The 57300-nt window shown below is 69.6% G+C and carries 55 protein-coding genes, 1 tRNA gene and 1 rRNA gene (1 of these 57 only partly in view); 13 read left to right on the top strand and 44 right to left on the bottom strand.

Annotation, left to right across the window (positions count from 1 at the left end; genetic code table 11):
• From AB0L53_RS18230 to AB0L53_RS18215, 4 genes are all read right to left on the bottom strand, one after another.
• On the bottom strand, positions 1-605 hold the beginning of the coding sequence (locus AB0L53_RS18230) for an MFS transporter (protein WP_363994714.1). 643 nt of this gene lie to the left of the window's left edge; 605 of the gene's 1248 nt are visible here — the first part of the coding sequence; the start codon lies at positions 603-605; the stop codon falls past the left edge of the window.
• Between the two features lie 126 nt (positions 606-731).
• Entirely contained in the window at positions 732-1418 is a 687-nt protein-coding gene (locus AB0L53_RS18225; protein WP_363994711.1) for an SRPBCC family protein, read from the bottom strand.
• Between the two features lie 30 nt (positions 1419-1448).
• Positions 1449-1829 (bottom strand): hypothetical protein, encoded by a 381-nt coding sequence (locus AB0L53_RS18220; RefSeq protein ID WP_357939863.1) that lies wholly within the window; start codon positions 1827-1829, stop codon positions 1449-1451.
• Entirely contained in the window at positions 1826-2209 is a 384-nt protein-coding gene (locus AB0L53_RS18215; RefSeq protein ID WP_363994708.1) for a hypothetical protein, read from the bottom strand. Before AB0L53_RS18215 ends, AB0L53_RS18220 begins: the two co-directional genes overlap by 4 nt.
• Positions 2210-2269: 60 nt before the next feature.
• Here AB0L53_RS18215 and AB0L53_RS18210 point away from each other — a divergent pair, with 60 nt between their 5' ends.
• Together AB0L53_RS18210 and AB0L53_RS18205 are read left to right on the top strand one after the other, a co-directional pair.
• On the top strand, positions 2270-2434 hold the full coding sequence (locus AB0L53_RS18210; RefSeq protein ID WP_363994705.1) for a hypothetical protein: 165 nt from the start codon (positions 2270-2272) through the stop codon (positions 2432-2434).
• Positions 2404-2898: a DUF523 domain-containing protein gene (locus AB0L53_RS18205; RefSeq protein WP_363994702.1), complete on the top strand. Its 495-nt coding sequence runs from the start codon at positions 2404-2406 to the stop codon at positions 2896-2898. The genes AB0L53_RS18210 and AB0L53_RS18205 overlap by 31 nt, the downstream gene beginning before the upstream one ends.
• Here AB0L53_RS18205 and AB0L53_RS18200 read toward each other — a convergent pair.
• Both AB0L53_RS18200 and AB0L53_RS18195 read right to left on the bottom strand, forming a co-directional pair.
• Positions 2874-3254, bottom strand: coding sequence for a hypothetical protein (locus AB0L53_RS18200; protein WP_363994700.1), 381 nt, complete (start codon positions 3252-3254; stop codon positions 2874-2876). The two genes, AB0L53_RS18205 and AB0L53_RS18200, sit on opposite strands and share 25 nt — an antisense overlap.
• Before the next feature lie 84 nt (positions 3255-3338).
• Complete coding sequence (locus tag AB0L53_RS18195) at positions 3339-3860, bottom strand: hypothetical protein (protein ID WP_363994697.1); 522 nt, start codon at positions 3858-3860, stop codon at positions 3339-3341.
• A 27-nt stretch (positions 3861-3887) separates the two neighbouring features.
• Here AB0L53_RS18195 and AB0L53_RS18190 point away from each other — a divergent pair, with 27 nt between their 5' ends.
• The 8 genes from AB0L53_RS18190 (at position 3888) to AB0L53_RS18155 (ending at position 13219) form a co-directional block, all read left to right on the top strand.
• The gene (locus tag AB0L53_RS18190; RefSeq protein WP_363994695.1) at positions 3888-4565 is read left to right on the top strand and encodes a response regulator transcription factor; all 678 of its coding nucleotides are present in this window, start codon (positions 3888-3890) and stop codon (positions 4563-4565) included.
• Positions 4562-5863, top strand: coding sequence for a HAMP domain-containing sensor histidine kinase (locus AB0L53_RS18185; protein ID WP_363994692.1), 1302 nt, complete (start codon positions 4562-4564; stop codon positions 5861-5863). The genes AB0L53_RS18190 and AB0L53_RS18185 overlap by 4 nt, the downstream gene beginning before the upstream one ends.
• Positions 5864-5904: 41 nt before the next feature.
• Complete coding sequence (locus AB0L53_RS18180; protein WP_363994690.1) at positions 5905-6903, top strand: lytic polysaccharide monooxygenase; 999 nt, start codon at positions 5905-5907, stop codon at positions 6901-6903.
• A gap of 177 nt (positions 6904-7080) precedes the next feature.
• Positions 7081-8583 (top strand): M28 family peptidase, encoded by a 1503-nt coding sequence (locus AB0L53_RS18175; RefSeq protein ID WP_363994687.1) that lies wholly within the window; start codon positions 7081-7083, stop codon positions 8581-8583.
• Positions 8584-8888: 305 nt separating this feature from the next.
• The gene (locus AB0L53_RS18170; protein ID WP_363994684.1) at positions 8889-9824 is read left to right on the top strand and encodes a hypothetical protein; all 936 of its coding nucleotides are present in this window, start codon (positions 8889-8891) and stop codon (positions 9822-9824) included.
• A 174-nt stretch (positions 9825-9998) separates the two neighbouring features.
• Positions 9999-11795, top strand: a complete 1797-nt coding sequence (gene nhaA, locus AB0L53_RS18165; protein WP_363994682.1) for a Na+/H+ antiporter NhaA — start codon at positions 9999-10001, stop codon at positions 11793-11795.
• Between the two features lie 78 nt (positions 11796-11873).
• Complete coding sequence (locus tag AB0L53_RS18160; protein WP_363994679.1) at positions 11874-12371, top strand: hypothetical protein; 498 nt, start codon at positions 11874-11876, stop codon at positions 12369-12371.
• A 71-nt stretch (positions 12372-12442) separates the two neighbouring features.
• Positions 12443-13219: a hypothetical protein gene (locus tag AB0L53_RS18155; RefSeq protein ID WP_363994676.1), complete on the top strand. Its 777-nt coding sequence runs from the start codon at positions 12443-12445 to the stop codon at positions 13217-13219.
• Here the strand turns inward: AB0L53_RS18155 and AB0L53_RS18150 are convergent.
• The gene (locus tag AB0L53_RS18150) at positions 13206-13658 is read right to left on the bottom strand and encodes a hypothetical protein (protein WP_363994673.1); all 453 of its coding nucleotides are present in this window, start codon (positions 13656-13658) and stop codon (positions 13206-13208) included. The two genes, AB0L53_RS18155 and AB0L53_RS18150, sit on opposite strands and share 14 nt — an antisense overlap.
• A 44-nt stretch (positions 13659-13702) precedes the next feature.
• Between AB0L53_RS18150 and AB0L53_RS18145 the strand changes: the two genes are divergently transcribed.
• Positions 13703-14677, top strand: coding sequence for a YafY family protein (locus AB0L53_RS18145; RefSeq protein ID WP_363994670.1), 975 nt, complete (start codon positions 13703-13705; stop codon positions 14675-14677).
• 2 nt (positions 14678-14679) lie between these two features.
• Here AB0L53_RS18145 and AB0L53_RS18140 read toward each other — a convergent pair whose 3' ends face one another.
• The 11 genes from AB0L53_RS18140 to AB0L53_RS18090 form a co-directional block, all read right to left on the bottom strand.
• Positions 14680-15681, bottom strand: coding sequence for an ABC transporter ATP-binding protein (locus AB0L53_RS18140; protein ID WP_363994667.1), 1002 nt, complete (start codon positions 15679-15681; stop codon positions 14680-14682).
• Positions 15678-16664 (bottom strand): ABC transporter ATP-binding protein, encoded by a 987-nt coding sequence (locus AB0L53_RS18135; RefSeq protein ID WP_363994664.1) that lies wholly within the window; start codon positions 16662-16664, stop codon positions 15678-15680. Before AB0L53_RS18135 ends, AB0L53_RS18140 begins: the two co-directional genes overlap by 4 nt.
• On the bottom strand, positions 16661-17488 hold the full coding sequence (locus AB0L53_RS18130; RefSeq protein ID WP_363994661.1) for an ABC transporter permease: 828 nt from the start codon (positions 17486-17488) through the stop codon (positions 16661-16663). Before AB0L53_RS18130 ends, AB0L53_RS18135 begins: the two co-directional genes overlap by 4 nt.
• Positions 17485-18465, bottom strand: a complete 981-nt coding sequence (locus tag AB0L53_RS18125; protein WP_358557284.1) for an ABC transporter permease — start codon at positions 18463-18465, stop codon at positions 17485-17487. The genes AB0L53_RS18130 and AB0L53_RS18125 overlap by 4 nt, the downstream gene beginning before the upstream one ends.
• Positions 18462-20072 (bottom strand): ABC transporter substrate-binding protein, encoded by a 1611-nt coding sequence (locus AB0L53_RS18120; RefSeq protein WP_363994659.1) that lies wholly within the window; start codon positions 20070-20072, stop codon positions 18462-18464. Before AB0L53_RS18120 ends, AB0L53_RS18125 begins: the two co-directional genes overlap by 4 nt.
• Positions 20069-20779 (bottom strand): PIG-L deacetylase family protein, encoded by a 711-nt coding sequence (locus tag AB0L53_RS18115; RefSeq protein ID WP_363994656.1) that lies wholly within the window; start codon positions 20777-20779, stop codon positions 20069-20071. The genes AB0L53_RS18120 and AB0L53_RS18115 overlap by 4 nt, the downstream gene beginning before the upstream one ends.
• A complete protein-coding gene (locus AB0L53_RS18110; protein WP_363994653.1) occupies positions 20776-21711 on the bottom strand; it encodes a GNAT family N-acetyltransferase in 936 nt (311 codons plus the stop codon). The genes AB0L53_RS18115 and AB0L53_RS18110 overlap by 4 nt, the downstream gene beginning before the upstream one ends.
• 142 nt (positions 21712-21853) lie before the next feature.
• On the bottom strand, positions 21854-22393 hold the full coding sequence (locus AB0L53_RS18105; RefSeq protein WP_363994650.1) for a dihydrofolate reductase family protein: 540 nt from the start codon (positions 22391-22393) through the stop codon (positions 21854-21856).
• Positions 22394-22535: 142 nt separating this feature from the next.
• Complete coding sequence (locus tag AB0L53_RS18100) at positions 22536-25697, bottom strand: DUF4082 domain-containing protein (RefSeq protein WP_363994647.1); 3162 nt, start codon at positions 25695-25697, stop codon at positions 22536-22538.
• A gap of 228 nt (positions 25698-25925) precedes the next feature.
• The gene (locus AB0L53_RS18095) at positions 25926-26531 is read right to left on the bottom strand and encodes a helix-turn-helix domain-containing protein (protein ID WP_363994644.1); all 606 of its coding nucleotides are present in this window, start codon (positions 26529-26531) and stop codon (positions 25926-25928) included.
• Positions 26515-26901: a hypothetical protein gene (locus AB0L53_RS18090; protein ID WP_363994641.1), complete on the bottom strand. Its 387-nt coding sequence runs from the start codon at positions 26899-26901 to the stop codon at positions 26515-26517. Before AB0L53_RS18090 ends, AB0L53_RS18095 begins: the two co-directional genes overlap by 17 nt.
• A 97-nt stretch (positions 26902-26998) precedes the next feature.
• Here AB0L53_RS18090 and AB0L53_RS18085 point away from each other — a divergent pair, with 97 nt between their 5' ends.
• The gene (locus tag AB0L53_RS18085; protein ID WP_363994638.1) at positions 26999-27442 is read left to right on the top strand and encodes a carboxylesterase family protein; all 444 of its coding nucleotides are present in this window, start codon (positions 26999-27001) and stop codon (positions 27440-27442) included.
• 456 nt (positions 27443-27898) lie between these two features.
• On the opposite strand, the gene AB0L53_RS18080 is transcribed toward AB0L53_RS18085, so the two are convergent.
• From AB0L53_RS18080 to nadD, 5 genes are all read right to left on the bottom strand, one after another.
• Positions 27899-27971: transfer RNA gene (locus AB0L53_RS18080), tRNA-Ala, on the bottom strand.
• 65 nt (positions 27972-28036) lie between these two features.
• Positions 28037-28951: a TetR/AcrR family transcriptional regulator C-terminal domain-containing protein gene (locus AB0L53_RS18075; RefSeq protein WP_363994635.1), complete on the bottom strand. Its 915-nt coding sequence runs from the start codon at positions 28949-28951 to the stop codon at positions 28037-28039.
• 174 nt (positions 28952-29125) lie between these two features.
• Positions 29126-29749 (bottom strand): histidine phosphatase family protein, encoded by a 624-nt coding sequence (locus AB0L53_RS18070; protein ID WP_363994632.1) that lies wholly within the window; start codon positions 29747-29749, stop codon positions 29126-29128.
• Positions 29746-30141 carry a ribosome silencing factor gene (rsfS, locus tag AB0L53_RS18065; protein WP_357648089.1) on the bottom strand — a complete coding sequence of 132 codons (396 nt, stop codon included), beginning with the start codon at positions 30139-30141 and terminating at the stop codon, positions 29746-29748. The genes AB0L53_RS18070 and rsfS overlap by 4 nt, the downstream gene beginning before the upstream one ends.
• A 91-nt stretch (positions 30142-30232) precedes the next feature.
• Positions 30233-30850 carry a nicotinate-nucleotide adenylyltransferase gene (gene nadD, locus AB0L53_RS18060; RefSeq protein ID WP_363994629.1) on the bottom strand — a complete coding sequence of 206 codons (618 nt, stop codon included), beginning with the start codon at positions 30848-30850 and terminating at the stop codon, positions 30233-30235.
• A 121-nt stretch (positions 30851-30971) separates the two neighbouring features.
• Between nadD and AB0L53_RS18055 the strand changes: the two genes are divergently transcribed.
• The gene (locus AB0L53_RS18055; protein WP_225302586.1) at positions 30972-32003 is read left to right on the top strand and encodes a M48 family metallopeptidase; all 1032 of its coding nucleotides are present in this window, start codon (positions 30972-30974) and stop codon (positions 32001-32003) included.
• 11 nt (positions 32004-32014) lie between these two features.
• Here AB0L53_RS18055 and AB0L53_RS18050 read toward each other — a convergent pair whose 3' ends face one another.
• From AB0L53_RS18050 to rrf, 21 genes are all read right to left on the bottom strand, one after another.
• Positions 32015-33784 carry a protein kinase gene (locus AB0L53_RS18050; protein ID WP_363994626.1) on the bottom strand — a complete coding sequence of 590 codons (1770 nt, stop codon included), beginning with the start codon at positions 33782-33784 and terminating at the stop codon, positions 32015-32017.
• 82 nt (positions 33785-33866) lie between these two features.
• Positions 33867-34043 (bottom strand): hypothetical protein, encoded by a 177-nt coding sequence (locus AB0L53_RS18045; protein WP_363994623.1) that lies wholly within the window; start codon positions 34041-34043, stop codon positions 33867-33869.
• A gap of 66 nt (positions 34044-34109) precedes the next feature.
• The gene (locus tag AB0L53_RS18040) at positions 34110-35390 is read right to left on the bottom strand and encodes a glutamate-5-semialdehyde dehydrogenase (RefSeq protein ID WP_363994620.1); all 1281 of its coding nucleotides are present in this window, start codon (positions 35388-35390) and stop codon (positions 34110-34112) included.
• Between the two features lie 159 nt (positions 35391-35549).
• Complete coding sequence (gene proB, locus AB0L53_RS18035; protein ID WP_363994618.1) at positions 35550-36668, bottom strand: glutamate 5-kinase; 1119 nt, start codon at positions 36666-36668, stop codon at positions 35550-35552.
• 128 nt (positions 36669-36796) lie between these two features.
• On the bottom strand, positions 36797-38146 hold the full coding sequence (gene obgE, locus AB0L53_RS18030; RefSeq protein WP_358557324.1) for a GTPase ObgE: 1350 nt from the start codon (positions 38144-38146) through the stop codon (positions 36797-36799).
• A gap of 243 nt (positions 38147-38389) precedes the next feature.
• Positions 38390-38647, bottom strand: a complete 258-nt coding sequence (gene rpmA / locus AB0L53_RS18025) for a 50S ribosomal protein L27 (RefSeq protein WP_090773491.1) — start codon at positions 38645-38647, stop codon at positions 38390-38392.
• 16 nt (positions 38648-38663) lie between these two features.
• On the bottom strand, positions 38664-38966 hold the full coding sequence (rplU, locus tag AB0L53_RS18020; protein ID WP_357939795.1) for a 50S ribosomal protein L21: 303 nt from the start codon (positions 38964-38966) through the stop codon (positions 38664-38666).
• Positions 38967-39167: 201 nt separating this feature from the next.
• Positions 39168-41972, bottom strand: coding sequence for an Rne/Rng family ribonuclease (locus AB0L53_RS18015; protein WP_363994614.1), 2805 nt, complete (start codon positions 41970-41972; stop codon positions 39168-39170).
• A gap of 143 nt (positions 41973-42115) precedes the next feature.
• Positions 42116-42868, bottom strand: coding sequence for a TIGR03936 family radical SAM-associated protein (locus tag AB0L53_RS18010; RefSeq protein ID WP_358557328.1), 753 nt, complete (start codon positions 42866-42868; stop codon positions 42116-42118).
• Positions 42869-43033: 165 nt separating this feature from the next.
• A complete protein-coding gene (locus AB0L53_RS18005; protein WP_363994610.1) occupies positions 43034-44944 on the bottom strand; it encodes a TIGR03960 family B12-binding radical SAM protein in 1911 nt (636 codons plus the stop codon).
• 20 nt (positions 44945-44964) lie between these two features.
• A complete protein-coding gene (locus AB0L53_RS18000) occupies positions 44965-45144 on the bottom strand; it encodes a hypothetical protein (protein ID WP_357648066.1) in 180 nt (59 codons plus the stop codon).
• Between the two features lie 4 nt (positions 45145-45148).
• A complete protein-coding gene (rodA, locus tag AB0L53_RS17995; protein ID WP_363994607.1) occupies positions 45149-46315 on the bottom strand; it encodes a rod shape-determining protein RodA in 1167 nt (388 codons plus the stop codon).
• A complete protein-coding gene (mrdA, locus tag AB0L53_RS17990) occupies positions 46312-48645 on the bottom strand; it encodes a penicillin-binding protein 2 (RefSeq protein ID WP_363994604.1) in 2334 nt (777 codons plus the stop codon). The genes rodA and mrdA overlap by 4 nt, the downstream gene beginning before the upstream one ends.
• Entirely contained in the window at positions 48642-49109 is a 468-nt protein-coding gene (gene mreD / locus AB0L53_RS17985) for a rod shape-determining protein MreD (RefSeq protein ID WP_357939781.1), read from the bottom strand. Before mreD ends, mrdA begins: the two co-directional genes overlap by 4 nt.
• A complete protein-coding gene (gene mreC / locus AB0L53_RS17980; protein ID WP_363994601.1) occupies positions 49106-49984 on the bottom strand; it encodes a rod shape-determining protein MreC in 879 nt (292 codons plus the stop codon). Before mreC ends, mreD begins: the two co-directional genes overlap by 4 nt.
• On the bottom strand, positions 49984-51015 hold the full coding sequence (locus tag AB0L53_RS17975; protein ID WP_363994598.1) for a rod shape-determining protein: 1032 nt from the start codon (positions 51013-51015) through the stop codon (positions 49984-49986). The genes mreC and AB0L53_RS17975 overlap by 1 nt, the downstream gene beginning before the upstream one ends.
• A gap of 543 nt (positions 51016-51558) precedes the next feature.
• On the bottom strand, positions 51559-51969 hold the full coding sequence (gene ndk, locus AB0L53_RS17970) for a nucleoside-diphosphate kinase (RefSeq protein WP_214642928.1): 411 nt from the start codon (positions 51967-51969) through the stop codon (positions 51559-51561).
• 522 nt (positions 51970-52491) lie between these two features.
• Positions 52492-54318: a hypothetical protein gene (locus AB0L53_RS17965; RefSeq protein WP_363994595.1), complete on the bottom strand. Its 1827-nt coding sequence runs from the start codon at positions 54316-54318 to the stop codon at positions 52492-52494.
• 11 nt (positions 54319-54329) lie between these two features.
• Complete coding sequence (locus AB0L53_RS17960) at positions 54330-54668, bottom strand: DUF4233 domain-containing protein (protein ID WP_357648052.1); 339 nt, start codon at positions 54666-54668, stop codon at positions 54330-54332.
• A complete protein-coding gene (locus AB0L53_RS17955) occupies positions 54668-55957 on the bottom strand; it encodes a folylpolyglutamate synthase/dihydrofolate synthase family protein (protein WP_357941452.1) in 1290 nt (429 codons plus the stop codon). The genes AB0L53_RS17960 and AB0L53_RS17955 overlap by 1 nt, the downstream gene beginning before the upstream one ends.
• A gap of 1255 nt (positions 55958-57212) precedes the next feature.
• Positions 57213-57300: ribosomal RNA gene (rrf, locus tag AB0L53_RS17950) — 5S ribosomal RNA — on the bottom strand; the annotation flags it as partial.

The following is a 57300-nucleotide window of genomic DNA, read 5'->3' as shown; positions in this document are numbered from 1 at the left end:
CGCCGCTCCGGCTCACTGCGCAGGAGCGCAAGCCACGGAATGACGGCGACGGCGGCCAGGGCCGCCCACACGCCGAGCGCGATGTGCCAGTCACCTGACGCGCGCTCGATCGGTACGGTGGCCGCGGCGGCGAGCATGGTGCCGACGGCCAGCGCCACGGTGTAGACGGTGGTCATGATCCCGGTACGACCCGGGAAGTGACGCTTGATCAGCGTCGGGATGAGCACGTTGCCGACGGCCCCGCCCGACAGCGCGACCGCGCTGCTCAGCAGGAACACCGGCGCGGAGCCGACCAGCGAGCGCACGAGCAGGCCCACGCCGAGCGTGACGAGCGCGAGCAGCAGCAGCCGGTGCTCGCCGACGCGCCTGGCCAGCGTGGGCGTGACGGCGCCGACCGTCGCGAAGGCCAGCACGGGCAGCGTGGTGAGCAGACCGGTGCCGACGCTCGACATGCCGAGCGCGCCGGCGAGCTGGTCGAGCAGCGGGCCCACGCTGGTGACGGCGGTACGCAGGTTGAGCGCCGCGAGGACGATTCCCAGCACGAGGAGCCAGACGAGGGATCTGCCTTTGGACTCTTGGTCGGTCTCTTGGGCGAGCACACTCATGCGGGGACGGTCCTCCACTCATCAAGTCATGGGATGAATCGTCAGCTTAACAGGCCCGAAACCCGCATTTATTCCTAAACATGGCAAACCCCCCGAGAACACCCGGGGGGGTTTGCGGTAAAGCCATCACAGGATGGGGCGCGGCTCCTGCGGCGGCTCGTCACGCGGGGGCACCGGGCCCGGCGGAGGGGTGGGCACGGGTCCGGGCGGCGGGAGCGTGGCGCCGCCGGGGAATTCGCCGCCACCGCCGATGGTGCCGGGCGGCATCGGCCGGTAACCACCGCCGGGCGGGGTCGGCCGGTCGCCGGTCACGGGCGGAACCGCGTGGTCACCGGTTTCGTAGCCGGAGCCGCTCTGGTGCGGCCCGGGCACGTCGCCGCGCCAGCCGCCGGTCTCGCCGCCGCGCGACTCGATGAACGACTTGAAGCGTTCCATGTCGTTCCTGATGCGCAGGCGGACGATCTGCAGCCAGTCGCCGACCGTCTCGACGAAGCCCTCAGGGTCGTACTCCATCTGGAGCGTGACCTTGGTCGTGTTCGGGTCGAGGTGGTGGAAGGTCACCACGCCCGCCTGGTGCGGCCGGTCGACCGACCGCCAGGCGATCCGCTCGTCCGGGTGCTGCTCGGTGATGTCGGCCTCGAACTCGCGCTTGACTCCCGCGATCTCGGTGACCCAGGCCGTACGTGTGTCGCTGAGCTGCTTGACTGATTCGACACCCTCCATGAACTCGGGGAAGCTCTCGAACTGCGTCCATTGGTTGTATGCCACCCTGACGGGGACCTGGACATCTACGGAGTGCTCGATCGTGCTCATGGATGGCCCCCTGCCCGAGCCCCCGGCCCGTTAACGCCTGCGCAGCAGCCAGTAGAGGCCGACGAACGGCAGGACCAGCGGGATGAACAGGTAACCCTTCCCGTAGACCGACCAGACCGTTGCCTCCGGGAAAGCGGCCGGATCGAGGACGCTGGCCGTGCCGATGAGCAACACGCCCGCCAACTCGACACCCAGCGCCGCCAGCGCGAGGGTGCGCGCGCCACGGGCCAGCGCGACGGTGAGCAGGATGTAGACCAGCGCGGCGAGCGCCGACAGCGTGTAGGCCAGCGGCGCCTCGCCGAACTTGGTGAGGATCTGCACGGTGGCCCGCGCGCCCGCGGCGAGCGCGAAGAGCCCGTAGACGGCCACGAGCGCCCGGCCCGGCCCGCTGCCGATCGCCGGCCCGCTCACGGGAGGCCCTGCCAGATCTGCAGCAGCCGGCCCGTCATCACCGCGATCGCGAACCCGGCCACGGCCAGGATCGCCGGCCCCCACCGGCTCCGCTCGGCCAGCGCGAGGAAGACGCCCGCCGGCGGGATGACCGCCTGGCCGGCGAGGTAGCCGTAGAGCGTGCCCTTCTCGGCGGGGCCCTGGCCGCCGACCACCGCGGCGATCATGATGCCCGCCTGGACCAGCACCGCCACCTCCAGCACGGCGAACCCGACCAGCAGGATCATGCCCATGGACCGGTTGCGGATCGCGGTGATCAGGCTCGCCAGGGCGAGCAGCAGCGAGTAGACGATCACGATCGCGGCGACCGGGGTGTTCATCGAGAAGGCGGTGGTGTTCATCGAGAAAAGGTTATCGCCCGGGTAGGTCGCCCTCGATTCCGTCCAGCAGCCAGTTGAGACGTGGCGCTGCCGGCCGTACTCCTGCAGGTCTTCACCAGGGCAGGCGTCGCCGAGCCGTTCACCTACGCGTTCGGCTGCGCGATCGCGCTGGCCACCGTCTCGCTGGTGCCGATCGCGCTCCTAAAATCGTCGGTATGGAGAGAGTCCTCGTCAGCGCCTGCCTGATGGGCCGGCGGGTGCGCTACGACGGCGGCGCCAAGACCAGCGCCGACGCCCGGCTCGCCGCCTGGCGCGAGGAGGGCCGTCTGGTGCCGTTCTGCCCCGAGGTGGAGGGCGGGCTGCCGACCCCCCGCCCGGCCGCCGAGATCGAGGGCGGGGTCAGCGGCGCGGCCGTGCTGTCGGGAGCCGCCCGCGTGCTCACCGCCGACGGATCCGACGTCACGGCCGAGTTCCTGGCGGGCGCGCAGTCGGCGCTCGCCGTCGCCCGCTCGTTCGGCGTCCGGGTGGCGGTGCTGAAAGAGGGCAGCCCCTCGTGCGGCTCGCTGACCGTCTATGACGGCACGTTCCGGAGCCGCCGGACACCCGGCCAGGGCGTCACCACGGCGCTGCTGGAGCTCAACGGGATCCGCGTCTTCACCGAGGACCACGTCGCCGAGGCCGACGCCTACCTGCGCACTCTCGACACGTAACCGGCGCCGGCCAGGCCCGCGATCAGCAGGGTCGCCATCACGCGGTGATACCAGGTGTTCAGCGTGGTCGTCTCGCCCGCGCCGAACGCCATCGCGAGTATCCCCATCAGCACCCCGGCCAGCGCGCCCGCGTGGGTGTGGAACAAACCGTCCCACGCCCACGGCCGGCGGCTCAGCGCACCGCGGGCGCCGACGAGCATGACCAGGCCGCAGAGCGTCTCCACGATCGTCGCCGGCACGATCACCGGCTCGCGCAGCGGGCCGAGCGGGAGCCCGGTGTGCAGCAGCGCCGCGCAGAAGAAGATCAGCGCGTAGGCCGCCGAGAGGGCTCCCAGCGCTTTCCGCAGTGCGTCCATGCCGTCACGTTCGCACCTGGGGCGGCGCTGGGCATCGGCTGTACGGCTATGGCTCGGCTACTCCGTCCGTAGTAGTGAGCGTCATCAGTACTCCCAGGTGTCGGTGCGCTGCTCGCCGCTGATGCACCACACCCCCGAGCCGTGCTCGCCTTTGACCAGGTCCACCCTGATCCAGCCGGTGTTCCTGGCGACCTTGGTGGAGTAGCCGCTCCTGGGCGTGGCCGACACCAGGCGGCAGCCGTCGGGGCCCAATGTGAACGCCACCTCGCCGCCCTTCACCGACACCACCCGCAGGTTCTTCGGGGTCCTGGTGGGTGCAGGCGCCTGCGTCTTCCGCACCGCCGGTTTGGTGGAAGCCGCCGTCCTGGTAGGGGTGGGCGTCTTCGTGGGAGTGGGCGTCCTGGTGGGAGCGGGCGTCTTGGCGGGAGTGGGCGCCTGGCTGGGCGTACGGTCGCCGTCCGCGACCGCCTGCGCCAGGAACGGCTCAACCTGGACATCGTCCACGAACTCGGTACGCAAGACACCGCGCACGCCGAACCACGACACTGAGACCGCGATCACGGTGGCTCCACACCAGACCACGATGTATCCAAGGGCTCGACGCATGGGACGAATTATGGACGGTTGGTGCGCATGGCGACGGTTCTTGTAGTCGAAGACGATGAATTCGTCCGATCGGCGATCATCCGCGAGTTAGCCGGCCGGCAGCACGCGGTGCGCAGCGCGGGCTGCGCCCTGGACGCCCTCCGGGAGATCTCGCAGAACCCGCCGGACGCCGTCATCCTCGACCTCGGCCTGCCCGACCTCGACGGCTCGGAGGCGCTGAAGATGGTGCGCGGCATCTCCGACGTACCGGTCATCGTGGCCACGGCCCGCGACGACGAGGCCGAGATCGTCAGGCTGCTGGAAGCGGGAGCCGACGACTATTTGGTCAAGCCGTTCTCGGGTGACCATCTGGGTGCCCGGCTGGACGCCGTACTGCGCCGGGCCAGGTCCGCGCCGCCGCCACAGGTGCTGCGCGTCGGCGGGCTGGTGGTCGATGCCAACCGGCGGACGGCCGCGCTGGACGGCGGGCCGCTCACGCTGACCAGGCGCGAGTTCGACCTCCTCGCCTACCTCGCCACGCGGGCCGACCGGGTCGTCACCCGCAAGGAATTGCTGACCGAGGTCTGGCACCAGGCGTACGGGGACGACCAGACCATCGACGTGCACCTGTCCTGGTTACGCCGCAAGCTCGGCGAAGGCGCCTCGAATCCCCGCTACCTGCATACCGTCCGGGGTGTCGGCTTCATGCTGTCCGCGCCCCGATGAGACGCGCGCTGGCCGTGCTGATGGTCGCCGTCACCTCGATGGTGGCGCTGGCCTTCCTGGTGCCGCTCGCCCTGATCGTCAAGGAGACGGCGCAGAGCCGGGCGGTCTCCGGCGCCGAACGCCAGGCGTTGGCGCTGGTCCCGGTGCTGGCACTGACCACCAAAACGGACGACCTCGCGCACGCGATGGCGCGTACCGAGGCGGGCCGGCGCGGCCTGCTGGCCATCCACGTCAACGGCGGCCCGACCACGGGCAGGTCCCGCGCCCCGGCCGCCGACGTGGCGCGGGCGGCGGCGCAGACAAGGGCCGACACCGTCGAGCTGCCGGCGGGCCAGGTGCTGCTCCGGCCGGTCGCGCTGGACGGTGACCGGGGCGCGGTGATCGAGGTCTTCGTGCCCGCCGATGACCTGAATCGGGGAGTCGGCACGTCGTGGGCGGTGCTGACCGGTGTGGCCGTGGTGCTCGTGCTCGGCTCGGTGCTCGTCGGCGACCGGCTGGGCGCGCGCGTGGTCCGCTCGGCCCGCCGGCTCGGTTCGGCGGCCACCGCGCTGGGCGCGGGCGATCTGAGCGAGCGCATCTATCCGGAGGGTCCGCCGGAGCTGGTCGCGGCGGCCACGGCGTTCAACGCGATGGCCAACCGGGTCACCCACCTGCTCGCCGCCGAACGCGAACTGGCCGCCGACCTCTCGCACCGCCTGCGTACGCCGCTCACCGCGCTCCGGCTCAGCCTCGACCAGCTCGGCACGCAGGCCGAGCCGAGCAGGCAGGCGCTGGCCCGGCTGGAGGACGAGGTGGACACGATCATCTCCGCGGCCAGGCGGCCGTCGCGCGCCGACCGGGTCTGCGACGCGGCGGAGGTGCTGCGCGACCGGCTGACGTTCTGGTCGGCGCTGGCGGAGGACCAGCAGCGGCCGTGGCAGCTCATCGGCGCGACGCTGCCGGTACGGGTGCCGGTGCCCGCGACCGAGCTGACGGCGGCGGTCGACGCGCTGCTGGGCAACGTGTTCCGGCACACGGCCGAGGGCACCGCGTTCAGCGTGTCCTTGCACGAGGGCAAGGACACGGTCGGCATCCTGATCTCCGACGCCGGTCCCGGCATCGCGGATCCGGAGGCGGCGTTGGAGCGGGGCACCAGCGGCGCCGGCTCGACCGGGCTCGGCCTGGACATCGCCCGCCGCCTGGCGGAGTCGTCCGGCGGGTCACTCCGGCTGGACCACTCGTCGCTGGGCGGGGCGCAGGTCCAGGTCTGGATCCGCCGCACTGAAAAGGCACCTAAATCAACCTTAAGAGCGGTTTAAAGAGCATTTTTCGCCCCTTTTCATGCTTCAACGTGATCTACATGCAGATCAAGCGCAAGGCGCTCGCCGCCGCCACCCTCACCGTTCCCACGTTGCTCGTCCTGACCGTCGCGCCCGGTGTCGCCAACGCCCACGGCACCATGAACAACCCGCCCAGCCGGACCCTGGTCTGCTACAACGAGAACCCGGAGAGCCCCAAGTCCGCCGCCTGCAAGAAGGCCGTGGAACTCGGCGGCACCCAGCCGCTCTACGACTGGAACGAGGTCAACCTGGCGAACGCCGCGGGCAGGCACCGCGAGCTCATCCCGGACGGCAAGCTGTGCAGCGCGGGCCGCGACAAGTACCGCGGCTTCGACCAGGCACGCGCCGACTGGCCCGCCACCAGCATGCCGAGCGGCGCCTCGTTCACCTTCCGCTACCGGTCGACCGCTCCGCACAAGGGCTCCTTCGAGCTGTACGTCACCAAGGACGGCTATGACCCGTCGAAGCCGCTCAAGTGGTCGGACCTGGAGTCGAAGCCGTTCCTCACCCAGCGGGATCCCGCGCTGACGGACGGCGCCTACAACCTTCAGGGCAAGCTGCCAGCCAAGCAGGGCCGCCACCTGATCTACTCCATCTGGCAGCGCAGCGACAGCCCCGAGGCGTTCTACTCCTGCTCGGACGTGACCTTCGGCGGCGGCACGCCCACCCCGACCACCGCCCCCACCACTGCCCCGACCAGCAAGCCCACCACGCAGCCGACCAGCGCTCCGCCGGCGCAGCAGCCCGGCGGCATCGCCCTGTCGGCGATCAACGCGGGTGCCGGGGTCAGCCCCGCCTCGGTCAGGGTGGGCGGGCAGGTGACGGTCACGGCGGTGTGCGGTGGGTCCAAGGTACGCGGCGTGGCCTCCGGCGCCTTCAGCCCGCGCCAGGCGTTCGCGCCGGCGTCGACCGCCGCCTGGACGCCATCGTTCAGGGTCGCCCGAGCGGGCACTTACCCGGTGATCGTCTACTGCCGGAACGGCGGCCAGGCCCGCACCGTCGTTACCGTACGGGCCTGATACTCGCCCCCTGGCCTTCCCAATGTGAACTTCTGTGACAAATGGGTCTTCTCAGGATCAAGTCCGCTAGTTACGTTCAGGCAGCGCGGCTGTTTACGGGGCTGTCCGCGCCTGCCAAACATCCCAGAACGGGATCTAGCGACCTGACCTCTGTCCACCCCCCACGGAGGACCCCCGATGAAGCTCCTCGCGGCATTAGGCACTCTCGCGCTGGCCTTACCCCTGGCGCTCAGCGCGCCCACACCAGCGGCCGTCGCGGCGGCACCGCCGAACATCTCCCTCACCAACGTCAAGGCCCACCTGACGCAGCTGCAGACGATCGCCAACAACAACGGCGGCACCCGCGCGCACGGCCGACCCGGCTACCTGGCCTCGGCCAACTACGTGAAGGGCCAGCTCGACGCCGCCGGATACACCACGACGCTGCAGTCGTTCACCTACAACGGCGCCACCGGCTACAACGTGATCGCCGACTGGCCGGGCGGCGACCCCAACGACATCCTCATGACCGGCTCCCATCTCGACAGCGTCACCGCCGGACCCGGTATCAACGACAACGGCTCGGGCTCGGCGTCGATCCTGGAGGTCGCGCTGGAGGTCTCACGCCAGGCGCTGCAGCCCACGAAGCACCTGCGCTTCGCCTGGTGGGGCGCCGAGGAGCTGGGGCTGCGCGGCTCGCAGTTCTACGTGAACAACCTGCCGGCCACCGAACGTACCAAGATCAAGGCGTACCTGAACTTCGACATGGTCGGCTCCCCCAACCCCGGCTACTTCCTCTACGACGGCGACAACTCCGACGGCACCGGCTCCGGGCCTGGCCCGGCCGGATCGGCGCAGCTGGAACAGACCCTGGCGGCGTACTTCTCCTCCATCGGCGTCCCGACTCGCGGCACCGACTTCGACGGCCGCTCCGACTACGGCCCGTTCATCGCCGTCGGCATCGCGGCGGGCGGCACGTTCACCGGCGCTGAGGGGATCAAGTCCAGCGCGCAGGCGCAGCTCTGGGGCGGTACGGCGGGCCAGGCGTTCGACGCCTGCTACCACCGGTCCTGCGACACGACCGCCAACATCAACGACACCGCTCTCGACCGCAACGCCGACGCCATCGCCTACTCCGTCTGGACGATCGCCACCGCCACGCCGCCCGTGACCGTCTGGTCGGACACGTTCGAGAGCGCCAACGGCTGGGTCACCAACGCCGGCGGCACCGACACCGCCACCACCGGCCAGTGGGAGCGCGGCGACCCGGAGGCGACGACCTCCAGCGGCACCAAGCAGCTCGGCACCACGGTGAGCGGCACGAACGACCTGGTCACCGGCAGACTGGCCGGGGCCGGCGCGGGCGAGAACGATCTGGACGGCGGCACCACCTCGATCCAGTCGCCGGCGATCACGCTGCCGACCGGCGGAACGCTCCGGCTGTCGCTGTCGTGGTATCTCGCGCACGGCAGCAACGCCTCCAGCGCCGACTTCTTCCGTGTCAGGGTGGTGGGGAGCACTTCCAGCACGGTGTTCCAGCAACTGGGGGCCGCGAGCAACCGCGACGCGGCCTGGAGTACGGCCACCGCCGACGTCTCCGCCTTCGCCGGGCAGAGCGTCCGCATCGTGATCGAGGCCGCCGACGCGTCAGGGGCCAGCCTGGTCGAGGCTGGCGTGGACGACGTCAAGATCACCCGGTAGTCGAATGACCCAATGAGCCCGGGCCGCGCGGGGCCCGGGCTCATTGCTGTTCGGAAGGCTGAAGGGTGGCGGCCGTACCGTCGAGCAGCCACAGCGCCATCTCGATCATCGTTTCGCCACTCAATCGGGGCCGCGTGGCCCTGTTCATCAATTATTGGCTTAGTTGCGCTAAACGGGCCGTCACCTGCGGCTTTCCGTTTCCAGTGGTACGCGATGGCACTGCGGGGCACATGTGGCTGTCGTCCGGCTTACTCCCGGTTTAGACCCGCCGGGATTGAATCGGAGCAACTCAGCTGGAGGACATAGTGACGCCAACGCGTTCTGACCACCCAAACGAGGACCTGTCGATCGGACCGGACGAGCCGCGCAGGCGCGTCCCACGGCCGCTGATCGTTGCCGCGACCATCGCCATGGTGGCGACGAGCGGAATCGGAGTGGCCGCCGCGGCGTCGGGAACGCCGACGGAGACGCCGACTCCCACGCCGACAATCAGCGAGACACCCACCGAGACCCCGACCGAGACACCCACAGAAACCCCCACAACGACCGAGTTGCCGCCCATCAGCCCTTGGGGCTTCGTCGGCGCGATGCACGGCGAGTTCGCTGTGGCGACCAAGGACGGTTGCGGCGTCGTCACGCTGCTCGCCCAGACCGGGCAGGCGACCGCTGTCGCCGAGGACTCCATCACCGTGAAGAGCCAGGACGGCTTCGAGAAGGTGTATGCGATCAGCGAGTCCACCCGCACGATCGCGGGACGCCGTGGGACCAGCAAGGTCAAGGAGGGCGACTGGGTGTCGGTGACCGCCACCGCCAATGACGACACGGGCACAACGCCACCCACAGAGACGCCCACAGAGACACCGACCGAAACCCCAACAGAGACACCGACCCAAACGCCCACCGAAACGCCCGCCGAGACGCCGACCGTGACGCCCACAGTCACGGCGACATTGGCACCCACCGAGACGACCGCTCCAACAGCGACGGCGACGGCGACGGCGACAGCCGCTTACGTCTTCGACCTGTCCAGGCCTACCAAGAAGTTCTGGCGCGGCCACGGCTGGTGGCAGTCGAAGCAGTCGTGGATGAACCCGCCGACCTGGCGGACCCCGACCGCCTGCCCTACACCCACCGAGACCGTGACCCCGCCCGAAACCCCCACAGACACCCCGACCATCGACCCGACCCCGACAATCTCCGAGACCCCGACCCCAACCCCCACGCCCACCCCGAACTCGTGAGCATCCGGTAGCGGCGCGGCTCCTGTCCCGAGCAGCCCCCTCACCACCCCGGAAGTGCTCCGACCAGCCGCTCCACCCCTGAACCGCGGTGGGGCGGCCGATGCGAGGCGAACGTCGCCGCCCATCTTCGGTCTCACCCGCGCGCCGCTTATCATCGGACGCCGGGGGTCTGACATGTTGCGGGCGTTCTTCAAGACCGAGACCGGCAGCACCAGCGTGCTGCTGGCGGCCACCCTGCTTGCCCTGCTGTGGGCCAACTCCCCCTGGGGCGGCACGTACGAATCCTTCTGGCACACCAACATGGGCCTGTCGTTCGGCAGCGCCACGTTCGAGCTCGACCTGCGCCACTGGGTCAACGACGGCCTCATGACCATCTTCTTCTTCGTCATCGGCCTGGAGATCTCCTACGAGGCGCGGCTCGGCCAGTTGCGGGATCGGCGGCTGATCGCGGTGCCGGCGCTCGCGGCGCTGGGCGGGATGATGGTGCCCGCCGGTGTCTATCTGGCGCTGAACGCGGGTGGGCCCGCGGCCGGTGGGTGGGGGGTGCCGATCGCCACCGACACCGCGTTCGTGCTCGGCATGCTCGCCATCGTGGGCGCGCGGTGCCCGGAGCCGTTGCGGGTGTTCCTGCTGACGCTGGCGATCGTCGACGACGTGCTGGCGATCATCATCATCGCGCTCTTCTACACCGAGAGCCTGGACGTCATCGCCCTGGTGGTCGCCGCGGCGCTGCTGGCGGCGATCATGACGCTGCGGTGGCTGAGGATCTGGCGGGCGCCCGCGTACATCGTGCTCGGGTTCGCGCTGTGGGTGGCCACGCTGGAGAGCGGCGTGCATCCGACGCTGATCGGCATCGCGCTGGGCATCCTGGTGTTCGTGTACGCGCCCAGCGACCGCAAGTTGCTCCGCGCCGACGAGGCCGTACACGAGTTCACCAGCGATCCGAGCCCCGAGGCGGCCAGGGTGGCGGCGCGCACGCTGCGGCGGGCCGTGTCCGTCAACGAGCGGCTGCAGCTCCTGCTCCACCCCTGGAGCAGCTATGTGATCGTGCCGATCTTCGCGCTGGCCAACGCGGGTGTCCGGCTCGACGCCGAGACGCTGCGCACGGCCTTGACCTCGCCCATCACGATCGGGGTGGCGGCCGGGCTGCTGCTGGGGAAGTTCGTCGGCATCTCGCTGGGCACCTGGCTGCCGCTGAAATTCGGCTGGGGAATCCTGCCCGGCAACCTGGTCTGGGGGCAGTTGCTGGGCGGCGCGGCGGTGTCCGGCATCGGGTTCACGGTGGCGCTGTTCATCGTGGATCTGGCCTTCGACGACCCCGTGGCGCAGAGCCAGGCGAAGATCGGCATCCTGGCCGGGTCGCTGCTGGCGGCGCTGATGGGCGGGGCGATCTTCCGGATGGCCTGGGACCGGGGCGGGGTGTGCGCGCCTCCCGACGCCGAGCCGGAGGAGGAACTCCCCGTGCTGCTGACCGAGCCCGTGGGACCCGACGACCACATACGGGGGCCGGCGGACGCGCGGGTGACGATCGTGGAGTACGGCGACTTCGAGTGCCCCTACTGCGGAGCTCTCCATCCGGTCCTGAGCGAGCTGCTGCGGAAGTCCGCCGACGTGCGCCTCGTGTTCAGGCACTTCCCGCTGCGCACCATACACCCCCGGGCTTTTCCCGCCGCGGTGGTCGCCGAGGCCGCGGCGATGGAGGGCCGGTTCTGGGAGATGCACGACACCCTCTTCGACAATCAGCGCTTCCTGACCGACACCGACCTGGCCCGCTACGCCGCCGAACTGGACGTCGAGCCGTGGCCCGACGTGCCCGCGCAGGCCGCGCGAGTCGACGGGGACGAGGAGTCGGGCCGCGCGAGCGGCGTCCGCGGGACGCCCACGCTGTTCCTGAACGGCGTCCGCTACCAGGGCGACCTGGATCTCCGTTCGATCACCCGGGCGGTGGAAAGCGCGCGTCAATCCCCGTAAGGTCGCGTCTCGACAAGAGACCGCTCGAAATGCGTGCGTGCCTGAGCCGAAAGACTGGGACACCTGATGTTTGCCCAAGTGATATACATCATCCTCGCGCTACTGATGATCGCCCTGCTGATCGTGGGCGTCGTGCTGACGGTCAAGGCGAAGGCGGAGCACGGCCGGGCGGCCAGCTTGGGGATGTTCGGCTGCTTCGTGCTCCTGTTCGGCGAGGTCTACAACGTTGTGCGCATCTTCTCGCTGAACAGCCTGGTCAGCATGGTCGGCCTCGACTCGATCAACATAGTGCTGGCCGCGATAGACACGATCAGCACGCTCATCACCGCCGTCGGTGTGGGGTTGCTGATCTGGGCCGTGGTCGCCCGCCGCACCCCGGCCCAGCCGCAGCAGACGCCGGGCTGGCAGCAACCCCAGCAGCCACACGGCTGGCAGCAGCCTCAGCAGTCGGAGTGGCAGCGGCAGTCCCAGTCGCCGCCCGAGTGGCAGCCGCAGTCCCCGCCGCAGCCGCCCTCGGCCCCGCAGCCGGGCTGGCAGGACCCCGAGCGGCCCGGATGGCAGAACCCGCAGGGCTAACCAGCCGCCCGATCGCCAAGGAATGTGACAATGTCTGGATAAAAGCTCTCTGCGCCGCGTCCGAGGGGATCATGACTCCAGAGCAGCCGGATCAGCCCGGCCCCGACCCCAACCGGACCATCAGGCACCGCTGGCCGCAACCTGAGCCACCCCGCCAGGAACCCGGCCTGACGCCTTACACGCAGCGCCTGCCCTACACCCCCGACATGCTCCCCGACGTCCCCCAATACGAGGCCAAGCCACCGAAGTCGGGCTGGTGGTGGGTGATCGTGGTCGGCGGGATCGCGGTCCTGGTGGTCGCCGTCGCCGTGGTCGCCCTCCTGTGGGCCCGGAGCACCGTCGAGCCACCCGTCAAACCGGGCTCGCAGTCGTCCGTCAAATCGGGCCCCGCGCGGGTCACCGACACCAAGGCCCAGGTGTCCTACCTCATCCCGGAGGGCTGGAAGAAGGCCGACCGGCCGTCCTACACCTCGGGCATCGCCGCGGGCGGCGCGGTCGTGGTCGCCTTCCCGCAGCAGCAGGGCGGCATCGGCGGCGCCGCCACGTCCGAGCAGTTGCAGGCCAGGGCCGACGCCGTGGCGCTGGACACGGCCCGGCGGTTCCTGCCCGACCTGGGCAGCCGGGACGGTCTGCGCACCCGGGCGCTGGAGGTCGGCGGCCAGCCGGCGGCCACGGCGTCGTTCCGGGTGGTGTTCAAGAGCGCCACCAAGGATCCGGCTTATGTCCGCATCGTGGCGGTGCACACCGCCGATGGCGGCCTCTCCTACGTGTACGGCAGCACGGTGCCCGACGGCGACGCCGCCCGCCGGGCCCTCGACGGGGTGCTCGACAGCGTCACGCCCGCGTGAAGTCCATGGTCCAGTTGGTCTCCCAGGTCTGCCCGCCGTCCGCCGAGAAGGCCTGCTCCCACCGGCAGGAGTCCGGGCCGCGCACGGTCCAGATGAACCGGCAGCGCACCGGCGCGCCGTCGTGCTGTTCCTCGCCGTAGAACTCGCCCCGATCGCCGTCGAAGGCGCCGACCATGGGCGTCGTGTCGAGCGTTCCCCTGGAGGTGCTCGCCCAGTAGATCGACCACTGCTGTGTCGCGGGGTTGAAGATCCGGATGGTCAGCCCGGAGAAACCCCTGGCCGGGCACTTGATCTCGTCGAAGCTCGCCGCGCCGTCGAAGTGGCGGCTGGCCACACTGGTGCCGGGGAACTCGTCCCACTCGGCACTGCCCGTCAGGGGCTTGACGAGCCTGCGGTGGGTGACATTCCAGGAGCCGGCGAAGAAGTCGAAGTCGTTCATGCGGACGAACGTAGAGCAGGGTCACTGACAGGTAGTGTCAGTGAATGCGCGCCTCCCGGCTGGTCTCCCTCCTCCTGCTGCTGCAGACGCGCGGCCGGATGACGGCTCAGGAGCTGGCCGAGCGGCTCGAGGTCTCCGTACGGACGATCTACCGCGACGTCGAGTCGCTGCACACCGCGGGCATCCCGCTGTACGGCGACGCCGGGCCGAAAGGCGGTTACCAGCTCCTCGACGGCTACCGCACCCGGCTCACCGGGCTGACCACGGACGAGGCGGAGTCGTTGTTCCTCGCCGGGCTGCCGGGTCCGGCGGCCGAGCTGGGATTGGCCGCCGTGGTGACGGCCGCGCAGCTCAAGCTGATGGCCGCGCTGCCCGTCGAGCTGCGCGACCGGGCCGGGCGGATCCAGGAGCGCTTCCACCTGGACGCCCCGACCTGGTACCGCGACGCGCAGCCGGTGACGCACCTGCCGGCCGTGGCCGACGCCGTGTGGAACGAGCGGGTCCTGGAGGTCAGATACCGCCGCTGGAAGGCGCCGCAGGAGGTCGAGCGGCGGCTGGAGCCGTACGGGCTGGTGGTCAAAGCCGGACGCTGGTATCTGGTGGCGCGGGCCGGTGAGCAGGTGCGTACCTACCGGGTGTCACAGATCCTCGGGCTGCACGCGCTGCCCGAGCGCTTCACCCGGCCCGACGACTTCGACCTGACCGCCTACTGGCAGGCGTACCTGGCCGAGTTCGAGGCCCGGCTGCGGTGGGGCGAGGCGGTGATCCGGCTGTCTCCGCAGGGGATGCGGCTGCTGGCCAACCTTATGACGCCCGGGGTCTCGGCGGCGGCGAAGGAGAGCGCGCAGCCGTCGGACGGCGAGGGCTGGACCCAGGTGACGGTCCCGATCGAGTCGATCGAGCACGCGGCGGGTGAGTTCCTGCGGCTCGGCACGGACGTCGAGGTCCTCGCTCCCGCCGAGCTCCGCGACCGCGTCGCCACCACGGCCGAGGAACTGACCCGCCGCTACCACGGGTGAGCTCAGCGCAGGAGCGCTGTCTCCTCGGCCTGCCAGCAGTGCGTCCAGTGCCCCTCGCCCACCTCGGTACGGCCGGGCACCCGCTCCGAGCAGACCGGCAGCGCCACCGGGCAGCGTGGATGGAAGCGGCACCCGCTCGGCGGCTCGATCAGGCTGGGTGGCTCGCCGTGGCGCGTCGCCTCCGGTGCCGTCACCCGGTCGGGGTCGGGCGCCGACTCCAGCAGCAGCTTCGTGTAGGGATGGGCGGGCGACTGGGTGAGCGTCTCGCCATCACCGCTCTCGATGAGCCGCCCGGCGTACATCACCGTGATGTCCTCGGCGAAGTAACGCGCGCTGGCGATGTCGTGCGTGATGTACAGGAGCGCCAGCCCGCTCTCGTCGGCCAGTTTCTCCAGCAGGCGCAGCACGCCGAGCCGGATCGACACGTCGAGCATCGACACCGGCTCGTCGGCAATGAGCGCGATGGGCCGCACGGCCAGCGCGCGGGCGATCGCCACCCGCTGCCGCTGCCCGCCCGACAGCTCGTGCGGCATCTTGTCCATGAACTGATCGACCGGTGTGAGGCTGACGCGTTCGAGCAGCTCGGCGACCTGCTCCTGTTCGTGCGCGGCGGAGCGGACATGTCCGTGGATGCGCAGCGGTCGCGCCAGGTGGTAGCGGACCCGGTGGAACGGGTTCAGCGAGGCGAACGGGTCCTGGAAGATCAGCTGCACCTGCCGCCGGTAGTCGCGGAACGCCGCCCCGCGATGCGCCTTCACCCGCTCGCCGCGCAGCAGCACCTCACCCGAGGTCGCCGGGTACACCTGGGCGAGCAGCCGCGCCACCGTGCTCTTGCCGCAGCCGCTCTCGCCGACCAGCGCGGTCACCGTTCCGGAGCGCAGCGCCAGGGAGACATCCTCGACCGCGCGTACCGGGGGCCGCTTCCCGAACCGGCCGCGCGGGCCACGGGCCGCGGTGAAGTGCTTGGTGAGGTTCCGGCCCTCCAGGACGATCTCGCCGCTCACTGGCGCACCCCCTTGTCGTCGTTCAGCAGGCACGCGACCTGCCCTTCCGCGCCCGGGACCAGCTCGGGTTGCCGTACCGAGCACGTGTCCATGGCGAACCGGCAGCGCGGATGGAAGGCGCAGCCGGGTGGCAGTGAGCGCAGGTCCGGCGGGGTGCCCGGGATGCCGAGCAGTTCCTCGCGCGGCCCGTGCAGCCGGGGGAACGAGCGCAACAGACCCAGCGTGTACGGGTGGCTGGGCGACTTGTGCAGCGCCTTGGCCGAGCCCGTCTCCACCACCCGGCCCGCGTACATGATGGCGATCCGGTCGGAGATCTCCATGAGCAGGGACAGGTCGTGCGTGATGAACACGACCGCGAAGCCGTACTCCTCCCGCAGCGTCCTGATCTCGTGGAGGATCTCCCGCTGGACGACCACGTCGAGCGCGGTGGTCGGCTCGTCCATGATGATGATCTCGGGGTTGAGCGCCAGCGCGATGGCGATCGCGGCGCGCTGGCGCATGCCGCCCGACAGCTCGTGCGGGTAGCCGCGCCGCCGGTCGGCGCTGATGCCGACGCGTTGCAGCAGCTCGACCGTCCGCTCGACACGCTCCTTGCGTGACATGCGCGGGGCGTGGACGCGGAGTACGTCGTCGATCTGGTCGCCGATCGTGCTGACCGGGTTGAGCGCGTTCATGGCGCTCTGGAAGACGACCGCCAGCTCCTTCCAGCGGAAGGCACGCAGCTCGCCGCGACCGAGCCCGAGCACGTCGACCGGCTCGCCGTCCCTGCGGTGGTAGACGACGGAGCCCGAGGTGATCGCCGCCGGTGGGCGCAGCAGCCGGGCGACGGCGTTGGCCAGCGTCGACTTGCCGCTGCCGCTCTCGCCCGCCAGACCGAGGATCTCGCCCCGGCGCAGGTCGAGCGAGACGTCGGAGACGGCGTGCACGGCGCCGCTGCCCGACTGGTAGTCCACGCTGAGGTCGCGGATCTCCAGGACGTTCATGCGCGGGCCTTCCGGACCTTGATCGTCCGCAGACGGGGGTTGGCGATCTCGTCGATGCCGAAGTTGACCAGCGCCAGCCCGGTGCCGATCAGCGCGATGCACAGCCCCGGCGGGATGAACCACCACCATGCCCCGATGAGCAGCGCCTGTCCGTTCTGTGCGAAATACAGCATGCTCCCCCAGCTCACGGTCGACAGGTCGGCCAGGCCGAGGAAGGACAGCCCGGCCTCGGCCAGGATCGCGCCGACGACCGTGGCCAGGAAGCTGGTGGCGATGACGGGCAGCAGCACGGGCAGGATCTCGAAGAAGATGATCCGCAAGGGCCCTTCGCCGCCGGCCCGGGCCGCCGCCACGAAGTCGCGCCGCCGTACCGACAGGGTCTGGGCGCGCAGCACGCGGGCACCCCAGGCCCAGCCCGTGACGGCGATCACCACGGCGACCGAGGCGACGCCGCGCTGCGGCAGGTAGCCCGCCAGCACGATGATCAGCGGCAGCGAGGGCAGCACCAGGAAGATGTTGGTCAGCACCGAGAACGTCTCGTCGATCGCGCCGCCGAAGTAGCCGCCGACCAGGCCCACCGCCACGGCCAGCACCGTGGCGATCACCGCCGACAGCAGGCCGACGCCCATCGAGATCCGGGCGCCGTACACGATCTGGGTGAGGATGTCCTGCCCGGTCTGCGTGGTGCCGAGCCAGTGCGCGGCCGAGGGGCCCTGCAGGCCGTCGTTGCTGGTGGCGGCCGGATCGGCGCCGATGAGCAGCGGCCCGACGAGCGCCATCAGCGCGAAGAAGACGAGGATGCCCACGCCGATCTTGATCTTCACTGGGCCTCCTGCCGGGTGCGGGGGTCGAGGACCACGTACGCGAGGTCGGCCAGGAAGTTGGCGACGAGCACGGCCAGCGAGATGACGAGGAAGATGCCCTGCATGAGCGGAAAGTCCTCGTTCTCCACGCCTTTGAGGAGCATCGACCCGATTCCCGGATAGGAGAACACGATCTCGGTCAGCACCGAGCCGCCCACCACGAAGCCGAGCGACAGCGCGAAGCTGGTGATGTTCGGCAGGATCGCGTTGCGGGCCGCGTAGGCCCACATGACCCGGCGGCTGGTCAGCCCCTTGGCCTCGGCCATCACCACGTAGTCCTCGCCGAGCGTGGTCACCATGACGTTGCGCATGCCGAGGATCCGGTCGGCCATCGAGGCGACCACGATCGTGACGGCCGGCAGCGTCGCGTGGTAGAGCACGCTCGCGGCGAACTCCCCGGTGAAGCCGGGCGCGACCTCCAGCCCGTACGCCCGGGAGACCGGGAACCACTGGAGCGTAACCCCGAAGACGAACACCAGCGCCAGCGCCACCCAGAAGTACGGCACCGCGTGCATGAACGTGGCGGCGGGCAGCACCCCGTCGAGCCAAGTGCCGCGCTTCCACGCCATCAGCACGCCCAGCGAGGTGCCGACGAAGTAGCTGATCAGCGTGGCCACGCCGACCAGCCCGACCGTCCACGGCAGGCTGTCGGCGATGACAGTGGACACTTCGGTGGGAAAGAAGGTGATCGAGCGGCCGAGTTCCCCATGAGCGAGATTGCCCAGATAATCCAGATACTGCTGCCACAGGCTCGCGTCGCTGATCCCGAAGGCCCGCCGCATCGCGTCGATGGCGGCGGGGTCCACGTTGTCCCTCATCCGGGCGACCAGCAGCTCGACCGGGTCCCCCGGCATGAGCCGGGGGATGAGGAAGTTGAGCGTGACGGCGGCCCAGGCCGTGAGCAGGTAGAACCCGAGCCGCCTGGCCAGAAACCTCACTTGGCCGCCGGCTTCAGGTGCAGCAGGACCACGGCGGCGTCCGGCGAGGTGTACGGCGAGGGCATCGCGTACGGATCCTGCTCGGAGGGCCAGCCGACATACTTGTTCGTCCGGTACTGCGACCAGGCCGGGCTGTAGAACAGCGGCACCGTCGGCAGCTTCTCCACCATGATCTTGCCCAGCCCTTGGACGGCCTTCTGCTGCGCGGCCTCGTCCTCGGTGGCCGCGTACTCGTTGATCAGCTTGTCGGTCTCCGCGTCCTTCCACCGCTCGTAGTTGCCGGTCCCCGGCTTGCCGACCGGCTGCGCCAGGTCGCCGTAGAGCATCGAACGCATCTGGGAGTACGGCGTGGGCCCGAAGGGCGTGGTCCTGATCGACAGGTCGTAGTCACCCTTGCCGACCTTGGACACCCAGTCCGCGAACGCCACACCCCGCGTGTCCAGCTTGATGCCGACCTTGGCCAGGTCCTCCCTGATGAGCTGGGCGGCGTTCACCCAGTCGGTGAACGGCGAGGGCACCAACAGGGTGAAGCTCAGCTTGGCCGGGTCGACGCCCTTGAGCAGCTCCTTGGCCTTCTCCACGTCCACCTTGAAGGCCGCGTCCTTGTACTCCGCGGGCAGGTATGCCTCGCCGCCCGGCATCGGCACGCTGGTCGGATGCGCCGGCTTGGTGTAGCCGCGCTCGGCCACCCGGACGATCTTGTCCCGGTCGACGGCCAGGCTGATGGCCTGCCGGACCTCGGGCTTGGCCAGGATCGGGTTGGCCTGGTTGGGCAGCAGGTTCACCACGCCCTCGGGCGGGAAGAAGAACTTGTTGATCTCCGGCTTGCCCTGGACGTAGATCTTGTCAATGTCGGGCACGAACGCGCCCGCCCAGTCGAGCTCCCCCTGCTGAAGCGCCGTCTGCACCGCGTTGGCGGTGTAGGCGGGGAACTTCAGCGTCGGCACCTCCGGCTTGCCCGGCTGCCAGTAGCCCGGGTTCTTCTCCATCTCGTAGAGCTGCGAACTGAACTTCGACAGCTTGTACGGCCCGGTTCCCACCGGTTTGGGGTTCGTGAAGGTGACCGGATCCTGCTGCTTCTCCCAGAGGTGCTTGGGCACGATGGGGGTGTTGCCGGCGATGTTGTAGAGCTTGGCGTACGACGTGGACTTGAACGTGAGCTCCACCTTGTCCGGCGCGAGGACCTTGGTGCCCGCGATCTCCAGCGCGCTCCTGTTGAGCTGGGCGTTCTTGCCGAGCAGATCGAAGGAGAAGGCCACGTCGTCGGCGGTGAACGGCCGCCCGTCGGTCCACTTCACCCCCTGACGCAGGGTGAAGGTGATCGTCTTGCCGTCGTCGGACCACGCGTGCTCAAGAGCCAGCCAGGGGGTGACCTCGCCGGGCTTGAGCTTGTTGAAGAACTCCAGCGTCTCGTAGATCATCCCGGACGTGCCGAAGTTCACGTTCTCCAGGTGGTACGGGTTGAAGTCCTCCTGGAAGGTGCCCGCGTCCACCGCGTGAATGACTAATGGCGGCGAACCGGCGGTGTTCTTGCTCGTTGAGCCGCTGCTCGAACAGCCCGCCACCGCGACGGCCAGCGCCGCGGTGACCACCAGGCTTCGTTTCATTGAGGTGCCGCCTTTCCGAGGTAACGCGCCCGGAGATCGCGGGAGCCCTTCGGCGCGGCGAACGCCTGGGCCCGGCGGAATCCGGCTGGTGCGCCGCGCACGATCGTCAGCGCGCGGTAGTAGTCCACGTACGGGAAGCCGTACGTCTCGCCTCGGGCGTACGCGTAACCCGTGATCGCCTCCGACCAGACCTCGTAGGCCTCGTCGGACAGGTCGACGAACACGTCGGGCGTGTAGCCGTCGGCGTCCTCCCAGTTGTCGGCGTAGTAGAGCTCGCTCGCCCAGTACGCGGGCAGGTCGCGCTCGAGCGTTTTCAGGCCGCCGTAGAAGCGGGCGTCCCGCACGATCCGGTGGGTGCTGGCGTGGTCCTTGTGGATGGACTCGCCCCAGTGGGTGAGGATGACGTCCGGCCTGAGCTCCCTGATCAGGTCGCCGACCCGCATCTTGACGTCCTCGTCCTCGGGCAGCAGGCCGTCCTCGTAGTCGAGGAAGCGCACGCCCGCGCCGATCGCCGTGGCGAACGCCTCCGCCTCGGCGCGCTTCTGCTCGGCGTACTCGGGGATGGACAGGCGCGGGTGGCCGCGCTCCCCGAGCGTGAGGTGCAGCAGCGTCGCGCGGTCGCCGCGCAGGACATGCTGGGCGAGCACGGCGCCCGCGGTCAGATCCAGGTCGCCCGCGTGGGCCCCGATGGCGAGCACATGGGTCACGCCGACCGCCTCATCACGTGGAAGCGCCTGGTCACCTCGTAGCCTGCTTTGCCGTAGAGGTGACCGGCCGGGCTGGCCTCGCCCGTCCACAGGAACCACGAGGAGTGCAGGGCTTCGGCCCGCATCATGGTCATGGTCAGGTGGAGGAGGATCTTGCCGAGCCCGGTGCCCCGCTCGCCCGGATCGACCCCGAACGGCCCGAACCTCTCAGGGATCCCCCGGTAAGCCCCGTATAACGCGAACCCGACTATTTCCGCATTTTTCGCGATAATCATGCGTTTGGTGTCGCGGTGCTGCCTGATCGCCTCGCCCCAGTCCGGGTTGAAGACGTCGGCCGCGAACCGGATGAGCTCCGGTAACTCCCCTTCACGCGGGCTGCGGAACTCGTACCCCTCGCTCTCCCGCTTGGCCCGCAGCGCGTGCACCTCGTCGGGCGTCACGTAGCCGACCAGCGTGCGGTCCATCGCGACCGGCGAGTAGAGCGTCTCGAACCCCAGCCCCTCCAGCAGCCGGTACCCGTCGGGGTAGAGCGCGGCGTCGGCTCCCGGCAGCACGTAGTTGGGCGTGTAGGAGGAGAAGTCGATCCTGGTCCTGCCCTGGGCTTCGAGGAAGGCGACCGCCTCGCCGAGCAACCGCCGCCCGAGCCCGGCCCCCCGGTGCTCGGGCGCCACGAAGAAGAACGGGATCCAGCCCGTCTCCGGCTCCAGGTCGGTGCCCGGGGCGAGCGGGGTCAGCCGGCGCACGGCGTACGCGCAGCCGGCCACGCGCCCGTCGATCACGGCGACCCGCAGCCCCTCGGGGTCGAAGTTGGGGTCGAGCAGTACGCAGTCACGGAACCAGCCGGAGGTCGTGGGGTCGCCTGGCATGCTCTGATTCCAGGCGTCTATGAGGGAGACCTCGTCCCCCGAAGCGAACGCGCGGACAGTGACCATGGGGGTCCTTTCACCCTGGGCTCTGCTTTCCCACCCTCCCCAGTGATGAAGACCAAGGTCAAGATGTATCAGGAAAAAATTTTCTCCGCCGAGGTTGGCCTAGAAACTTCTTTTCGCCTCCGGTAAGAATGGAACGTTGGCCTCACAGGACGCGGAACCAGAGGTTCGTCGCCTGCGGCGCGCTGGTCAGGCTCAGGCGTTCGAGCTTGACGTCGGCCCCGCCCGGCCGGTCGAACAGCCGGACCCCGTCGCCGAGCAGGACGGGCGCGATGAACACGAGGATCTCGTCGAGCACACCGGCCTCGAGGCACTGCCGGGCGGTGTCGGCGCCGAGGACGTTGACGTACTTGTCGCCCGCGGCGGCCTTGGCGGCGGCGACGGCGCCGTCCAGGTCCCCGACGAAGGTGACACCCGGCACCGGCGTGTCCGGCGCGTGGTGGGTGAGCACGAACTGCGGTCCGCTCCATCCCCCGCCGAACGGCTTGCCCTCCTTGTCGGTGCCCCTGTGCGGATCGTCGCCGCGGAAGGTGCGGTTGCCGACGAGCAGGGCACCGATCTTGCCGATGACCTCGTCCACCAGCGGGTTGGGCCCGATGTGCTCGGTCAGCCAGGACATGTCACCGCCGGCCCCCGCGATGAACCCGTCCAGCGACATGGTGCACGAATACAGCAGCTTGCTCACGACGTACCTCCATCCATCATGGTTGTTCTGATGAGACGGAGGTTCGGCCGAAAACTCATCGGTGCGTCGGCGGCAGCCCGGACGGGACCGGCTCACTCCACCGGTCCGCGTCCGTCCGCCTCCAGCGCCTTGACCCCGCCGACTACCCCGTGCCGGCGGCGAACACCACGTCCACCCAGTAGTTGCTGGCCTGGTAGCTCTTCGTCGGGAAGCCGTTCGTCGCGCCATACCGGTACACGCCGTTGCCTCCGCTCGCGCCGCTGGCCAGAGCGAGGAGCGGACCGTTGGTGTACTGGGTGGCGAAATACTGCCTGTCCACCGCGTAGTTCCCCGAGTTCGTGAAGTACGAGACCACGTAGGTGGTGTTGGCGGCGATCGTGACAGGCGTGGCGAAGTCCATCCGCTGCCAGCCGCTCGCCGTCTCGTTGGTGAACGTCCCGGACGCCAGCAACTGCCCAGCGCTGGTCCACAAGTACCCGCTATGGGGCCCGGTGTTCTGCGCCCCCTTGTAGAACCGGACCCCCAGGATCCGCCCGCCCGTCGTCGCCCTGAACTTCACGCCCAGCGCGACGGCCACCGGATCGTCCGCTGCCGGCACCGCCGGCACCGACGAGTCAGGCCACAGGCTGTTCGTCGGCGTCGGCGTCGGTGTGGGAGTCGGCGTGGGCGTGGGCGTCGGAGTGGGCGTGGGCGTCGGAGTGGGCGTGGGCGTCGGGCCGGAGGTGTTGAAGACGACGTCCACCCAGTAGTTGGTCGCCGAGAAGGTCTTGTTGGGGAAGATGCTGCTCCCCGAGTAGGTGTAGACGCCGTTGCCGCCGCTGCTCGCACTGTCCGGCGCGGTGAGAGGACCGCGCACGACCGCGCTCGAGAAGTACGAGACGTCTCTGGCGTACCCACCGTTGGGCGCGAAGTACGAGGCCACGTAGGTGGTGTTGGCGCTCACCGAGACCGGGGTCGCGAAGTTCACCTGCTGCCAGCCGGTCGCCGTCTCCCCGGTGAACGTCGCCCTCCCCAGCAACTGGCCGCCGCTGGTCCACAGGCTCCCGACGTGGGTGCCGGTGTTGCCCGAGCCCTTGTAGAACCTGAGCGCCGAGATGGTGCCCGCCGTCGAGGTCTGGAACTTCACCCCGACTTCGACCGGGCTCGTGTCATCGGCCGCGGGCACGGAGGGCACCGTGGACGACGTCCAGAGGCTGCAGGGGCAGTCCGTGGTCGAGTTGACCGTCCTCGTCGTGACGGGCGACTGGATGTTGCCGCTGTCGTCGATCGCCCTCACCATGATCGTCTTGGCGCCACTGCCTTGGATCGTCCATGCGTACTGCCAGGTGGCCCGGCCCGTCGCCTGGCGCCAGGTGGCGCCGCCGTCAACCGACACCTCCACGGCGCCCACCACGCCGCCGCCGGTGTCGGCGGCCGTTCCCTGAACCTGGATGGTTCCAGGCGGTACGTTCTCGCCGGCCGCCGGAGCCGTGACCGTCGAGGTCGGACGGATGGTGTCGGTCGACGCCGTCGCCGGTACCAGCCCCGGTTGGAGGCTGACCGGCTGGGCCTTCATGTCGGCCAGGATGTTGACTGTCGCCTGTTGCATCCGGACATCTGTGGGGGTGCCCGCCCGGTCATGGACGCTGTCCAGGCCCCACGCCCACTGGACTGTGCCGGCGCCGAAGACCAGCGCGCCACTCGGCGCCTTGGAGAACGCCAGATTATGCGTCGCGGTCCCAGCACCGTAGGTGCTACCGAAGTCGAGCAGGTATTTGTTGGTCGAGGACAGCGTCGTCTGGGAGAGCCGCACCGTCCCCGGCGGCGTGAAGTCGTTGTCCGGGGACTCGTCCCATTCGAAGCCGAGCGTTCCCGCCGGGAACGTCGCGGTCTGCCCAGGTTGCAGGCTTGCCACGGACGTGTTGCGCCAGAACCGCAGCGGCCCGTACACCGCCGGAACGGTCATCGCGTCATTGACGGTGCCGTTGATCCTGAAGAAGGTTTCGCTCACGCGGTTCTCCGGCCTGCCTCCGTCCGACGGCGGCGAGAAGCGCGGATCGCGCCACGTCCCGGTCCATTCCGGACTGGGGTCGATCTTGGCGTTGGCGTGCGTCTCCTTGTAACAGACGATCGTCCGGAACGGCGCCATCGCACCGGCGATGCTCGCCTCCCATCTGGTCTTCCAGAAGATCTCGTTGCCGGAGAAGAAAGCCACGTTCACGCCGCCGTCGCGGGCGGTCTCCACGGTGTTGCGCATCTGGTTCGACCAGTACTCGTCATGCCCGACGGAGAGGAACGCCTTGTGCTCCAGCAGTTCCTGACCGCGGGTGGCGCTGTCCACGCCGCTGAAATAACTCACGTCATATCCGTTGGCCTCAAGCCATCGGACCATGGGGTATTCGGCGTTGAAGAAGAAGGTCTCCGGGGCGTCCATGGAGAAGGGGTCGCGCGTCTTGAACGGGCGGTTGTAACTCACCTTGTAGGCGCGGCCCACGGGATTACCGAAGTAGAGGCTGTTACCGCCGTACCTGTTGTAGGCCTGCCAGGTCGTGTCGGAGGTCTGCACAAGAACGTCCGAGCCCCTGGTGTCGTCCCGGACCACGAAAATGATGTGGCTGGCACCGGTCGTTCCGTCCTCCCGGACCAGTTTCGCGATATAGACCCCGGAGACGGCGTCGCTGGGCACCGCCCAGGAGGCCGACACCGCCCAGTTCCCGCAGTCGACGAGCCCGGTCGACGTGTCCTCCGCGCACAGGGGTTGCGACTGGGGCAGAGGGGCGGACGGCTGGACCGTCGTTATCTTTCGCGCTCCCATTCCGCCGTAATAACCGATGCGGTAGATGTCGAGGCGATAATCGGTCGCCACGGTGTCGACCTTGAACAGCACGGTCTCCCCGTGATTGACGCTCATCTGCGTCGCGAAGCCCTGGATGGTGCTGCTGCCCGCTCCCGAGATATCCCATTCGCTGGCGGGGTTGCCCGGCTTGTTGTTCTCTATGCAGATGACGGAGGTCGGCGGGCAGACAGCGGCGGCTCTCCTGCCGCCGACCGGCTCTCCCGAGCGGGTCTCCCGAGCCTGCCGGCGGGTGCCTTTCGCGACCTGGGCCGCGAAGTCCGACGCGCTCCGCGCCGGTTCCGCACGGCCCGTAGCCGCAGCGGCCTTCGCGGCGGGCACGCCTGCCGAGGCCGTACCCGCGCGGGCCGTGCGCGCCTCCGCACCGGATCCGCCCCCTGGCCCGCACACCAGGCCGGCCACGATGGCGACGACCAGCCCAGCCCAGGGCAGCCGACGCCTCCTCAGGGCCTTCTTCTCACGCTCCGACATGTGCCACCCCCGGTCGCAGTACCCCACGCGAACAAGCCGTCAAGATCATCGACTCAGTGAGGAATGCTATGGGCCGGACCGGTTACTTCTGGAGCGAGCGGTGATACGACAGCAGCTCTTATGAAATGGGCGTGTCGCCGCTTATAACGAGGAAAATCCCGGCAGCCCGCCCACGCCGCGGCCCTGCATAGGCGACCCGCACCCGAGAACCCGCATAACAACAGGCCTTTAAAATTCAGCTCTTGTTGCCCGGCCGAATATCTCGACGAGTTCATTAGCGCAGTGGTCCGGGTCGAGGCCCTCGACGATCCGGTCGGCCATCGCGTCGATCGACGCACGCAGGGCCGTACTCATCAGCACACTGTCGAACGCCCGGAAAGCCCCCGTACGCTGCCCGTCCGTGAACAACGCCACCAGCCTGGCGATCGCGGCGTCCCGGTCGTGGTCACTCGCGAGCGCCTGGTTGTGCGCGATCTGCTGCACCGCGCGCACGTGTTCGGGATGGGCGGCGATGAAGGCGATGTTGGCCCGGATGAATGCCTCCAACTGCGCACCGGCTCCGGAGGCGGCCTGCAGCGTCGGACGCATGAAGGCGGCCGCGTCGGTGATGACCTGACTCACAACAGCCTCGAAAAGCTGCTCCTTGTTGGAGAAGTGGTAGGAGATCAGCCTCTTGCTGCTCAGCCCGGCATGCTCGCAAATGGCCTCGAACGTGGTCTCCGCATAGCCGCGCTCGGCGAGCACGGCGATGGTGGCGGAGGCGATCTGGGCTTTGCGGGCCTCGGTGGCCTCGCGCCGCGTTCCGGAGGTCTGCATATCACCCCAGCTTGCCACGCTTCGGGTACGCCTCACGTACGGCACGACGATTGACGATGACCGCGACGGCGGCGACCAGGACGCCGACCACCCCCTGCTCCGCCTTCATCCAGATGGGATAGCCGCTGTCCGGCGCGAGGAGGATGAGCACGATTCCGATGGGCGCGGCGAAGCTGATGAAGCGGATGCGCAGGTAGGCCGATCGCTTGCCGCGTGCGGCCTGCCCGGCCAGGGCCACGAGCCAGACGGAGGCGGCGGCCACGGCGGCGCCGCGCAGCCACACCACCCAGTTGCCACCAATGACGGCGGCCACGCCGAGCGTCGCGATCGAGATGACGAGCACGGCGACGAAGAGCGTCCGGACCAGATTCCACGGATTCTTATCCATGCGTATAAATTTACACATATGGATAACAACGTGCAAGGGCCTGGCGCTGACCACAGAACGAAACGTTCGTCCAAGACACCCAGGCCCGGAGCTTGTGATGCTCGACCTCGTGGGAGTGGCGGCGTTCCTCGGGATCCCGTACGCCGCCCCGCCCTTCGGGGCGCGCCGCATGCGGCCTCCCGAGCCGCCCGTGGGGTGGGAGGGTGAGCGCGGCGCTACCGATTACGGGCCGACCTGCCCGAAAGACAACGACGACCCGGAGGGCGCCGCGCTGAGAAGGGGCGCCGCCAGCGGCGTACGCCTCCTGGCCGGGTGGAACCGCGACGACACCCGGATCGGCCTCGTCCCCACCGGCATGATCGACCTCGCCGACGAGCGCATCCTCTCCGCGGTCGTGGGCGCCTACGGTGGGCCCGACGGGACGATCGAGCTCTACCGGGCAGCCCGGCCGGGAGCGAACGACGGGGACCTGCTCGCCGCCGTGACCACCGACTGCTTCATTCGGGTTCCGGTGATCCGGGTAGCCGAGGCCCGCCGCTGACCACGAGGTGGGAAATCGTTCCCACGACATCCGGAGACGCGCTTGCTATGTCGAGCATGGCTCCCCCGGGTGATGTCCCACGCAGCAGTGGATCAACGATCCCGTTGTGCGTTTCCTACGTAGGCGAACAGGGCTGAGCGGGTGAGAAAGTACACGGCTCTGCGGAACGTCATCAGCAGCCCTCCCAACGATTCCCAGGCAACAAATGGCCACAAGCAGGCGAAGCGCCTAAATAAGACCGCCCGAGCGAAGCGAAGGCCCTGCAGGGGTCGGGACCAGGCCCGACTGGAAGAAACCGCCTGAAGCCCCCAAGCGCGAAGCGCCAAGAAGAGGCGAAGCCGATTGGCCCGACGCTGGGGGTCCGGGGGTTATCCCCCGGGGTAAACAATGAGGAGGCCGAGGGGAGCGAGCCGCCCAAAGGGCGGCGAGCGACCAAACCAACCCCGCCGACGAGCGTGGAGCTATGGGGATTCGAACCCCAGACCCCCTCCATGCCATGGAGGTGCGCTACCAGCTGCGCTATAGCCCCTGGTCACCGTGACGAGCTGGCTCGTTACGGCGCTCCGAGAGCATATAGCCATCGGTGGGATTCGCCTAATCGCGCCGTCCGTGCGCCGCGCCGGCCACCAGTACGGCCAGCCCGTCCAGCTGGCGCCGCAGCCCGAACTCGAAGAGCGAGTCCAGGTCGAGGTCGAGTCCGGGCTGCACGATCACCCTGGCCATGGTCGGGAAGCCGCCGGAGGAGAGCGCCTCGGCCAGCTGCCCCTCCCTGACCGCCGCTTCATCGTCGGCCTCCGGGTCCGCCGCGACTCCTCGTACGAACCCGGCCAGCGACACACTGGCGTGCAGCATGGCGTTGGGGGTGAGGCCGAGGCCGTCGAGGGCGCGCAGGATCCATTCGGTGTGCGTCATCGCGTTGCGGACGAACTCTGGCCTGGTGAGCGGGATGGCCTGGGACAGCCAGGGATGGCGGCGGTGGAGGCGCCATTGAAGCCGCAGCGACACCTCCAGCTGGGCGCGCCAACCGGGCGGCGGCTGTGCGGGCAGCGGAATCTCGCCGTAGGCGGCGTCCGCCATCAGGTGTACGAGCTCGTCCGTGCTCCGTACGTGCCGATGAAGCGACAGGACCGGAGCACCGAGCTCGGTGGCGAGCCGGTCCATGGAGGCGGCGGCGAGCCCTTCACTGTCAGCGATCTTGATGGCCACGCCGAGAACGCGCTGCTCGGTCAGGTCCGCAGGGGCAGACTCCAACTCCCCACCGCTGTCAGCCGCCTTGGGCAGAGCGTCAACCCGGTAGACCACCACGGTGCCGATCCCGGGCACCGGGCGTACCAGCCCTTCGTCCCGAAGCACGCCGATCACCTTGCTGGCCGTGGCCATCGCCACTCCCCAGTCACGCATGATCTGCCGGGTGGACGGGATCCTGTCCCCCACCGCCAGCTCCCCTGCGGCGATCCGCCGCCGCAGTTCGCCGACGATCCGGAGGTAAGGCACCTCACCTCGGTCCACCGCGAAGTCTCCTCATCGCCCTAGCGCACTAAGACGAAATAACACCACATCCCCTCTGCCACCCGCACTAGAGCTACAAATCCGCTATCGCCGGAAGAATCCGCCCACGCAGCAGGACTCGGGCCGACGCGACACGACCTGGGCTCGACGCAGCAGACCGAGGGCCAGGCGGGGCTAGGCGTCCGGACGGTCGTCGCTGTTGACCGGCTCAGGCAGCGTGCCCGCGTTGTGTTCGAGCAACCGCCACCCCTTACGCCCCTCCTGCAACATCGACCAGGAGCAGTTGCCGAGCCCGCCCAGCGCCGGCCAGAGCTCCTCGGGCAGCCCCAGCAGCTCGCAGATGCCCAGCCGCAGCGCCGCGCCGTGCGAGGCCACGACCAGCAGGCCGTCGTCGTCGAGCCGGTCCGCCCAGCGGCGCATGGCGGCCGCCACCCGGCCGGCCACGTCGGCGACCGGTTCGCCGTCGGGGGCCTCCCAGGCCACGTACTCCTCCGGCCAGCGGGCGGCGATCTCGTCGCGGGTCAGGCCCTCCCACTGACCTCCGCCGCGTTCGCGGAGGTCCTTGTCGACGGAGACCTCGAGACCGACGATCCGGCCGAGCGCCAGGGCGGTGTCGTTGGCTCGCTGGAGGTCGGAGGAGACGATGACGGTTGGCCGCAGCGAGGCGAGCAGGGACGCGGCCCTGGCCGCCTGGGCGACACCGGTCTCGTCGAGCGGGATGTCGGAGTGGCCTTGGAAGCGATGCTCGACGTTCCACAGTGTCTGGCCATGCCTGAGGCAGACGATCCTCTTGCTCAAGTGCGAGCCCGCTGGATGTTGGCCTGCGCCACGCTCTCCGGGAGCGGGATGGCCGGGCAGTCCTTCCAGAGGCGCTCCAGCGCGTAGAAGGTGCGGTCCTCCTCGTGCTGCACGTGTACGACGATGTCGAGGTAGTCGAGGAGGACCCAACGGCCCTCGCGCTCACCCTCGCGGCGTACCGGCTTGGCGTCGGCCTCGATGCGCAGCCTGTCTTCGATCTCGTCGACGATGGCGCGGACCTGGCGGTCGTTCGTGGCGGAGCAGAGCAGGAACGCGTCGGTGATGACGAGTTGCTCGCTCACGTCGTAGGCGAGAATGTCATCGGCCAGCTTGTCGGCCGCGGCCTCGGCGGCGATCTGGACGAGCTGGACGGCTCTTTCGGATGCGGTCACGATGCGGGTCGGTCCTCCTGTGTCGGCAACATGCCCCTATGTTGAGGGTACCCGTTACGGCTCCGCAGCCCCACGTATGGCACGAGCACCTTCACCCCTCTGCGTGGTAAAGGCCGCGTTTGTTGATGTACTGCACGATTCCATCCGGCACCAGGTACCAGATCGGCTCGCCCTTCTCCACCCGCTGCCTGCACTCCGACGAGGAGATCGCCAGGGCGGGGATCTCCAGCAAGGTCACCTTCCCCGGGGGCAGGCCCGGATCGTGCAGCGTGTGGCCGGGCCGCGTACACCCCACGAAATGGGCGAGTTCGAACAGCTCCTCGGCGTCCTGCCAGCTGAGGATCGCGCCGAGGGCGTCGGCTCCGGTGATGAAGTAGAGCTGTGCGTCAGGTCCGTAGATCGCGGAGATCTCACGCAACGTGTCGATGGTGAAGGTGGGCCCGGGCCGGTCGACGTCCACCCGGCTCACCGAGAAGCGGGGGTTCGACGCGGTCGCGATCACGGTCATCAGATAGCGGTCCTCGGGCGCGGACACCTCGCGCTCCGACTTCTGGTACGGCCGGCCCGTGGGCACGAAGACGACCTCGTCGAGATTGAAGTGGTGAGCCACTTCGCTGGCGGCGACCAGGTGACCGTGGTGAATCGGGTCGAACGTCCCACCCATCACTCCCACGCGTCGCTTTCCCTGGACACTCGGCGCGTTCATCATGAAAGGACCCTACGCGTCGACTATCCGACACCCACATGGCACCCCCCGCTGACCAAAGCGGTCACCAACCCCGTCACGAACCCAGGTGATGAACGCGCGCCGTCCCGGCTGCCGACGTAGCATGCCGGGCATGACGACCACCCCGGACCGCAACCGCGTCCAATTGCCCGGCATCTCGTCTCGTGCCTACGAACACCCCGCAGACCGGTCCGCGCTGGTCGCTCTGCGTAAGTTGAGTGGGTTCGACACGGTTCTCAAGCAGATGTCCGGCCTCATCAGCGAGCGCCGCCTGCGCCTGATGTACCTGGCGTCGGCCGTACGTGTGAGCGAGACCCAGTTCCGCTCCCTCTACGACATGGGCCGCGACGCCGCCTACGTCCTCGACCTGCACCGGATCCCCGAGATCTACGTCCAGCAGGATCCGCAGGTCCAGGCCAAGGCCATCGGTTTCGACGACCCGTTCATCGTGGTGACCACCGGCCTGCTCAACCTCATGAACGAGGAGGAGCAGCGCTTCGTCATCGGTCACGAGACCTCGCACATCCTGTCGGGCCACGCCGTCTATCGGACGATGCTCGACATCCTCACCCGCCTGGCCACCCGCGTGGCCTGGATCCCGCTCGGCTACATCGGCCTGCGCGCGATCGTCGCGGGCCTGGAGGAGTGGTACCGCAAGTCGGAGCTCTCCTCCGACCGCGGCGGCCTGCTCACCGGCCAGGACCCGGACGCGGCCAAGCGCGCGCTGATGAAACTGGCCGGCGGCGCCTACACCCACGAAATGAACATCGAGGCGTTCCTGGAGCAATACCAGGAATACGACACCGCGGGCGACCTGCGCGACGGCTTCCTCAAGGTGCTCAACCTGCTCGGCACCACCCACCCGTTCGCCGTGGTGCGCGTGGCCGAGCTCGACAAGTGGCACCGCGGCGGCGAGTACGAGCGCATCCTCGGCGGCGACTACCCGCGCAGGGAAGACGACGCCAGCGCCCGGGTCACCGACGAGATCAAGGCCGCAGCCGAGTCCTACCGCGCGTCGTGGTCCCAGTCGCAGGATCCGTTCATCGGCGTACTGCGCGACGTGGCAGAGGGCGCGGTCAACGCGGGCGAGCGCATCTTCAACCGCTTCTCCCGCCGCGACGGCGGCCAGGGCTAACCCACAGCCGGTCACAGAAGCAGCGCGATAGCGCGCACCGCCGCCGCGCACAGGGCGACGAACCCGCCCAGCACGGCCAGTGCGCGCAGCCCTTCCCTGCGCAGGTCCGGCAGATGAGCGCCGACCCGCTCGATCTCGCGTCCGGTGATGCCGCCACAGAGCATCCCGAACACGACACCCGCGGCGGTGACCGGCGCGGGCTGCTGCCACCAGTCGGCATCTATCTGGCCGCCGCCGATCAGCCAGAGCGCGCCACCCGCCGCCACCGCGACGGGCACGCCCGGCCACACCACGGCGGTCGCGGTCGCACCGGTGAAAGCGAACGGGAAGAGCACCACGCGCAGGGTCACCCTGACCCGGCGCGAGACGCGCTTCCTGACCATCCAGTGGCTCATCCAGAGCGTCCTGGTCAGCAGTACGAACGCGGCCGTGATCCCGATCGTCGCGATCGGCCAGATCACCGACGCCACCACACAGGGCACGGCCAGCACCGCGAGCAGCAACAGCGCGGCGTTGCCCGCGGGCAGCGTGGTGGAGCCCGACTCCGACCTGAGTCCGGTGTTGCGCGTGCCCGGCGTCCGGGGTTTCCCGGTCACGGCCTTCGTGCGGCTCCGTACGGGTGTGGCCTTGACGCCCTCGCCTGTGCGGAGCCGTGGCCCCGTGCCCTTTCCGTCCGTACTCGTACGGCCCCGGGGTGCGGGCACCTTCCCGTCCGCACTCGTACGGCCGCGCGGCATCGGGACCTTCCCATCCGGGTTCGTCCGCGTCCGCGGCGCGGGCACCTTCCCGTCGTCCACCGCCCGGCCGCGCGGCTTGGCCTCCTCACCGGTCCGGCTTCGCGGCTTGGCCTCCTCCGCCGTGCGGCTGCGGACTTTCGCCTCCTCCGCCGTACGACCGCGCGGCTTGGCCTCTTCACCGGCCCGGCCACGCACCGCGACGCCCTCCTCGGCCGCGGGCACGGCGCGGGCGGTATCGGGCTCGGCAGGGCTGGTCGCCTTGGCCAGCCGTGACAGGCGGTCGGCGAGCAGCGCGGCCGTCGGTCGCTTGCCCGGCTCCCGGTTCAGCGCGGCCCGCACCAGCGACAGCAGCGCCACCGGCACGCCCTTGAGGTCGGCCTGCCCGTTGAGCACCGCGTACATCTGCGCCTCGGCCGTCCCCCGCCCGAACGTCGGCCGTCCGGTCGCCGCGAACGCCACCGTCGCCGCCCACGCGTGAATGTCGGCGGGCGAGTCGACGTGCTCGTCGGCGAAGATCTCGGGCGCGGTGTAGCCGGGTGTGCCGAGGAAGGTGCCGGTCAGGGTGAGGCGGGTGGCGTCCACCACCTGCGCGATGCCGAAGTCGATGAGGACCGGGCCCTCGGCGCCCATGATGATGTTCGCGGGCTTGAGGTCGCGATGCACCACACCGGCCGCGTGGATGATCGCGAGTGCGGTGGCGATGCCCTGCGCCAGCTCCACCAGCTGTGCCATGTTGAGCGGGCCGCTGTGGCGCACCATGTCGAGCAGCGTGGCGCCCTCGATGTTCTCCATGACGAGGTACGGCCGGTCGCACGAGAGATCGGCGTCCAGCACCTTGGCCACGTACGGGCTCTCGACCCGGCGCAGCGCCCGGACCTCGCGTTCGAGCCTGACCCGCATGGAGTTGTCTTCTGCCAGGTCGTGCAGGACCTTGAGGGCGACCCGCTCGCCCCGGCGGGAGCTGGCGAGATAGACCTCGCCCATGCCGCCCCGACCGAGCCTCTCGAGCAGGGTGTACGGCCCGACCTTGCCGAGCTTGGTCACCGTCCCTCCCCGCCCGGCGCGCCCATAAGGGTCAACACCCTAGCGCTGGGACGCCTGATAGCGCGTGCGGCGCGCCGAAGCTTTATCGGCGGGGTTGCTCGGACAGCATGCTGTCGAGCTCTGTCGTAAGCTCCGCCGACAGGTCCTTCCTGCCCTTCCTGCGCCAGTGGATGTGGCCGCGGTTCTCCATCCAGAGCAGCAGCCGATCCGCGCCGACCAGCACCACGGCCGCGAAGGCCAAGGCGATGACGATCTCCATGTGGACCAGTCAACCGAGCTCCTCCGCCGACCGGTCACGCCGACACGCCACCGCTGCCCAACCCCGTCAGGCGCCTGACCTTGGGATGACCGTGCCTGCTGATGTACGCAGATGCCCTTCGCCGGTATAGACCCATTTGGTGGACGTCAGCTCGGGCAGTCCCATCGGGCCGCGCGCGTGCAGCTTCTGGGTGGAGATGCCGATCTCCGCGCCGAAGCCGAACTCGCCGCCGTCGGTGAACCGGGTGGAGGCGTTGACCGCGACGGCCGCCGAGTCGACCAGCGACACGAACCTGCGCGCCGCCTGCTGCGACCGGGTGACGATGGCGTCGGTGTGGCCCGAGCCGTAGCGCCTGATGTGGGCGACGGCCTCCTCCAGCGAACCGACGACGGCGGCGGCGATGTCGAGCGAGAGGTATTCGGCGAGGAAGTCGTCCTCGGTGGCCGGCTCCACCTCGCCGTAGGCGGCGATCCGGTCGTCGCCGTGCACGGTCACGCCCGCGTCCTTGAGCGCCTGGAGCGCCCGGGGCACGAACTCGTCGGCCACCCCGGCGTGGACCAGGAACGTCTCGGCCGCGTTGCACACCGACGGCCGCTGCGCCTTGGCGTTGACCAGGATGTCGACGGCCAGATCCAGATCGGCGTCGGCGTCGATGTAGACGTGGCAGTTGCCGACGCCGGTCTCGATCACCGGGAGCGTCGACTCCTCGACCACCGAGTTGATCAACGACGCGCCGCCGCGCGGGATCAGCACGTCGACCAGGCCGCGGGCCCGCATCAACTCCTTGACGGAGTCGCGCGTCAGGCCCGGCACCAGCTGCACCGCCCCGGAGGGCACCTCGGTGCTCTCCAGCGCGTCCTGCATCACCCGCACCAGCACGGTGTTGGAGGCGTAGGCGCTGGAGGAGCCCCTGAGCAGGGCCGCGTTGCCGCTCTTGAGGCAGAGCGCGGCGGCGTCGACGGTGACGTTGGGGCGGCCCTCGTAGATGATGCCGATCACGCCCAGCGGCACCCTGAGCTGGCGCAACTCCAGGCCGTTGGGCAGCGTGCTGCCCCGGATCACCTCGCCGACGGGGTCGGGCAGGTCGGCCACCTGGCGTACGGCCTCGGCGATGGCCTCGATCCTGGGCCCGTCGAGGCGCAGCCGGTCGATCATGGCCTCCGGCGTGCCCTGCTCCCGCGCCTGCGCGACGTCCTTGGCGTTGGCCTCGACGATCTCGGTGGTGTGGGCGACGAGGGCGTCGGCGACGGCGCGCAACGCCCGGTCCTTGGGCGCCCGCGGCAGCGGGGCCAGCTCGGCGGCGGCCTCTCGCGCCGCGCGGGCGACCTTCAAGAACTCCTCGGACATCACACGCTCCTCTGCCGACGGCCGGAGAGCCGGCTGCCTGCCTAGTTGTGGCTTCCGGTCTCCGGCCGCCTCGTTGCGGGCTTCCGGTGACCGGTGGTCTGGTTGCTTTCGGTGGCCGGTGACCGGTGGCCTGGTTGTGGGCTGCCGGTTTCCGGCTGTCTAGTTGTGGGCTTCCAGTATGACGATGTCGTCGCGGTGGATCAGCTCGCGCTCGTATGCGGGACCGAGCTCGTTGCCCAGGTCTCGCGTCGAGCGGCCGAGCAGTCCCGGGATCTCCCCCGCGTCGAAGTTGACCAGCCCGCGCGCCACCACCCCGCCACGCGGCCCGCACAGGTCCACCGGGTCGCCGGCCGCGAAGTCGCCCTCCACCGAGGTGACCCCGGCGGGCAGCAACGACTTGCGCCTGGCCACGATGGCCTCCACCGCGCCGTCGTCGAGCAGCAGCCGCCCGCGTCCGGTGGTCGCGTGGGCGAGCCAGAGCAACCGGGTGCCGGGGTGACGGCCGCCAGGGTGGAAATAGGTCCCGACATCGGACCCGGCCAGCGCCTGAGCGGCGTGCGCGGCCGCGGTCAGCACGACCGGCACGCCGGCGCCGGTGGCGATCCTGGCCGCCTGCACCTTGGTGACCATGCCGCCGGTGCCGACCGCCGCGCCGTTCTTGCCGAGCTCGACGCCGACCAGGTCTTCGGGGCCGCGGATCTCGGCCAGCCGCCGGGACCCGCTGCGGCTCGGCGGCCCGTCGTAGAGTGCGTCGACGTCGGAGAGCAGGACCAGCGCGTCGCTGTGGATGAGATGGGCGACCAGAGCCGCCAGCCGGTCGTTGTCGCCGAAGCGGATCTCGTCGGTGGCGACGGTGTCGTTCTCGTTGACGATCGGCACGATGCCGAGCTCCAGCAGCCGGTTGAGAGTGCGCTGGGCGTTGGCGTGGTGGGCGCGGCGCATCATGTCGTCGGCCGTCAGCAGCACCTGCCCGACGCGCAGGCCGTAGCGGGCGAAGGAGGAGGTGTAGCGGGCGACGAGCACGCCCTGGCCGACGGAGGCGGCGGCCTGCTGGGTGGCGAGGTCGCGGGGGCGCGCGGTCAGCCCCAGCGGGCCCAGGCCCGCCGCGATCGCTCCCGAGGAGACCAGGACCAGCTGGGTCCCGGCGCGGCGGCGGGCGGCCAGCACGTCGACCAGGGCATCGACCCGGTCGACGTCGATCATGCCTTGGGGGGTGGTGAGCGACGAAGAGCCGACCTTGACGACGACCTTCGACGCTGAGCTGATCTGTTCCCGCACGTTCGAAGCCTATCGGAGACCGGCGACCCGACCTCCCGGCCGGTGCCCCCGCCCGCGGCAGCCACCCGAGGACCGGGATGCCGCCGGGGGCCAGGCCGCTTGGGAAGGGAAGCAGGGGTCGGGCGCCGCTAGAACCGGTTGTCGGTGCCGCGCGGCCCCTGCCGTACGGACTCGGCGTTGAGCGTGGGCTGCCAGTCGAAGACGTAGCCACCCTCCATCGGCCCGATGACGACCTCCGCGCCCGCAGTGGCACCGGCCTTGACCAGCTGATCCTCGATGCCGAGCCGCTCCAGCCGGTCGGCCAGGTAACCGACGGCCTCGTCGTTGCTGAAGTCGGTCTGCCTGATCCAGCGCTCCGGCTTCTCGCCGGTGACCTGGAAGAGGTTGTCGTTGACCCGGCGGACGCTGAACCCGGCCTCGCCGAGCTGCTTGGGCCTGAGCACCAGCCGCGTGGGCTCCTCGACGGGCTTGGCGGCCCTGGCCGCGGCCACCCATTCGCCCATCGCGAACGTCAGCTCCCGCAGCCCGTCATGGGTGGCGGCCGAGATGGTGAAGACCCGCAGCCCCCGCTCCTCGAACTCGCCCTTGACCAGATCGGCCAGCTCCCGGGCGTCCGGCACGTCTGCCTTGTTCAGCACGACCATGCGGGGCCGGTCTTCGAGCTTGCCGTAGGCCTCCAGCTCGGCCTCGATCACCTCGTAGTCGCTGATCGGGTCGCGTCCCGGCTCCATGGTGGCGCAGTCGATGACGTGGATGAGCATGTCGCACCGCTCGACGTGGCGCAGGAACTCGTGCCCGAGCCCCTTGCCCTGCGACGCCCCCGGGATCAGCCCCGGCACGTCGGCGACGGTGAAGATGGTCTCGCCCGCGGTCACCACGCCCAGGTTGGGGATCAGGGTGGTGAACGGATAGTCGGCGATCTTCGGCCGGGCCGCGGACAGGGCCGCGATCAGCGACGACTTCCCGGCACTGGGGAAGCCGACGAGCGCCACGTCGGCGACGCTCTTGAGCTCCAGCATGACGTCGAGCGCGTCCCCCGGCTCCCCGAGCAGCGCGAACCCGGGCGCCTTGCGCTTGGTGCTGGCCAGCGCCGCGTTGCCGAGCCCGCCGAAACCGCCTTCGGCGATCACGTAGCGGGTGCCGACGCCCACCAGGTCGATGAGCACCTCACCGGTGGCGGCGTTCTTGACGACCGTCCCATTGGGCACCGGAAGGATGACGTCCCCGCCATTGGCCCCGTCGCGGTTGGACCCCTGGCCCTGCTTGCCGTTGTCGGCCTTGCGATGCGGCCGGTGGTGGTATTCGAGCAGTGTGGCGGTGTTGGGGCTCACCTCAAGGATCACCGCGCCGCCGCGCCCGCCGTTGCCGCCGTCGGGCCCGCCGAGCGGCTTGAACTTCTCCCGGTGCACGGACGCGCAGCCGTTGCCGCCGTCACCCGCCTTGAGGTGCAGCACCACTTGGTCCACAAAGTCAGCCATCCCGGCCCCTCCTCCTAGGCCGATCAAGGCCCGTCACATAACCCAGTCCACGGACCGGGGCCAAGAATGCGCACGTCACGGCGCGCGACCACGTCCACCGGAGGAGCGTGCCCCTGGACGGGCCCCGGCCCCGCACGGCGGGTGGGGCCCACCGCGCTGAGCCGTACACCAAAAAGTCGTGAAAAACGCACTCAGGGACGGATCGAGAACCCGATCCGCCCCTGAGCAGGAAACTCTGAGAATCTACTCCGCCACCGGAACGATGCTCACCGCGCGGCGACCGCGCTTGAGACCGAACTGCACGTGGCCGGCGGCCAGCGCGAACAGCGTGTCGTCGCCGCCGCGGCCGACGTTGTCGCCGGGGTGGAAGTGGGTGCCACGCTGCCGGACGATGATCTCGCCCGCGTTGACCAGCTGGCCGCCGAAGCGCTTGACGCCCAGGCGCTGGGCGTTGGAGTCACGGCCGTTCCGGGTGGACGACGCGCCCTTCTTGTGTGCCATCTCTCTAACTCCCCGATCAGGCCTGGTCGATACCGGTGATCTTCACCTGGGTGTACCGCTGACGGTGACCCTGGCGCTTCTTGTAACCGGTCTTGTTCTTGTACTTCAGGATGCGGATCTTCGGTCCCTTGGTCTCACCGAGGATCTCGGCGCTCACCAGGAACTTGCCCGCCTCCGTGGTCACATCGCCGTCGTTGACGACGAGGACCGTCGGCAGCGAAACCGAAGTGCCGACCTCGCCGGCGACCTTGTCCACCTCGAGGACGTCACCGACGGAGACCTTCTGCTGCCTGCCGCCGCAACGAACGATCGCGTACACCGCGGAACCCTTCTACTGACTTCTGAATGCTGCGCCCGGCATTCGGTGCTGTCTGGAACCGACGAACCGAGTAGGCGCGCGAACAGGGCGCGCCGCTGGACGCACCGATTCTCAAGAGTACCGGATTAACGGTGCCCTGGTCGAACCGGACGGATCGTCGGGGCAGTCCGCCGAGGAGCGCTCCCTTGCGGGAGCGCCTGGCTACTCGGCTGACTTGGCTCGGCGAGAGCGTCGCCGCCCTCTGCCGGAAGTCTGGCCCGCCTGGTCGTCCTCAGCCGGGACGTCTTCAAGCGCATCGGTCACGGTATCACGGCTACCGGAGTCCTTGGCCGCGGACACCTTGTCCGAGACCGCCTTCTCGATGGCCATCTTGCCCTGAGTGCCGCGTGGCTCCGGCTTGGACTCGACCGGCTCGGTGGAGACGATCAGACCACGCCCGTTGCAGCAGTCACACGGCGTGGAGAAGGCCTCCAGGAGGCCCTGACCGACCCGCTTACGCGTCATCTGGACCAGACCCAGCGAGGTGACCTCAGCCACCTGGTGCTTGGTCCTGTCGCGCGCCAGGCATTCGAGCAGCCGCCGCAGCACCAGGTCGCGGTTGGACTCCAGCACCATGTCGATGAAGTCGATCACGATGATGCCGCCGATGTCGCGGAGCCTGAGCTGGCGGACGATCTCCTCGGCCGCCTCCAGGTTGTTGCGGGTGACGGTCTCTTCGAGGTTGCCGCCCTGCCCGGTGAACTTGCCGGTGTTGACGTCGACGACGCTCATCGCCTCGGTACGGTCGATCACCAGCGAGCCGCCGCTGGGCAGCCAGACCTTCCGCTCCATCGCCTTGCCGAGCTGCTCGTCGATCCGGTAGGACTCGAACACATCGCCCTGCTCGGTGTCCCACTTGGACAGGCGCTCGCCGAGGTGCGGCGCGACATACTTGACGTATTCCTCGACCGTCTCCCACGCCTCCTCGCCCTGCACGACCAGCGAGGTGAAGTCCTCGTTGAAGACGTCGCGGACCACGCGGACGGTCAGGTCCGGCTCGGCCGAGAGCAGCTCGGGCGGGCTGGCCGACTTGGCCTTCTTCTGGATGTTCTCCCACTGCGCCGACAGGCGGGCCACGTCGCGGGCCAGCTCGTCCTCGGAAGCGCCCTCCGCGGCCGTGCGCACGATCACGCCGGCGTTCTCGGGCATGACCTTCTTCAGGATGCTCTTGAGCCGCGTGCGCTCCTTGTCGGGCAGCTTGCGGCTGATGCCGGTCATCGAGCCGTCGGGCACGTACACGAGGTAGCGGCCCGGCAGGCTGATCTGTGAGGTCAGGCGGGCGCCCTTGTGGCCGATCGGGTCCTTGGTGACCTGCACCAGCACTGACTGGCCGGACTTCAGCGCCGCCTCGATGCGCTTGGGCTGACCTTCCAGGCCCGCGGTGTCGAAGTTGACCTCACCGGCGTACAGGACGGCGTTGCGGCCCTTGCCGATGTCGACGAAGGCGGCCTCCATCGACGGCAGCACGTTCTGGACCTTGCCGAGGTAGACGTTGCCGACGTAGGACTGGCTGGCCTCGCGGTTGACGTAGTGCTCGACGAGCACGCCATCCTCCAGCACCGCGATCTGGGTGCGGTCGCCCTGGCGGCGCACCACCATCATCCGGTCGACCGACTCGCGCCGAGCCAGGAACTCCGACTCGGTGATGATCGGCGGACGCCTGCGGCCCAGCTCGCGGCCCTCACGACGGCGCTGCTTCTTGGCCTCGAGCCTGGTGGAGCCGCGCACGCTCGTGACGCCGTCGGCGGAGATGTCATGCCCGGCGGCGCGGCCCGTGCGGGGCGCGCGGATGCGTACGACGGTGTTGGGCGGGTCGTCCCCGGCAGGCTCGGCGCCGTCGTCGGCACCACGGCGCCTGCGACGGCGACGGCGACGGGAACTGGACGCCTCTTCTTCCTGAGGCTCGTCGTCCTGTTCGTCGTCGGACTCGTCGGACTCGTCGTCGGCGTCGTCACGCTCGCGCGCCTTGCCACGGCCCCTGCCGCCACGACGGCGGCGGCGACGGCGGCTGCCGCCCTCTTCCTCCTGCTCGTCGGCGGTGTCGGCCTCCTCGTCGGTGACCGTCTCCGCGGCCTCCTCGGGCTCCGGGGCCGCCTGCTCGGGCTGCGGTTGCGGCTGCGGCTCGGGGCGCCGGGTCGCGGCGGGCTTGGCCTGGGTCGGGTCCGGGGCCTGGAACAGCGGCGCGAAGATGGCGGCGGGGCGCTGGAACGCGGTTCCCTGCTGGCTCTGCGCCCGCGCGGACAGGCCGAACGGGTCGGCGAGCAGGCTCGGCCGGTCGACCTCGTCGAGGTCCTCGCCGGCGGGCTCGTCGTCCAGCGGCTCGTCCTCGGGCAGGAGCTCGGTGACGTCCTCTTCGGCGTCGGCGCTGCCGAGCCGCTCGGCGGCCACCTCACCGACGCCCGCCGCGACCTCGGCGGACCGTCCCGGAGCCGTCTCGACGCTCTCAGCGGCCGCCTCAGGCTCTGTCTTCTTGCGGGTGCGGCGACGCTTGGCCGGGGCGGCCTCGACCGCCTGCTCGCCCCCCTCAGCCGCCTCCCGGGTGCTCACGGCCTCACCGCCGGGGCCGGTCACGCTCTCGGGGACCCCACCGCTGGTGTCCTGCGCGCTCTCCGGCGCCTCGTCCGCGGCCTTCTTGCTGGTACGGCGGCGCGTCGTCGTGGCCGTCGACCGCGTCCTCGCCGCCCTCTTGGGCTTCTCCTCAGTGACGGTGTCGGCGGCCTGCGCCACAGCGTCATCCATGGCCTGCGCCACAGCGGCCTCAACCGGGCTCGTCGGCTCGACCGGGCTCGCGGGCTCGGCCGTAGCGGCCGCGACCGTGGTCGTGACCGTGGGCGACGGCTCCTCTGGCAGCTCGGGCGGCGGTCCCGCCGGCCGGCTCGCGGCACGGCGACGCTTTGTCACCTTGGACTGTTCAGTTGTCTCCCCGCCGGGGCCGTTGGCCCCGCCGTTGGGCTCGTTCTCGAGCATGCGGGCGCTCTCCCGTCAGCTCCCGGGCGCGTCGCCGCGCCGCGCAGGAGCTCTCGTGTCTCGTTGTCCGCCCGCACCCCCAAAAGGGGGCGCAGGCGCCAAGTCCTGTCAGCGGTCGTACCCCGCTCACGCAAGGCACGTCCTTAACCGTCGACCTGCTCACCCGCCGAAACCGCCTCGCCGCCGCGCGTAGTGTCGCGGTCCAGGCCGAGCGGATCGGCAAGCGCACCGGTGCTGGCGTCGAGCGGCCCCTGCGCCAGCCTGGTCACCTCGGGGGGAACCGGCGGCGCGAAGTCGGCCACAAGGCGCAGCCCTGTGAGCACATCGTCGGGTCGTACGGCAGGAATCACGTGCCGAACAACCATGCGCAGTATGACACACGACTGTCCTGGCACCTGAGCTGCGGTTCTGTCTGCTCCCTCGGGAACCTCGAGCCTCAGCACCGCCTCCCGGGCGTCGAAGCGTCGGGGCCCCTTCTTGGTGAGGCGTTCGACCTCCACGGTCTCGGCGGCGAGGAATTTCGCCACCGCCGTCTCCGCGAGCTCCCAGTCGGCGCCGGGCAACCGCACATCCCACTCAGATGCCTCCAAGCGGTCGGCCAGCCCACCAACGGTGGCCTCCACGACGTCGAGCACGTCGAGACCGGGCGGCAGAGAGCCGTCCAGGTCGGCACGGATCCGTCCGGGTTCGCACGGTTTCGTGACGCCGATCTCGAGGTATTCGGCCTCGCTGGCGACGCCGGTCGGTGCCGCGCCCGCATAGGAGATCTTCGGATGGGGTGAGAAGCCCGCACTGAAGGCCACCGGAATGCCGGCACGGCGGACCGCTCTCTCGACGGCCCGCGAGATGTCGCGGTGGCTGGTGAAGCGCAGACGTCCGCGCTTGGCGTAGCGCACACGCAGGCGCTGCACCGTAGGCGCGGGCGGGGGCCCATCGGGAACAGGTTTCAGAGCTGGTCGTCCTTCCCGTGTAAGTGTTTCCTTCGTCTCAGGATATGCCGCTCCGGAGACTCAACGTCCCAGATCATGTACGGCGAGGTACGGGCCGCGCACTCAGCGCGGCTAGACCACCGTGAGAGGAAGAAGTTTCTTACCCGTCGGGCCGATCTGGATCTCCGTCCCCATGGTCGGGCAGACGCCGCAGTCGTAGCACGGGGTCCAGCGGCAGTCCTCGACCTCGGTCCCGGACACGGCCTCCTGCCAGTCCTGCCAGAGCCATTCGCGGTCGAGCCCGGCGTCGAGGTGGTCCCAGGGCAGAACCTCATTCTCCTCGCGCTCGCGCACGGTATACCAGTCGACGTCGACGCCGGCCTTCTCGGCCGCGGCCATCCAGCGCTCGTAGGAGAAGTGCTCGCTCCACCCGTCGAAGCGCCCGCCGTCCTCCCAGACGGCCCGGATCACCGCGCCGACCCGGCGGTCACCGCGCGAAAGCAGGCCCTCCACGATCGACGGCTTGCCGTCGTGGTAGCGGAAGCCGATGGCCCGGCCGTAATTCTTGTCGCCACGCAGCGAGTCACGCAGCGCCTTGAGCCGCCGGTCGACGGTCTCGTGGTCGGCCTGGCTCGCCCACTGGAACGGCGTGTGCGGCTTGGGCACGAATCCGCCGATGGAGACCGTACAGCGGATGTCGCGCGAGCCGGTGATCTCGCGGCCCGCCTTGATGACCTTCTTGGCCAGGTCGGCGATGCCGAGCACGTCCTCGTCGGTCTCGGTGGGCAGCCCGCACATGAAGTAGAGCTTCACCTGCCGCCAGCCCTGGGAGTAGGCGGTGGTGACCGTGCGGATCAGGTCTTCCTCGGTGACCATCTTGTTGATCACCCTGCGCATGCGCTCGGACCCGCCCTCCGGGGCGAAGGTCAGGCCGGAGCGCCGGCCGTTGCGGGAGAACTCGTTGGCCAGGTCGATGTTGAACGCGTCGACGCGGGTCGAGGGCAGCGACAGCGAGGTGTTGGTGCCTTCGTAGCGGTCGGCCAGGCCCTTGGCCACCTCGCCGATCTCGGAGTGGTCGGCGGACGACAGCGACAGCAGACCGACCTCGTTGAAGCCGGACTCCTTGATGCCGTTCTCGACCATGGCGCCGATCGTCGTGATCGACCGCTCGCGGACCGGACGGGTGATCATCCCCGCCTGGCAGAAGCGGCAGCCGCGCGTGCAGCCGCGGAAGATCTCCACGCTGAACCGCTCGTGCACGGTCTCGGCCAGCGGCACCAGCGGCTTCTTCGGATAGGGCCACTCGTCGAGGTCCATGACCGTGTGCTTGTGCACCCGCCACGGCACGTCGGGCCTGTTGGGCGCGACCCGCGTGATGCGGCCGTCGGGGTGGTAGTCGACGTCGTAGAACTTCGGCACGTAGACGCCGCCGGACTCGGCCAGCCGCATGAGCAGCTCGTCGCGCCCGCCGGGGCTGCCCTCGCCCTTCCACTCGCGGATGACCTCGGAGATGGCGATCGCGATCTGCTCGCCGTCGCCGAGCACGGCGGCGTCGAGGAAGTCGGCGATCGGCTCGGGGTTGAAGGCCGCGTGACCGCCCGCCAGCACGATCGGGTCGTTGTCGCCGCGCTCCACCGCCAGCAGCGGGATGCCGGCGAGGTCGAGCGCGGTCAGCATGTTGGTGTAGCCGAGCTCGGTGGAGAACGACAGGCCCAGCACGTCGAAGGCGCGCACCGGCCGATGGGCGTCCACGGTGAACTGCGGGATGCCCTCCGCACGCATGAGCGCCTCGAGGTCGGGCCAGACGGCGTAGGTCCGCTCGGCCAGCGTGGCGGGCAGCTCGTTGAGGATCTCGTAGAGGATCGCGACACCCTGGTTGGGCAGCCCGACCTCATAGGCGTCCGGATACATCAGCGCCCACCGCACGTCGGTGGAGTCCCAGTCCTTCACGGTCGAGTTGAGCTCACCCCCGACATACTGGATGGGCTTCTGCACCTTGGGCAGCAGCGCTTCCAGGCGGGGAAAAATCGACTCGACAGTCATGGCACCCAGACTAGCGGCGCTCAGACCGTGGCAGGTCCCGGGATGTCGATGTCGTTGCCGCTGAGGACGATCAGCTTGTGTCCCTCATAGCAGGTCAGCTCGATGGCGATGACCCCGCTGGCGAGGTTGTGCACGGCGGTGATGTGGCTGGCGGGCAGGAGGAAGCGCTCCTCGCACTCGTCGCAGTAGGCCAAGAACATACTGTCAATTAAACGACTGTTCGCGGATCCGGATCGACTGTAGAAGCCCAATCGAGATGAGATTGGCGAACGTGGCCGTGCCGCCGTACGAGACGAACGGCAGCGGCAGCCCGGTGATCGGCATGATGCCGATGGTCATGCCGATGTTGACGAAGGTCTGGAACGCCAGCCAGCACACGATCGTCCCGGCCACGAGCGTGCCGAACCTGTCCTCGCACAGCCGGGCAATCCTCAGCCCGCGCACCAGCACCACGCCGAGCAGCAGCACCACGGTGAGCGAGCCGAGGAACCCGAACTCCTCCCCCGCGACCGTGAAGATGAAGTCGGTGTGCTGCTCGGGCACGAACCGGCCGGTCGTCTGCCCGCCGTCGAAGAGCCCCTTGCCGAACAACTGCCCCGAGCCGATGGCGATCAGCGACTGCGTGCTGTTGTAGCCGACGCCGCGCGGGTCGACGCGCGGATCGAGAAAAGCGGTGAACCGCGCGACCTGGTAGGGCTCCAGCATCCCGAACGCGAACACGCAGAACACCCCGGCTCCGGCGATCAGCGTCAGCAGGATGATCCACCTCTTGCGCACTCCCGCGATCACCAGTCCGGCGGCCGTGATCACGGCCAGCACGAGCGTGGTGCCGAGGTCGGGCTGCAACATCACCAGCCCCATCGTCAGCAGCGCGGCGAACAGCGCCAGCCAGACGTCGAGCCCGCGCGGCCGATCACTGCCCTCGCCGGGCTGGGCCAGCAACATCGCGATGATGAGCAGCAGGCCGAGCTTGGCGAACTCCGACGGCTGCACGGCGAAGCCGCCGCCCAGCAGGATCCACGAGTGCGAGCCGTTGATCGTCGCACCCAGCGGTGTGATCACCAGTCCCAGGCCGACCAGCGAGAGCATGAACGCCAGGGCCGCGTACGCCCGCATCGCCCGATGGTCGATGACGGTCACGGCCGCGCAGAGCAGCGTCCCGATGGCGAGGTTGAGCATGTGCTTCTTGACCAGCCCCGTGGAGCCGGGCGCCCACGTGCGGGTCGACGACCAGACCAGCAGCGTGCCGATCACGCAGAGCGCGGCCACCGCGACCAACATCACCCCATCGAGCCGCCACATGGCCGACTGCGCGCCCACCGCCCGCCGGGCGAACGAGCGCCGCCCGCCCATCAGCGTGCGGTCCATCATCCTCCCGCCTCCGTGCCGCCCTCCTTCTTGGTGCCCTGGCTCTTGCCGTCCTTCCGTATGCCGTCCTCCCCTGTTCCGCCCGCCACGGTGCCACCCGTCCCCGCGTCACCTGTCTCCGCGCCGCGTTTCCCCGCGCCGCCCGTACCCGCGCCGCGTTTCTCCGCGCCGCTCTTCCCCGCGTCGTCTGCCCCCGCGCCGTCTGTCCCAGGGCCGTCTGTCCCGGAGCCATCTGTCCCGGGGCCGCTCGTGCTCGCGCCGCCCGCCACCGCGCCATCGGTCGTCTTACCATCGGCCACCGTGCCGTCGGCCGAGATCTTCGGCAGCTTGGACACCGGCCGGCCCGCGGGCAACGCGGGCTTGTTCTTGGCGAAGCCGAAGATGCCCTCGTAGATCTCACGTGCGGCGGGCGCGGCGGTGGAGGCGCCCATCCCGCCCTGCGAGACCATGACGACCACGACGAAGTGCGGGTCGTTCGCCGGTGCGAACGAGGCGAACCAGGAGGTGTCCTCCTTGCCCCACACCTCCGCCGTGCCGGTCTTTCCGCCGATCCGCACCTTGTCCATCGGGAACCCGGCGAACGCCCCCGCCGCGGTGCCGTCGGAGGGCACGTCACTGAGCGCGTCCTTGATGTAGAGGCGCTCCTTCTTCGACAGCGGCAGCTTGCCGACCACCGGTACGTCGATCCGCCTGACCAGCGCGCCGTCGGGCCGGACCGTGGCCCAGCCGATGCGCGGGCTGCGCAGCTTCCCGTCGCTCACCAGCGCCGCGTACGCCCTGGCCAGCTGGAGCGGCGTCACCAGCACGTCGCCCTGGCCGATCGAGAAGTTGGCCGAGTCACCCGCCCGCAACAGGAAGCCTTCGAGGCAGTTCTCGTTGGCCAGCCGCTTGAGGAACTCCGCCCGCGACTTGTCGGCCACCTCCGGGTAGCCGCTCTTGGCGCGCCGGCAACTGGTGCCGCTCGTCTGGGCCCACATGTTCTTCTTCCAGGTACGGTCCGGGATGCGCCCGGCCGACTCGCCCGGCAGGTCGATCCCCGTCGGCTTGCCGAACCCGAACGCCTTGGCCGTGTTGGCGAACACCTCCTTCGGCGCCTTCTTCGGATTGAGCCCGCCGTCCTTCAGCCACTGGTCGTAGCCCGCCCGGTAGAAGATCGTGTCGCATGACTTGACCAGGGCGGTGTGCAGGTTCATGGAGCCGAGGCCGATGCCGTGGAAGTTGTGGAAGGCCCGGTCGCCGACCATGACCGCCCCCGGGCAGTCGTACGTGCCGTTCAGCGGATAGCCCGCCCGCAGCATCGACGTCACCGACGACACCTTGAACGTCGAACCGGGCGCGAACATCCCGTTCAGCGCCCGCGACACCAGCGGCTTGCCCGTGGCGTCCGACAGCAGCCGCTGGTAGCCGCGGTCGGAGATCCCACCCGCCCAGACGGCCGGGTCGTAGCCGGGCATGCTGGCCAGCGCGATCACCCGGCCGGTGTCCGGTTCGAGCACGACCGCCGCGGCGCCGTCCGCCTTGGGGGCGTTCTTCATCGCGTGCTGCAACGCCTGCTCGGCCAGGTCCTGCACGCGGGCGTCGATGCTGGTGACCAGGTTGTCGCCGCTGACGGGCGCCACCTGCTCCTCCACTCCGATGGCCTTGCCCATCCGGTCGACCTGCACCCGCCGCAGCCCGGCCTTGCCGCGCAGCTCGTCGTCGTAGATGTACTCGAGACCGTCGCGCCCGACCAGGTCGACGCCGGAGAAGGCGGCCTTCAGCCCTTCTCGCTTGGCCAACTCGGCCTCGGTGACCGGCTGCAGGTAGCCGAGCATCTGCGCGCCGGCCTTGCCTCCGGGGTACTGCCTGACGGACTGGATCTCGGCGGAGATGCCGGGAAACTCCTCCTGCCGCTCCAGGATCTGCAGCGCCTGACGGGTGTCGGCCCGCTCCTCCACCGGGATCGGCTGGTACGGCGAGCCGGTCCAGCAGGGCTTGGTCACCCCGGGCCCGCACGGCGTGATGCGCTTCTGCAACTGCTTGACCGGCTGGCCCAGCACCTCGCTGAGCTTGCGCAGCACCGGAACCCCCTGCTCGGGCATCCTGATCAGCCCGGTCCGGTCGACCGAGACGACCAGCGAGGTCTGGTTGCGCACCAGCTGCCGCCCGGAGGAGTCGAGTATCTGCCCGCGCACGGCCGGCACGATCACCGACCGCGTCCTGGTCTCCGTGGCCCTGGTGACCAGCTCCTGCCCCCGCACCACCTGCACCTGCCAGAGCCGCAGGCTGAGCACCGCCAGCACACCCATCACGATCACCTGCAGCACGACCAGCCGGGTCCGCATCCTGATCATTGCGGGAACCTCGGGTGCGGCCTCTCACGGGTGACCAGCCAGATCGCCAGCGGCGAGAGGATCAACGTGTAGACGACGGTCACCGGCACCTGCTCGGTCAGCGTCGAGAGCGTCACCCGCGGATCGGCGATCAGCCCGCCGAGCGCCGCCGACACCAGCGGCGCCATCAGCACACACAGGACGACGGTGGTGGCCGGGCCGCCCACGCCTCGCCCGGCCACGTAGCCGACCAGCGCGAACACGAACGCGTACTGGCCCACCAGATGCGCCGTGGGCGGCACGATGTCGACCAGTAGTCCCGCGCAGAACCCGATGATCGCCCCCGCCGCCGGCCCGCGCAGCAGCGCCATCGCCACCACGACGAGCAGCACCACGTCGGGCGCTCCCCCGGCCGGCAGCGGCAGCCGGTTGATGAGCATGACCTGCAACAACACCGCCGCCAGCACGCACAGCCCAACGATCATCGCGGCTCCTCCTTGGGTGGTAGCACGGCGTCTCTCGGGTCTTTCGCCGGCGCCCCCACCACCACGCCGACCACGTCGAGCGCGGTCAGATCCGCGTACGGCCTGGCGTAGGCGATGCGGGTCAGCTCGCCCGGCGTCGCCTCCACCCGCTCGATCACCCCGATCGGCACCCCGGCAACGTACGGCGCGCCGCGCTGGGAGCCGAAGCTGACGATGCGACTGCCACGAGTGATCGCCGCCGTCGAGTCCAGCAGCCGGAACCGCACAAGCCGCCCGTTCTCCCCCACCCCGTGCACGACGCCGATCTCCTGACCGCCTTCGAGCCGGGCACCGGCGGCCGAGCCCGGGTCGCTGATCAGCACCACGGTCGAGCTGTCGGCGGACGCCTGGATGACCCGGCCGACCAGCCCTTCACCGTTGAGCACGGTCATCTCGGGGCGTACGCCGTCGGCGGTGCCGACGTCGATCTCGATGGCGTCCTCGAAGCCGGGCTGGCCGCGCCTGGCGACCACGTTCGCGGTCACGATCTTGTAGCCGCCGAGCCCCGCCACGCCGAGCAACCGCTTCAGCTCGGCGGCGCGCGCGGCGTCGAGCCGGCCCGCGGCCAGACCGGCCCGCAGCCTGACGTTCTCCGCTTTGACCCGGTCGAGCTCGGCCTGGGCGGCGGGGGCGTTGACGATGGCGTGGAAGAAGCCGCCGACCGGCCGGACCACGGAGCCGCCGACCTGCTCGACCGTACCGAAGAACCACGAACCGGCCGTGCGCAGCGGCCACAGCGGCGAGGCCGCGCCGGCGCGGTGGTCGACGGTCAGGATGACCAGCGCCACCGTGAGCAGCGTTCCGAGGATCAGCCGGGCGTGGCGGGAGTCTCTCATCAGCGACGTGACTCCGGTACGAGCACCTGGTGCAGCGCCTCGAACTCCTCGACGCACTTGCCCGAGCCGAGCGCCACCGAGTCGAGAGGGTTCTCGACGAGGTGGACGGGCATGCCGGTCTCGGTCTTGATGCGTTCGTCCATGCCCTTGAGCAGCGCACCCCCGCCGGTGAGCGCGATGCCCCGGTCCATCAGGTCGCCGGACAGCTCGGGCGGGCACTTGTCGAGCGTGACCTTGACGGCGTCGACGATGGTGTTGACCGACTCCTCCGTCGCCCTGCGGATCTCCTCGCCGGACACCACGACCGTCTTCGGCAGGCCGCTCACCAGGTCACGGCCGCGGATCTCGGCGTGCAGGTCCTCGCCAATGGGACACGCCGAGCCGATGGCCATCTTGATCTCCTCCGCGGTGCGCTCGCCGAGCATGATCGAGAACTCCTTCTTCGCGAAGGTGATCACCGCTTGGTCGAGCTCGTCACCGCCGACCCTGATGGACTGGCTGGTCACCACACCGCCCATGGAGATGATGGCTACCTCGGTGGTGCCGCCGCCGATGTCGACGACCATGTTGCCCGTCGGCTCGTGCACCGGCAGCCCCGCGCCGATCGCCGCGGCCATCGGCTCTTCGACGATGTAGACCTTGCGGGCCCCGGCCTGGTATCCGGCCTCCTTCACCGCCCGCTGCTCCACCCCGGTGATGCCGCTGGGCACGGCGATGATGATGCGCGGCTTGGCGAAGTGCCGCCTCTTGTGCACCCGCTGGATGAAATAGCGCAGCATCCGCTCGGTGACATCGAAATCGGCGATCACACCGTCTTTGAGCGGCCGGACGGCCACGATGTTGCCCGGCGTCCGGCCGATCATGCGTTTGGCCTCGATGCCGACCGCGACGATCTTCCCGGTGGCAGTGTTGATCGCGACGACCGACGGCTCATTGAGCACGATGCCCCGGCCGCGCACGTAGACCAGCGTGTTGGCGGTGCCGAGGTCGACCGCCATATCACGGCCGAGAAACGCGAGCTTGCTGCCCATGGGGAACGGAGCCTTCCGTAACGTCGTTCGCGAATGACTACGGATCGAATTCGAATCGTAACGTGACGTTACCCACCAGGGCGCGCAATGAGCCCCCTGTGCCCCACAAATTCTTCAGCCCATCCGGAAGCCCCGATGTCGCCGCAGGCGAAGGACAACATTGGGCCTCCGTCTTGCACCGTTTTGACCCACCCGCCGTCGGCGGCCGATCATCGGGCGCCTGGGGATCTAACTCCTCTGTACCGTGGCCGGCCCAATCCACGGAAGACGGCCCACAGCGCGCACGTCACGGCGCCCGGCCCCCTCCGCCGGAGGAGCGTGCCCCTGGACAGGCGCCGGCCCCGTGCGGCGGGCGGGGTGCACCGGGCTTGCCGTACAAGATCGCAAAAAGCCTGTCATATCCCCGCCGCACACTGGCACTCACGGCCGGGTGGACCGGGCAAAAATTGCGCAAAAAAAGCGCCCGCCATCATGGCGGGCGCTCGGCACCTCAGAGACGTCAGAGAAGCGGAGACGTCAGAGAGAGCAGGAGAAGCGGGAGAGCTAGAACCGGTCCGGGAAGAAGATCTTGATCTCCCGCGCGGCCGACTCGGGCGAGTCGGAGCCGTGGACGATGTTCTCGCCGATCTCCAGCGCGTGGTCGCCGCGGATCGTGCCAGGCGCCGACTTGACCGGGTCCGTGAGCCCCGCCAGCGCGCGGAACGCCTCGACGGCGCGCGGCCCCTCCAGCACCAGCGCGACCAGCGGCCCCGAGGTGATGAACTCGACGAGCTCGCCGAAGAACGGGCGCTCGGAGTGCTCGGCGTAGTGGGCCTTGGCGGTGTCGACGTCGAGAGTTCGCAGGTCCATCGCAGCGACCTTCAGGCCCTTGCGCTCCACGCGGGCGATCACGTCACCGATGAGGCCACGCTTCACCCCGTCGGGCTTGATCAGGACAAGAGTGCGCTCGGACACTTGAGGTTCTCCTTCGAACAGGGTGTGGTTCGGGGCTGCGGCCACATGCACCGGCTTGGCTCCACGGGGGATCGGCCCGGGGGCGCAGGCCCTCGCGTCGAGGTGGCTGCGGCTCAGCTTACCGCCCACGACGGCTCCCCCGTTTCCCCGCGACCGAGCCCCATCAACACCGCCCACGTCGGCACGCCTCGCGCCAGCCACACCTGTACAGGCCTCGCTCGGCAACGCACCATCGACCAACGGCCTGGGAGGTGGCCCTCCACAGAACCCGCTCCTACGGAGCGGTCCCACACGGTGGTCCTACTGGCCAGCCGTACGCGGGGACCTACGGACCGGGTCCGGCGGGCCAGCCCCAGGCGGTGGTCCTATAGGCCGGTGCTACGGACCGGTCCTACAGGCCAGCCGCACGCGGGATCCTACGGACCGGCCCTTCGCGGGGTCCTATGGGTCGTGCCTCGGGCCGCTCCGGCGGGCCGGCGCAACCCGGTGGTCCTATGGGCCGGTGCTACGGATGGGTCGGTGCTATGGAGTGGTGTCCTCGGGCGATTGAGCCTGAGGCGGGACAGGTGGGACAGGACCGGTCACCTCACCCACCCCCTCCACACTCGCGACATTCCGGTCAGCCGCGCCGGAGGAGTCGGGCGACACGGGGACGCGTGGTATCGCCCCGGCAGGCCGATCCTCTGCCCCGGCTGCCGGCTGGGCAGGCACCTCCAAGGCGTCCACCGCCATGGGCGACCCGCGGCGCTCAGACCGGCGGCTCCGCACCGTAGGGACCGCCGTCTCAGCGGCTGAACCTCCCTCCGCCGCCTCCACGCCCACGTCCGCACCCGTGGAAGTCCCCGAAGAGACCGAAGACGCTGAATGACCGTCTGCATCCGGCGAAGGCGCCGATGACGGCGAACGCCCCGAATCACCGCCCGTCGGCTCGGCCGCTTCATCTGCCTCATCTGCTTCATCTGCTTCATCGGCCGGAGCCGCGCGCCGCGAGAGCAGCTCCGCCAGAACGATGACCGCGACCACCAGGAACCCGCCGATCAGCGACCACAGATGCAACGTGCCCACGAACCGATCCACCAGCTGCTGCGCCACCGTGACCCCGCGCAGCATCATCAACTGCACCCCGGTAGCCAGCAGATAACCGGCCAGCACACCGGGAAAACAGAGCGCCAGGCCGAACAGCGCCGCCCCGATGCCCGACTGACTGAGCGCGGACGTGAGCGCCACCGCCGCGCCTGCCGCCAGCAGAGTGAACGGGATCACCAACACGAGCCCATCGGCGGCCGGCACCAGGACGCGCACCGAGCACAGACCTACCACCATCGCCAGCAGCCCCATCGGCGCGAGCCACCGCGCTCCGGCGAACAGCCGCACCGCGATGGCGGAGGCCAGCCCCAGCACACCCGCCACCACGAACGGGATCCACAGCCCGGTCATGCCCGGACCGCCGAGGCCACGCATCTCCACGTAGGTGATCTGGGCCAGGCTCGGGAGCAGCACGATGCCGACCGCGACCATGACGTACGCCAGTGTGCGGCCCTCACGGCCGCCGAAGGAGGCCATCACGAGCAGCGCGACGACCGCCAGCACGGCCAGCAGGATGACCAGGCCGGGCCCCCACTCCTCACTCGCGGTGCTGATGGCCACCACCGAGATGCCCACCGCGGGGACGCTCGCGAGCAGCAAGCGGCTGCGTTCGGCGGCCCGTGGCGACGGCATCGGCGGCTGGCCCTGCAGCAGCCAGACGACGAAGTAGACCGCTGCCAGCGCGAGCGCGATGCCCGTCAGCAGCGGGTACGGCTGGAGCGTGATCTTCCAGTCGCTCACCTGGTCGAGCGGCCACAATGCGAGCGCCTGGGCGGTGAGCAGGCTGAACGCGAGCATGCCGGTCCAGATCGCCCGCAATGCCATGGAACGCTCCCAGGCCGCGACCAGCGTGGCCGGGATGAGCAGGCCCGCGCCGATCCCGTGCAGCACGCGCAGCGTCGCCACCAGGAACGTCGAGCCCGCGAATCCGCCCGCGACGTCGGCCAGCGCGAGCACCGTGAGCCCGCCGAGCAGCATGTGGGGGACCTTGACGTGGCGCAGCGCCACCGCGGCGAGCGGCACCGTGAGGATCATCGCCGGGAGTGCCAGCCCGTGCGCGCGCATGAGCGCGAGCTTGTCGAAGCCCTCGGGCAGCAGACCCGAGACCACGGACACGGTGTTGGGGATCGCGAGCATCGCCAGTGGCAACGCGACGATGATGAGCAGCCCGAGCACCGAGTCGAGCAACCATGGGAACCTGACGCGTGCGGTGGGTCCCGCGCTGTGTGCGTTCGGGGACCGCTGGATCGGGGGGACGGCCATGTTCGCCGACTTTAGCGGGAAGTCACGCCCTCGACACGGCGAGCGACGAATATCGCGGTAATCCATAGCGCCGCGAAGATCACCCCTAGGAAGAACATCGTCGGCACGAGGAACCCCGTGCCTATGGCCAGGACCTGCAGGATAGTGCCTGCGACGTACGCGAAGGGCCGCTTGAGCAGCCCGGCGACGATCACGCACAGGACCGCCAGCCCGATACCGACAGTGACCGCCACCGCCGTCTGAACGCCGCTGTTGATCGCCACCGGCGTAATCAGCGCGGCGACGATGGCCTCCATGCCGAGGACGCTGGCGCCGAGCCGGCGCATGCCCGGGGTGACCTGGAAGTTCATCACACACTCCCCGCCTTGAGCAGGTGACGCGCGTCCCCGGCCGTCACGACCGAGCCGGTGATGAGCACACCCGTGCCGCTGAACTCACCCTGGGCGTCGGCGATGCCGATGCCCATGTCGATGGCCTCGTCGAGGCGTTCGACGACCCGCACCCTGTCCTCTCCGAACAGCGGTATGGCCACCTCCGCCAGCTCGGCGGGCGACATCGACCGAGGCGAGGAGTTACGCGTGACGACGATCTCGTCGAGAATCGGCTCCAGCAGGTCGAGCAGGGTAGCCACATCCTTGTCACGCATCACCGCGACGACGCCCACGACCTTGGCGAAGTCGAACGCCTCCTGCATGCCCTCGAGCGACGCCTGCATGCCGCCGGGGTTGTGCGCCGCGTCGACGACGACCGTGGGATTGCGGCGCAGGATCTCCAACCGGCCCGGTGAAGACGCCCCCGCGAACGCCTGGCGTACGAGCTCCACGTCGAGCGGATCGTCACCCCCTGTCAGAGCCTCCACAGCGGCCAGTGCGCAGGCCGCGTTGCTCGCCTGGTGCTCCCCATAGAGAGGCAGGTAGACCTCCTCGTAGACGCCCTTGAGGCCCCGCAGGGTGAGCAGCTGTCCGCCCATCGCCACCTCGCGGGCGAGCACACCGAACTCGAGCCCTTCGCGAGCGACCACCGCGCCGACGTCGACGGCCCGGCGCATCAGCACCTCGGCGGCCTCGAGCTGCTGCTGGGCGAGTATGGCCGTGGCGCCGGGCTTGATGATGCCCGCCTTCTCCCCGGCGATGCTCGGGATGTCGGGCCCGAGCCGGTCGGTATGGTCGAGCGAGATCGGAGTGACGACGGCGACGGTGCCGTCCGCGACGTTCGTCGCGTCCCAGGAGCCGCCCATGCCGGCCTCGACGACCGCCACGTCCACCGGAGTGTCAGCGAACGCGGCGAAGGCCATGGCCGTGAGCAACTCGAAGAACTGGATCCGCCGCCCCTGCGTGTCGGCGAGCTCAACGTAAGGGGCGATCTCCTCATATACCTGGGCGAACCGCTCCTCGCTCAGCGACTCGCCGTCAACGGTGATGCGCTCGCGCACCGAGACGAGATGTGGGCTCGTGAACCGGCCCACGCGCAGATTGCGCTCCTTGAGCAGCGCCTCGGTCAAGCGCGCCGTGCTCGTCTTACCGTTCGTGCCCGCTATGTGTACGACAGGGTATGCCTGCTGCGGCGAGCCGAGCAGGTCCATGAGAGCCGCGATCCGGTCCAGCGTCGGCTCGAAGTCCCACTCGACGCCTCGCTCCATGATCGCGCGTTCAACCGCACGAAAGTCCACCCCTCAACCCTACTGACCGTACGGAGCGCTCTCCCACGCCACCGCCTGATGATCAGCGGTTTCGGTGCCTGGCTTTGCCGACAATGGGCTGGCAACTCGCGGTACGCGGCCCGCACGGCCGACGGCTTGTGTCGTCAGTGCCCGCCGTCTGCCGAACGGTCCCCCACCCGTGCCCCCCATGGCCGACTGTCGGATGGTCACCCCCCGTGGTCCTCCATCATTACCGGCCCCCATCAACTCCCCGTCGATCTGAATCTGTGTGCCGCGAACCGGAGGGCAGGGTCGCGGGCATTTCCTCCACAACATCGCTCCGCACGCTCGAAGAGACTGCAGAGGACGAGGAAACCCACGATGACGAGACCGTGGATCACCGGTCTCAGACGTCAGCCGCAAATCCCGACGGCCTACCTGAGGTTCCCCATGCCACACGGGAAAGGCGGCCGTCCAGAAACCACACCGCGCGGCTCCGGCTCGCGCCACCCTCGGTCCAAGCCGCTTGAGGTCTCGTCGAACTCGCCCGTGGTGTGGGACCTCATCCGAGGGCTGCCCCGTTGCCGCCGGTAAGCACCTCTCGCCCCCGACGAGCACCTCCGCAAGACACAGGAACGCAAAAGCGGCCCCCCACACCAAACCGTCCCTCTCCCGCCGTCGCCGTCCCTCCGGCAGCCCGCATCCAGGCCGCCTCGTGCGGTCCGAACTCTCCAGGCCCGAGAACAGCGCGAGGCCCGGGAACGGCCCCTAACCCCACAACGCAAAAATGGCCCCCACGCGCCAAGCCGTCCCTCCAGCGCCTTCGACGCGGCTTCAGCAGGCCGCCTCGTGCGGGCCGAGCCCTCCAGGCCCCGAGAACGGCGCGAGGCCCGGGAACGTAGAAATGCCCGGGAACGGCAATGCCCGGAAACGGCGCCTGACCCCATAACGCAAAAAAAGGGGCCCCACGCCCAAGACGTGAAACCCATCGCCGTGAACAAGCCTTAGCGCGCTGCCCGCCCGTAAGCCCTGAACGGCCCCAGCGCGTCACCGCCCTCCCGCACAGCCCTTCCGCACGCCCGACCCCCAGGAACGCCCCGGAAGGACCCGGAACGCAAAAGAAGGGCCCCACACGCGCAACGCGCAAAACCCCACAACGCAGAAAAGGGCCCCCACGCGCCACGCGCAAGGCCCCGCAACACGAAAAAGGGCCCCACGCGTATGCGTGGAGCCCAATTTCCGCAATCTAAAGATTGTCCGGCGGTGACCTACTCTCCCACACCCTCCCGAGTGCAGTACCATCGGCGCTGGGAAGCTTAACTTCCGGGTTCGGAATGTAACCG

The organism is Nonomuraea sp. NPDC052129 (genome assembly GCF_040680095.1).
In the GTDB taxonomy this organism is placed as follows: Bacteria; Actinomycetota; Actinomycetes; order Streptosporangiales; family Streptosporangiaceae; genus Nonomuraea.
This window is presented reverse-complemented; position numbering and strand designations above follow the sequence as displayed.

Coding starts and splice junctions, on each gene's coding strand:
- AB0L53_RS18180 (WP_363994690.1), top strand. CDS start 5,905: ATGCAGATCAAGCGCAAGGCGCTCGCCGCCGCCACCCTCACCGTTCCC.
- AB0L53_RS18110 (WP_363994653.1), bottom strand. CDS start 21,711: ATGGTCACTGTCCGCGCGTTCGCTTCGGGGGACGAGGTCTCCCTCATA.
- AB0L53_RS18120 (WP_363994659.1), bottom strand. CDS start 20,072: ATGAAACGAAGCCTGGTGGTCACCGCGGCGCTGGCCGTCGCGGTGGCG.
- AB0L53_RS18135 (WP_363994664.1), bottom strand. CDS start 16,664: ATGAACGTCCTGGAGATCCGCGACCTCAGCGTGGACTACCAGTCGGGC.
- AB0L53_RS18015 (WP_363994614.1), bottom strand. CDS start 41,972: ATGCTCGAGAACGAGCCCAACGGCGGGGCCAACGGCCCCGGCGGGGAG.
- AB0L53_RS18055 (WP_225302586.1), top strand. CDS start 30,972: ATGCCGGGCATGACGACCACCCCGGACCGCAACCGCGTCCAATTGCCC.
- AB0L53_RS18100 (WP_363994647.1), bottom strand. CDS start 25,697: ATGTCGGAGCGTGAGAAGAAGGCCCTGAGGAGGCGTCGGCTGCCCTGG.
- AB0L53_RS18090 (WP_363994641.1), bottom strand. CDS start 26,901: ATGGATAAGAATCCGTGGAATCTGGTCCGGACGCTCTTCGTCGCCGTG.
- AB0L53_RS18200 (WP_363994700.1), bottom strand. CDS start 3,254: ATGGACGCACTGCGGAAAGCGCTGGGAGCCCTCTCGGCGGCCTACGCG.
- AB0L53_RS18215 (WP_363994708.1), bottom strand. CDS start 2,209: ATGAACACCACCGCCTTCTCGATGAACACCCCGGTCGCCGCGATCGTG.
- mrdA (WP_363994604.1), bottom strand. CDS start 48,645: ATGATCAGGATGCGGACCCGGCTGGTCGTGCTGCAGGTGATCGTGATG.
- AB0L53_RS18150 (WP_363994673.1), bottom strand. CDS start 13,658: ATGAACGACTTCGACTTCTTCGCCGGCTCCTGGAATGTCACCCACCGC.
- AB0L53_RS18085 (WP_363994638.1), top strand. CDS start 26,999: ATGCTCGACCTCGTGGGAGTGGCGGCGTTCCTCGGGATCCCGTACGCC.
- mreC (WP_363994601.1), bottom strand. CDS start 49,984: ATGAGAGACTCCCGCCACGCCCGGCTGATCCTCGGAACGCTGCTCACG.
- AB0L53_RS17955 (WP_357941452.1), bottom strand. CDS start 55,957: ATGGAGCGAGGCGTCGAGTGGGACTTCGAGCCGACGCTGGACCGGATC.
- AB0L53_RS18040 (WP_363994620.1), bottom strand. CDS start 35,390: ATGTCCGAGGAGTTCTTGAAGGTCGCCCGCGCGGCGCGAGAGGCCGCC.
- AB0L53_RS18185 (WP_363994692.1), top strand. CDS start 4,562: ATGAGACGCGCGCTGGCCGTGCTGATGGTCGCCGTCACCTCGATGGTG.
- rpmA (WP_090773491.1), bottom strand. CDS start 38,647: ATGGCACACAAGAAGGGCGCGTCGTCCACCCGGAACGGCCGTGACTCC.
- obgE (WP_358557324.1), bottom strand. CDS start 38,146: ATGGCTGACTTTGTGGACCAAGTGGTGCTGCACCTCAAGGCGGGTGAC.
- AB0L53_RS18175 (WP_363994687.1), top strand. CDS start 7,081: ATGAAGCTCCTCGCGGCATTAGGCACTCTCGCGCTGGCCTTACCCCTG.
- AB0L53_RS18225 (WP_363994711.1), bottom strand. CDS start 1,418: ATGAGCACGATCGAGCACTCCGTAGATGTCCAGGTCCCCGTCAGGGTG.
- AB0L53_RS17960 (WP_357648052.1), bottom strand. CDS start 54,668: ATGAACTTCCAGGTCACCCCGGGCATGCGCCGGCTCGGCGCCAGCGTC.
- AB0L53_RS18195 (WP_363994697.1), bottom strand. CDS start 3,860: ATGCGTCGAGCCCTTGGATACATCGTGGTCTGGTGTGGAGCCACCGTG.
- AB0L53_RS18045 (WP_363994623.1), bottom strand. CDS start 34,043: ATGGAGATCGTCATCGCCTTGGCCTTCGCGGCCGTGGTGCTGGTCGGC.
- AB0L53_RS18005 (WP_363994610.1), bottom strand. CDS start 44,944: ATGACTGTCGAGTCGATTTTTCCCCGCCTGGAAGCGCTGCTGCCCAAG.
- nadD (WP_363994629.1), bottom strand. CDS start 30,850: ATGATGAACGCGCCGAGTGTCCAGGGAAAGCGACGCGTGGGAGTGATG.
- mreD (WP_357939781.1), bottom strand. CDS start 49,109: ATGATCGTTGGGCTGTGCGTGCTGGCGGCGGTGTTGTTGCAGGTCATG.
- nhaA (WP_363994682.1), top strand. CDS start 9,999: ATGTTGCGGGCGTTCTTCAAGACCGAGACCGGCAGCACCAGCGTGCTG.
- AB0L53_RS18155 (WP_363994676.1), top strand. CDS start 12,443: ATGACTCCAGAGCAGCCGGATCAGCCCGGCCCCGACCCCAACCGGACC.
- AB0L53_RS18145 (WP_363994670.1), top strand. CDS start 13,703: ATGCGCGCCTCCCGGCTGGTCTCCCTCCTCCTGCTGCTGCAGACGCGC.
- AB0L53_RS17965 (WP_363994595.1), bottom strand. CDS start 54,318: ATGGCCGTCCCCCCGATCCAGCGGTCCCCGAACGCACACAGCGCGGGA.
- AB0L53_RS18190 (WP_363994695.1), top strand. CDS start 3,888: ATGGCGACGGTTCTTGTAGTCGAAGACGATGAATTCGTCCGATCGGCG.
- AB0L53_RS18000 (WP_357648066.1), bottom strand. CDS start 45,144: ATGTTCTTGGCCTACTGCGACGAGTGCGAGGAGCGCTTCCTCCTGCCC.
- rodA (WP_363994607.1), bottom strand. CDS start 46,315: ATGATGGACCGCACGCTGATGGGCGGGCGGCGCTCGTTCGCCCGGCGG.
- AB0L53_RS18205 (WP_363994702.1), top strand. CDS start 2,404: ATGGAGAGAGTCCTCGTCAGCGCCTGCCTGATGGGCCGGCGGGTGCGC.
- AB0L53_RS17975 (WP_363994598.1), bottom strand. CDS start 51,015: ATGGGCAGCAAGCTCGCGTTTCTCGGCCGTGATATGGCGGTCGACCTC.